At 63.5% G+C, this 57,142-nt stretch carries 50 protein-coding genes and 1 pseudogene (1 of these 51 cut by a window edge); 21 read left to right on the top strand and 30 right to left on the bottom strand.

All coding sequences use genetic code 11. The features are described 5' to 3' along the window. Window positions 1-844 carry the 3' portion of a hypothetical protein gene (locus ACIPUD_RS33355; RefSeq protein WP_446482332.1) on the top strand. The gene continues 458 nt to the left of window position 1, outside the view, so the window shows 844 of its 1,302 coding nt (coding positions 459-1,302); the start codon falls outside the window, past its left edge; it ends in the stop codon at window positions 842-844. A gap of 48 nt (window positions 845-892) precedes the next feature. Here the strand turns inward: ACIPUD_RS33355 and ACIPUD_RS33350 are convergent, their stop codons facing one another. Both ACIPUD_RS33350 and ACIPUD_RS33345 read right to left on the bottom strand, forming a co-directional pair. Beyond that, window positions 893-1,675, bottom strand: coding sequence for an enoyl-CoA hydratase/isomerase family protein (locus ACIPUD_RS33350; protein ID WP_247441450.1), 783 nt, complete (start codon window positions 1,673-1,675; stop codon window positions 893-895). A gap of 138 nt (window positions 1,676-1,813) precedes the next feature. Beyond that, on the bottom strand, window positions 1,814-3,904 hold the full coding sequence (locus tag ACIPUD_RS33345; RefSeq protein ID WP_446482331.1) for a molybdopterin-dependent oxidoreductase: 2,091 nt from the start codon (window positions 3,902-3,904) through the stop codon (window positions 1,814-1,816). Window positions 3,905-4,138: 234 nt separating this feature from the next. Here ACIPUD_RS33345 and ACIPUD_RS33340 point away from each other — a divergent pair, with 234 nt between their 5' ends. Genes ACIPUD_RS33340 through ACIPUD_RS33325 form a run of 4 tightly spaced genes read left to right on the top strand, consistent with a single transcriptional unit; the run spans window position 4,139 to window position 8,426 of the window. Beyond that, complete coding sequence (locus ACIPUD_RS33340; RefSeq protein WP_446482330.1) at window positions 4,139-5,113, top strand: tripartite tricarboxylate transporter substrate binding protein; 975 nt, start codon at window positions 4,139-4,141, stop codon at window positions 5,111-5,113. Between the two features lie 15 nt (window positions 5,114-5,128). Next, window positions 5,129-5,599 (top strand): (2Fe-2S)-binding protein, encoded by a 471-nt coding sequence (locus ACIPUD_RS33335; RefSeq protein WP_446482329.1) that lies wholly within the window; start codon window positions 5,129-5,131, stop codon window positions 5,597-5,599. After that, a complete protein-coding gene (locus tag ACIPUD_RS33330; RefSeq protein WP_446482328.1) occupies window positions 5,596-7,731 on the top strand; it encodes a molybdopterin cofactor-binding domain-containing protein in 2,136 nt (711 codons plus the stop codon). Before ACIPUD_RS33335 ends, ACIPUD_RS33330 begins: the two co-directional genes overlap by 4 nt. Next, window positions 7,728-8,426: a molybdate ABC transporter substrate-binding protein gene (locus ACIPUD_RS33325; RefSeq protein WP_446482327.1), complete on the top strand. Its 699-nt coding sequence runs from the start codon at window positions 7,728-7,730 to the stop codon at window positions 8,424-8,426. Before ACIPUD_RS33330 ends, ACIPUD_RS33325 begins: the two co-directional genes overlap by 4 nt. A 10-nt stretch (window positions 8,427-8,436) precedes the next feature. Here the strand turns inward: ACIPUD_RS33325 and ACIPUD_RS33320 are convergent, their stop codons facing one another. The 4 genes from ACIPUD_RS33320 to ACIPUD_RS33305 form a co-directional block, all read right to left on the bottom strand. Next, window positions 8,437-9,243, bottom strand: coding sequence for an SDR family NAD(P)-dependent oxidoreductase (locus ACIPUD_RS33320; RefSeq protein WP_085360076.1), 807 nt, complete (start codon window positions 9,241-9,243; stop codon window positions 8,437-8,439). 23 nt (window positions 9,244-9,266) lie between these two features. Beyond that, window positions 9,267-10,559, bottom strand: coding sequence for a TRAP transporter large permease (locus ACIPUD_RS33315; protein ID WP_247297019.1), 1,293 nt, complete (start codon window positions 10,557-10,559; stop codon window positions 9,267-9,269). Then, on the bottom strand, window positions 10,550-11,098 hold the full coding sequence (locus ACIPUD_RS33310; RefSeq protein ID WP_446482326.1) for a TRAP transporter small permease: 549 nt from the start codon (window positions 11,096-11,098) through the stop codon (window positions 10,550-10,552). The genes ACIPUD_RS33315 and ACIPUD_RS33310 overlap by 10 nt, the downstream gene beginning before the upstream one ends. A gap of 86 nt (window positions 11,099-11,184) precedes the next feature. Continuing rightward, window positions 11,185-12,156 (bottom strand): TRAP transporter substrate-binding protein, encoded by a 972-nt coding sequence (locus ACIPUD_RS33305; RefSeq protein WP_085349491.1) that lies wholly within the window; start codon window positions 12,154-12,156, stop codon window positions 11,185-11,187. Between the two features lie 322 nt (window positions 12,157-12,478). Here ACIPUD_RS33305 and ACIPUD_RS33300 point away from each other — a divergent pair, with 322 nt between their 5' ends. Then, window positions 12,479-13,255: a cyclase family protein gene (locus ACIPUD_RS33300; protein WP_162496280.1), complete on the top strand. Its 777-nt coding sequence runs from the start codon at window positions 12,479-12,481 to the stop codon at window positions 13,253-13,255. On the opposite strand, the gene ACIPUD_RS33295 is transcribed toward ACIPUD_RS33300, so the two are convergent. Both ACIPUD_RS33295 and ACIPUD_RS33290 read right to left on the bottom strand, forming a co-directional pair. Then, window positions 13,252-13,980 carry a Crp/Fnr family transcriptional regulator gene (locus ACIPUD_RS33295; RefSeq protein WP_018454810.1) on the bottom strand — a complete coding sequence of 243 codons (729 nt, stop codon included), beginning with the start codon at window positions 13,978-13,980 and terminating at the stop codon, window positions 13,252-13,254. The two genes, ACIPUD_RS33300 and ACIPUD_RS33295, sit on opposite strands and share 4 nt — an antisense overlap. 497 nt (window positions 13,981-14,477) lie before the next feature. Then, window positions 14,478-15,188, bottom strand: coding sequence for a helix-turn-helix domain-containing protein (locus ACIPUD_RS33290; protein WP_247372922.1), 711 nt, complete (start codon window positions 15,186-15,188; stop codon window positions 14,478-14,480). Between the two features lie 148 nt (window positions 15,189-15,336). Between ACIPUD_RS33290 and ACIPUD_RS33285 the strand changes: the two genes are divergently transcribed. Next, window positions 15,337-15,654: a c-type cytochrome gene (locus ACIPUD_RS33285; RefSeq protein WP_446482325.1), complete on the top strand. Its 318-nt coding sequence runs from the start codon at window positions 15,337-15,339 to the stop codon at window positions 15,652-15,654. Between the two features lie 6 nt (window positions 15,655-15,660). Here ACIPUD_RS33285 and ACIPUD_RS33280 read toward each other — a convergent pair whose 3' ends face one another. The 5 genes from ACIPUD_RS33280 to ACIPUD_RS33260 form a co-directional block, all read right to left on the bottom strand. Beyond that, on the bottom strand, window positions 15,661-16,764 hold the full coding sequence (locus ACIPUD_RS33280; RefSeq protein ID WP_446482324.1) for an ABC-type transport auxiliary lipoprotein family protein: 1,104 nt from the start codon (window positions 16,762-16,764) through the stop codon (window positions 15,661-15,663). A 3-nt stretch (window positions 16,765-16,767) separates the two neighbouring features. Then, entirely contained in the window at window positions 16,768-17,535 is a 768-nt protein-coding gene (locus ACIPUD_RS33275; RefSeq protein WP_446482323.1) for an ABC transporter ATP-binding protein, read from the bottom strand. 2 nt (window positions 17,536-17,537) lie between these two features. Further along, the gene (locus ACIPUD_RS33270) at window positions 17,538-18,674 is read right to left on the bottom strand and encodes an ABC transporter permease (RefSeq protein WP_446482322.1); all 1,137 of its coding nucleotides are present in this window, start codon (window positions 18,672-18,674) and stop codon (window positions 17,538-17,540) included. Window positions 18,675-18,777: 103 nt separating this feature from the next. After that, window positions 18,778-21,471: a bifunctional acetate--CoA ligase family protein/GNAT family N-acetyltransferase gene (locus ACIPUD_RS33265; RefSeq protein ID WP_446482321.1), complete on the bottom strand. Its 2,694-nt coding sequence runs from the start codon at window positions 21,469-21,471 to the stop codon at window positions 18,778-18,780. A 69-nt stretch (window positions 21,472-21,540) separates the two neighbouring features. After that, complete coding sequence (locus tag ACIPUD_RS33260; RefSeq protein WP_446482320.1) at window positions 21,541-22,371, bottom strand: universal stress protein; 831 nt, start codon at window positions 22,369-22,371, stop codon at window positions 21,541-21,543. Window positions 22,372-22,563: 192 nt separating this feature from the next. Between ACIPUD_RS33260 and ACIPUD_RS33255 the strand changes: the two genes are divergently transcribed. Together ACIPUD_RS33255 and ACIPUD_RS33250 are read left to right on the top strand one after the other, a co-directional pair. Continuing rightward, window positions 22,564-24,096 (top strand): bifunctional aminoglycoside phosphotransferase/ATP-binding protein, encoded by a 1,533-nt coding sequence (locus ACIPUD_RS33255; protein ID WP_446482319.1) that lies wholly within the window; start codon window positions 22,564-22,566, stop codon window positions 24,094-24,096. 12 nt (window positions 24,097-24,108) lie between these two features. After that, window positions 24,109-25,080 carry a CHAD domain-containing protein gene (locus tag ACIPUD_RS33250; protein ID WP_446482318.1) on the top strand — a complete coding sequence of 324 codons (972 nt, stop codon included), beginning with the start codon at window positions 24,109-24,111 and terminating at the stop codon, window positions 25,078-25,080. 51 nt (window positions 25,081-25,131) lie between these two features. Here the strand turns inward: ACIPUD_RS33250 and ACIPUD_RS33245 are convergent, their stop codons facing one another. The 3 genes from ACIPUD_RS33245 to ACIPUD_RS33235 all read right to left on the bottom strand — a co-directional run bounded on the left by ACIPUD_RS33245 (window position 25,132) and on the right by ACIPUD_RS33235 (window position 27,967). Further along, entirely contained in the window at window positions 25,132-25,590 is a 459-nt protein-coding gene (locus ACIPUD_RS33245) for a RidA family protein (RefSeq protein ID WP_085360091.1), read from the bottom strand. A gap of 19 nt (window positions 25,591-25,609) precedes the next feature. After that, window positions 25,610-27,301, bottom strand: coding sequence for a benzoate-CoA ligase family protein (locus ACIPUD_RS33240; protein ID WP_446482317.1), 1,692 nt, complete (start codon window positions 27,299-27,301; stop codon window positions 25,610-25,612). A gap of 147 nt (window positions 27,302-27,448) precedes the next feature. Continuing rightward, window positions 27,449-27,967 carry a MarR family winged helix-turn-helix transcriptional regulator gene (locus ACIPUD_RS33235; protein WP_204511875.1) on the bottom strand — a complete coding sequence of 173 codons (519 nt, stop codon included), beginning with the start codon at window positions 27,965-27,967 and terminating at the stop codon, window positions 27,449-27,451. 250 nt (window positions 27,968-28,217) lie between these two features. On the opposite strand from ACIPUD_RS33235, the gene ACIPUD_RS33230 reads away from it, so the two are divergent. Together ACIPUD_RS33230 and ACIPUD_RS33225 are read left to right on the top strand one after the other, a co-directional pair. Then, window positions 28,218-29,393 (top strand): ABC transporter substrate-binding protein, encoded by a 1,176-nt coding sequence (locus tag ACIPUD_RS33230; protein ID WP_446482316.1) that lies wholly within the window; start codon window positions 28,218-28,220, stop codon window positions 29,391-29,393. Between the two features lie 29 nt (window positions 29,394-29,422). Next, a complete protein-coding gene (locus tag ACIPUD_RS33225; RefSeq protein WP_007601580.1) occupies window positions 29,423-29,878 on the top strand; it encodes a cupin domain-containing protein in 456 nt (151 codons plus the stop codon). A 9-nt stretch (window positions 29,879-29,887) separates the two neighbouring features. Here ACIPUD_RS33225 and ACIPUD_RS33220 read toward each other — a convergent pair whose 3' ends face one another. The 4 genes from ACIPUD_RS33220 to ACIPUD_RS33205 form a co-directional block, all read right to left on the bottom strand. Further along, window positions 29,888-31,138, bottom strand: a complete 1,251-nt coding sequence (locus ACIPUD_RS33220; protein ID WP_446482315.1) for a flavin-dependent oxidoreductase — start codon at window positions 31,136-31,138, stop codon at window positions 29,888-29,890. A gap of 55 nt (window positions 31,139-31,193) precedes the next feature. Next, on the bottom strand, window positions 31,194-33,545 hold the full coding sequence (locus tag ACIPUD_RS33215; RefSeq protein WP_446482314.1) for a bifunctional salicylyl-CoA 5-hydroxylase/oxidoreductase: 2,352 nt from the start codon (window positions 33,543-33,545) through the stop codon (window positions 31,194-31,196). A gap of 95 nt (window positions 33,546-33,640) precedes the next feature. After that, window positions 33,641-34,477, bottom strand: coding sequence for an enoyl-CoA hydratase family protein (locus ACIPUD_RS33210; RefSeq protein ID WP_446482313.1), 837 nt, complete (start codon window positions 34,475-34,477; stop codon window positions 33,641-33,643). 43 nt (window positions 34,478-34,520) lie between these two features. Beyond that, complete coding sequence (locus ACIPUD_RS33205) at window positions 34,521-35,282, bottom strand: SDR family NAD(P)-dependent oxidoreductase (RefSeq protein ID WP_247488483.1); 762 nt, start codon at window positions 35,280-35,282, stop codon at window positions 34,521-34,523. 213 nt (window positions 35,283-35,495) lie between these two features. Here ACIPUD_RS33205 and ACIPUD_RS33200 point away from each other — a divergent pair, with 213 nt between their 5' ends. Genes ACIPUD_RS33200 through ACIPUD_RS33180 form a run of 5 tightly spaced genes read left to right on the top strand, consistent with a single transcriptional unit; the run spans window position 35,496 to window position 41,202 of the window. Further along, window positions 35,496-36,293, top strand: a complete 798-nt coding sequence (locus ACIPUD_RS33200) for an alpha/beta fold hydrolase (RefSeq protein WP_446482312.1) — start codon at window positions 35,496-35,498, stop codon at window positions 36,291-36,293. A 12-nt stretch (window positions 36,294-36,305) separates the two neighbouring features. Then, entirely contained in the window at window positions 36,306-37,595 is a 1,290-nt protein-coding gene (locus ACIPUD_RS33195; RefSeq protein WP_446482311.1) for an acyl-CoA dehydrogenase family protein, read from the top strand. 2 nt (window positions 37,596-37,597) lie between these two features. Then, complete coding sequence (locus ACIPUD_RS33190; RefSeq protein WP_446482310.1) at window positions 37,598-39,121, top strand: class I adenylate-forming enzyme family protein; 1,524 nt, start codon at window positions 37,598-37,600, stop codon at window positions 39,119-39,121. Next, window positions 39,118-40,206 carry an NAD/NADP-dependent octopine/nopaline dehydrogenase family protein gene (locus tag ACIPUD_RS33185; RefSeq protein ID WP_377791768.1) on the top strand — a complete coding sequence of 363 codons (1,089 nt, stop codon included), beginning with the start codon at window positions 39,118-39,120 and terminating at the stop codon, window positions 40,204-40,206. Before ACIPUD_RS33190 ends, ACIPUD_RS33185 begins: the two co-directional genes overlap by 4 nt. Window positions 40,207-40,209: 3 nt before the next feature. Next, window positions 40,210-41,202, top strand: coding sequence for a 3-hydroxybutyryl-CoA dehydrogenase (locus ACIPUD_RS33180; protein ID WP_377791767.1), 993 nt, complete (start codon window positions 40,210-40,212; stop codon window positions 41,200-41,202). Here the strand turns inward: ACIPUD_RS33180 and ACIPUD_RS33175 are convergent. From ACIPUD_RS33175 to ACIPUD_RS33150, 6 genes are all read right to left on the bottom strand, one after another. Then, a complete protein-coding gene (locus tag ACIPUD_RS33175) occupies window positions 41,199-42,245 on the bottom strand; it encodes a peptidase M29 (RefSeq protein ID WP_247454393.1) in 1,047 nt (348 codons plus the stop codon). The two genes, ACIPUD_RS33180 and ACIPUD_RS33175, sit on opposite strands and share 4 nt — an antisense overlap. A 37-nt stretch (window positions 42,246-42,282) precedes the next feature. Further along, the gene (locus ACIPUD_RS33170; protein WP_377791765.1) at window positions 42,283-43,050 is read right to left on the bottom strand and encodes an ABC transporter permease; all 768 of its coding nucleotides are present in this window, start codon (window positions 43,048-43,050) and stop codon (window positions 42,283-42,285) included. After that, entirely contained in the window at window positions 43,047-43,832 is a 786-nt protein-coding gene (locus tag ACIPUD_RS33165) for an ABC transporter permease (protein ID WP_446482309.1), read from the bottom strand. The genes ACIPUD_RS33170 and ACIPUD_RS33165 overlap by 4 nt, the downstream gene beginning before the upstream one ends. After that, window positions 43,832-44,674: an ABC transporter ATP-binding protein gene (locus tag ACIPUD_RS33160; RefSeq protein WP_446482308.1), complete on the bottom strand. Its 843-nt coding sequence runs from the start codon at window positions 44,672-44,674 to the stop codon at window positions 43,832-43,834. Before ACIPUD_RS33160 ends, ACIPUD_RS33165 begins: the two co-directional genes overlap by 1 nt. A 121-nt stretch (window positions 44,675-44,795) precedes the next feature. Beyond that, complete coding sequence (gene ilvD / locus ACIPUD_RS33155) at window positions 44,796-46,490, bottom strand: dihydroxy-acid dehydratase (protein WP_446482307.1); 1,695 nt, start codon at window positions 46,488-46,490, stop codon at window positions 44,796-44,798. A 78-nt stretch (window positions 46,491-46,568) separates the two neighbouring features. Further along, window positions 46,569-47,552 carry an ABC transporter substrate-binding protein gene (locus ACIPUD_RS33150; RefSeq protein WP_085349537.1) on the bottom strand — a complete coding sequence of 328 codons (984 nt, stop codon included), beginning with the start codon at window positions 47,550-47,552 and terminating at the stop codon, window positions 46,569-46,571. Window positions 47,553-47,717: 165 nt separating this feature from the next. Between ACIPUD_RS33150 and ACIPUD_RS33145 the strand changes: the two genes are divergently transcribed. Continuing rightward, entirely contained in the window at window positions 47,718-48,644 is a 927-nt protein-coding gene (locus ACIPUD_RS33145; protein WP_446482306.1) for an NAD(P)-dependent oxidoreductase, read from the top strand. A gap of 15 nt (window positions 48,645-48,659) precedes the next feature. Here ACIPUD_RS33145 and ACIPUD_RS33140 read toward each other — a convergent pair whose 3' ends face one another. The 4 genes from ACIPUD_RS33140 to ACIPUD_RS33125 all read right to left on the bottom strand — a co-directional run bounded on the left by ACIPUD_RS33140 (window position 48,660) and on the right by ACIPUD_RS33125 (window position 52,713). Next, complete coding sequence (locus ACIPUD_RS33140) at window positions 48,660-49,211, bottom strand: flavin reductase family protein (protein WP_446482305.1); 552 nt, start codon at window positions 49,209-49,211, stop codon at window positions 48,660-48,662. 9 nt (window positions 49,212-49,220) lie between these two features. Further along, window positions 49,221-50,450: an acyl-CoA dehydrogenase family protein gene (locus tag ACIPUD_RS33135; protein WP_085394662.1), complete on the bottom strand. Its 1,230-nt coding sequence runs from the start codon at window positions 50,448-50,450 to the stop codon at window positions 49,221-49,223. A gap of 185 nt (window positions 50,451-50,635) precedes the next feature. Beyond that, entirely contained in the window at window positions 50,636-51,904 is a 1,269-nt protein-coding gene (locus ACIPUD_RS33130) for a CaiB/BaiF CoA transferase family protein (RefSeq protein ID WP_446482304.1), read from the bottom strand. Window positions 51,905-52,413: 509 nt separating this feature from the next. After that, entirely contained in the window at window positions 52,414-52,713 is a 300-nt protein-coding gene (locus ACIPUD_RS33125; protein ID WP_085384722.1) for a hypothetical protein, read from the bottom strand. A 351-nt stretch (window positions 52,714-53,064) separates the two neighbouring features. Here ACIPUD_RS33125 and ACIPUD_RS33120 point away from each other — a divergent pair, with 351 nt between their 5' ends. From ACIPUD_RS33120 to ACIPUD_RS33105, 4 genes and pseudogenes are all read left to right on the top strand, one after another. After that, a complete protein-coding gene (locus tag ACIPUD_RS33120; RefSeq protein ID WP_085394664.1) occupies window positions 53,065-53,256 on the top strand; it encodes a hypothetical protein in 192 nt (63 codons plus the stop codon). Window positions 53,257-53,338: 82 nt separating this feature from the next. Then, the gene (locus tag ACIPUD_RS33115) at window positions 53,339-53,683 is read left to right on the top strand and encodes a response regulator (RefSeq protein ID WP_085384639.1); all 345 of its coding nucleotides are present in this window, start codon (window positions 53,339-53,341) and stop codon (window positions 53,681-53,683) included. A gap of 244 nt (window positions 53,684-53,927) precedes the next feature. After that, window positions 53,928-55,466, top strand: a complete 1,539-nt coding sequence (locus ACIPUD_RS33110) for an FAD-dependent monooxygenase (RefSeq protein ID WP_446482303.1) — start codon at window positions 53,928-53,930, stop codon at window positions 55,464-55,466. 1,300 nt (window positions 55,467-56,766) lie between these two features. Then, a pseudogene (locus tag ACIPUD_RS33105) lies at window positions 56,767-57,142 on the top strand (hypothetical protein); the annotation flags it as partial.

Genomic DNA, 57,142 nt, shown 5'->3' with positions numbered 1-57,142 from the left:
CGTGACGAAAGTCAACAACAGTGGAGAGGTCGTCGTTCGCGAGCGCCGTCGCTATGTAACTATGGCTATGGGGGCCTGTCGCCGTGCTTGGTTCGTTGGTCAGCGTGCTCAAGAAAGGATCGTACCAGCGACCAACCCGTTTTCCCGGATGGGATTAAAATCTCATCCGCCTGGGCAGCCGATACGGCCCACACCGACCGCAACCTGGGATGAGCTCGTCGCCTTCAGAGCCGCCGCGATAAAGCTTGATTACCGCTCGATTGCAACAGCTGCTTTGTTGTCATGGGAGTGGCTGCAACGAGAGCAGCACGTGTTCGGCGCCTTCGACGTTTCGCATTATCGACCCCGCGAGCGGCCAAATAGCGTCAGAATCGTGCATCCGAAGAATGGAGAGGAGGCCTGGTGGCCGCTATCGGACGAAACCGGCACCCCTCTCTTTCCTGAACTCATGGAGGAACTCGACGAGATCAAGAGGACCACCCTCTCCGGTCTGGTATTCCGTCGTGATCATGCGCATCGTCAGTCGGCAATCCCGCTCCCATGGATTACCCCACGCAAGGATCTCCGCTATCTCCGTAGTGTGGTAAAAACCATCATCACAGAGGCTGGCCTACGTCAGGAGCTTTCTTTTAGGTCTTTCCGACACGGAGGATTTACCGAGGGCGCCGACAGCGATCTCACGGATGCAGAGTTGCGCGCGGCTGGTCGTCATAGATCAAGTCGCCAACTGCCAACCTACGCCAAGCGTACGGCCAGGCAGTTAATCATTGCCACAAAAAAGCGTCGCGAAGAGCGGACAAGATCTCTCCTTATCCGGCTAAACGCCAATCTCCCGTCGGAATAAAGGCACGTCGGCCTATGGCAGAACCGATGAATACGCTGAAAGAATCGCCTATTTTCCTGTCCACACTGGTTTGCGCTTCTCGCTGAACGCTTTCAGCCCTTCCTTGGCATCCTCGGTCATGGCAAGCAGCGCGATCTGGCTTTCGGTGTAGGCGATGCTCTCGTCGAACGACATCGAGGCGATGGCGCGCATCGCGTATTTGCCGCGACGGATCGCGGTCGGGGATTTGTCGACGATGCGGCCGATCAGCCAGTCGACCTTGGCATCCAGCTCGGCCGTGGGCACGACGTAGTTCAGCAGGCCTGCTGCCAATGCCGCTTTCGCGTCGAACGGCTCGCCGGTCAACGCCCATTCGTTGACGAGGCGCGGTGGCGCGATCGACTGCAACAGGCTCAACACCTGCATCGGGAACACGCCGACCTTCACTTCCGGCAGGCCGAAGATGACGTGATCGGCGGCCACGGCCATGTCGGTCATGCAGAGCAGGCCCATGCCGCCTGCCATGCAGACGCCACTGAGGCGCGCAATCGCGGGCTTGGTCGCGTTCTGCGACAAACGCAGCAGATCGGCATAGTCGACATTCGGCTTCGAATGATCCATCGCGAAGGCCGCGCCGGAGTTCTGCAGATCCGCGCCGGCGCAGAACGCCTTGTCGCCAGCGCCCGTCAGCACGATGATTCGGACATCCTTGTCGTCATGCGCGTCGCGATAGCCGCGCGTGATGCCGGCGATGACCTCGCCATTCAGCGCATTGCGTTTCTCGGGCCGGTTGATGGTGATCCAGAGCGCCTGCCCGCGCTTCTCGGTGATCACGGCTGTGGTGTCGGTCATGGCGCGCTCGCTTCCTTGGGCTCTCCGTTTTGCAGCCATTTGCGGCAGCTCGGGCCAAAGGTGCAAGGGCAATTTGCGGCGCGGCGCCGCTTTAGCGTCTCGACACAAACTGTAACGCGATCGAAGGCATGTTGCGGATCAGGCCGCCACCGCTTTCCTGATCCAGACCTTGTTGTCGTGGAAAGCGGCGCCGCCGATCGGCGCGATGGTGTCCGCGCCCGTCAGCATGTTGATGCCGCGGTTACCGATATGGTTCTTGTTGGGATGAACGGACTCCGCGATCAGCACGCCCCGGCGCACGCCCTCGAACAGCGTGGCGATCAGCGTTGTCTCGCCGCGGGTGTTGCCGAGCGTCACGGCGTCGCCATGGGCGATGTCGAGCGCGGCCGCATCCAGGGGATGGATCATCACGCTCGCCTTGCCCTCGCGCGCCTGGGAGGACGGCGTCTCGTTGAAGGTGGTGTTGAGGAAGCTGCGCGACGGGCTCGTGGCAAGCCGGAACGGATGGGCCTGGTCGGAATGCTCGATCACGGCCCAATGGTCCGGCAGAGACGGCATCTTGTCGAAGTCACCCATCGTCTGGCCGAACGGCGGATGCGCCCAATCCGCTTTGAAATGGAATTTCCTGTCGGCATGGGCGAAGCCGTCGAGATAATGCGACGTGCGGAAGTCCGGCTGCAGGTCGCGCCAGAGATCGGCTTCGAGGCCGGCAATGTCGCCGTGGTCGCTCAGCTTCAGCGTCGCGTCGATCAACTCACGCGGCGTCAGCTCGAACCCTGGATGCCTGGCGCTAAGCCGCGGCGCCAGCGCCTGCAAAACCTCGTGGTTGGAGCGGCACTCGCCGGGCGGGTCGATCAGCTTCGGGCCGACCGAGATGTGCTGGTGCCCGCCACCGTAATAGAGATCGTCATGCTCCATGAACATCGTCGCCGGCAGCACGATGTCGGCCATCTCGGCCGTCTCGGTCATGAACTGCTCGTGCACCGCGACGAACAGATCCTCGCGCGCAAACCCCTGCCGCACCAGTGCCTGTTCCGGTGCCACCGTCATCGGGTTTGTGTTCTGGATCAGCAGCGCCTTGACCGGACCCTTGCCGTGCAGAGCCTTGGAATCGCCGGTCAGGATGCGGCCGATCTGCGACTGGTCGAGCGCGCGGATGGTCGGGTCGATGGCGTCGTGGCCTTCGATGATGGATTCGTTGAAGTGCCACAGCGCGTAATTGTTGAAGAAGGCGCCGCCGCCTTCATATTGCCAGGCGCCGGTCACCGCGGGAATGCAGTTTGCAGCATGCATCTGCGCCGCGCCGTTGCGCGAGCGGGTGAAGCCGTAGCCGAGCCGGAAGAAGGTCCGCTTGGTCTCGCCGACCAATCTGGCAAAAGCCTCGATCTCCGCCACCGGCACGCCCGAGATCGCCGACGCCCATTCGGCCGTGCGCGTCTTCAGATGCGCCTCGAGCTCATCAGGGCAGTCGGTGTACTTGTCCATATAGGCGCGATCGGCATAGCCGTCGCGGAACAGGACGTGCATCACGCCGCAGGCGAACGCGCCGTCGGTGCCGGGCCGCAGGATGATCTTGATATCCGCCTGCTTCATGGTCTCGTTGTCGTAGATGTCGACGGCCGCGATCTTGGCGCCACGCTCCTTCCGGGCACGGGCGGCGTGCGTCATCACGTTGACCTGCGTGTTGACGGGGTTGGTGCCCCAGATCACCACCAGATCGGACAGCGCCATCTCGCGCGGATCGACGCCGGCGATCTTGCCGGTGCCGATCGCGAACCCGATGCGGCCGACATTGGCGCAGATGGTCTGATAGAACCGCGAATATTTCTTCACATGGGTGAGGCGGTTGAGACCGTCGCGCATCACCAGCCCCATTGTGCCGGCGTAATAATAGGGCCAGATTGACTCCGCGCCGAATTCGCGCTCGGCCTGGTTGAAGCGATCCGCAATCTCGTCCAGCGCCTCGTCCCAGCTGATCCGCGCGAACTGACCGGAGCCCTTCGGCCCGGTGCGGCGCATCGGATAGGTCACCCGATCGGGGTGATGGATGCGCTCGGCATAACGGGCGACCTTGGCGCAGACCACGCCGGCCGTATAGGTCTGCTTTTTCGAACCGCGGACACGACCGATGCTGCGCCCCTCGACCACCTCGATGTCGAGGGCACAGGCCGACGGGCAATCATGCGGACAGGTCGAATGGCGGATTTCGATCTTGGCGTGCTGGTTCATGTCCAATTTGGTAACACCAAAATACCTGTCAGCCGAGGGTATTTATCCGGCAACGCCCATGCGATTTGCTCAGACCGCGTGCGCCGCCGGTTCCTGCCGCGACCGCGAAGAGCGGCGCCGCCACACCGAAAACCGTCGGATATTCCAGGCAGCATCGGCCTTGTGAGGCGTCGACAGTCCGCCTTCCCTGCCGCTACAGTGCCGGCCAACAAGAACGACATCAGGGAGGTGGGTGTGACGGCCCGACAATTCACGCTGGCGCTGGCCGCCGGCCTGCTCAGCGCCTTCTCCGCGACCCCGTCCCTGGCGCAGGACTATCCCAACCATTCGGTCCGGATCGTCGTGCCCTTCGGCGCCGGCGGGCCGGCCGATGTCGCGGCCCGGCAGATCGGCAATGCGCTCCAGGAGAGTTTTGGCCAGCCCCTCGTGATCGAGAACCGCACCGGCGCGGGCGGCGTCATCGGCACGGTCGAAGCGGCGAAGTCGCCCGCCGACGGCTACACGCTGTTGATGATGTCCAACACCCAGACCGCGAACGAATCCCTGCTGACGCCGGACAAGCGCAAATACGAGCTGATGCGCGACCTCGCGCCGATCGCGCCGGTGAACGCTTCCGATCTCGTCATCGTGGTGAACCCGCAAGTTCCAGCGAAGACGCTGCAGGAGTTCGTCGCGCTCGCCAAGTCGCAGCCGGGCAAATTGAACTACGCCTCCTCCGGCCAGGGCACGCCCTATCACATGGCCGGCGAACTGTTCAAAGCGATGGCCGGCATCGATCTCGTCCATGTCCCCTACCGCAACAGTGGCGAGGCCCGCAGTGGCGTGATCGGCGGGCAGGTGCAGATGATGATCGATGCGGTGCCGGCAATGGCGCCGAACATCGGCGAGAATCAGGTCCGCGCGCTCGCGACCACCGGCAAGCAGCGCTCAGCCGTGCTGCCGAATGTGCCGACAGCGATCGAGGCGGGTGTCGCAGGCTATGAAGCCACGATCTGGCTCGGCCTGATGGCTCCGGCCGGCACGCCGAAACCCGTGATCGACAAGCTCAATGCCGCCGTGAACGCAATGGTGAAGCGTCCCGACATCGTCAAGCTCTGGACTGCGCAGGGCGCGGTGCCCATGTCGATGACGCCGGAGCAATTCGACAAATTCCTGCGCGGCGACATCGAGAAATGGGCCGATGTCGTCAAGAAGTTCGACAAGTCCTGAGGCCGTAGCGCGACAATGCCGACCATTCAGTTCCAGCTCAACGGCACGGCGACGGCCGTCGAGACCGATCCGGATCAGACGCTGCTGGATGTGCTGCGCGGCCGGCTCGGCGTCACAAGTCCGCATTTCGGCTGCGGGGCCGGCGAGTGCGGCGCTTGCCATGTCATGGTCGGTGATCGCGCGATGGCCTCCTGCGACATGCCGATGTGGTCGGTCGCCAACAAGGAGGTCGTCACGGTGGAAGGCCTCGGCACCGCGGAGCAACCGCATCCGCTGCAACGCGCCTTTATCTCCGAGCAGGCGATGCAATGCGGCTATTGCGTATCAGGAATCCTGATCAGCGCGGCGGCGCTGCTGAAGCGCAATCCGTCGCCGACGGAGGCCGAGGTGAGAGCCGCGCTCGATCGCAATCTGTGCCGCTGCGGATCGCACAACCGCATAGTCCGGGCCGTGTTGCGGGCGGCCGCGGAGATGGCGACATCATGAATGTGCCGTCCCCTGCCCCGACACTGCCGGTCAGCCTTGCGGCCAATCCCAAGCTGTCATCCTGGGTGAAGCTCATCGGCGAGGGCCGTGTGGCGATCTCGCCCGGCAAGGTCGAGATCGGACAGGGCATCGTCACGGCCCTGGCGCAGATCGCAGCCGACGAGCTCGACGTCGATATTGGCCGCATCGAGATGATCCGCGCCTCCACGGTGGCGAGCCCGAACGAGGGCGTCACCTCGGGCAGCCTTTCGATCCAGCAGTCCGGCCGCGCGCTGCGCCACGCCTGTGCCGAGGTCCGCCAGCGCTTCCTCGCCGCGGCATCCGAACGTCTCGGCGTCGATGCATCGCTGCTCGAGATCGATGACGGCACGATCTCGGGCCCCGGCAATGTCAGGACCAGCTATTGGGAGTTGGCCTGCGACGTTTCGCTCGACCGCGACGCCAATGCGGGCGCGACGGCGAAGATTGTCGCCAAGCGCACTGTGGCCGGACATTCGGTCCAGCGTTTCGACATTCCCGACAAGGTGTTGGCACGGGCGCGCTTTATCCATGACTGTCCGCTGCCGGACTTGCTGCACGGACGCGTGCTGCGGCCGGACATCTCGGGCGCCAGGCTGATCGCGCTCGACGAGACGGCGACGAGAGCCGTTCCCGGCCTCGTCGCGATCGTCCGCGATGGCGGTTTTTCCGGCGTGGTCGCCGACAGCGAGGCAGCGGCGGAAGCCGCGCTGAAAGCCTTGCGCAAGGGCGGGACATGGTCGGCCGGCGAGCCGCTGCCCGATGAAAATGATCTGGCCGGGTTCTTGAAGAGCCAGCCGGTCGAGACCACCGTGATCGATGTCCGGACGACTGCGGCAACGATAAAGGAGGCTGCTCGCACCCTCCGCCGGCAATACATCCGTCCCTACATCGCGCATGCCTCGATCGCGCCATCCTGTGCGATGGCCCGATGGGACGGTGACCGCGTCCACGTGTGGACGCACAGCCAGGGCGTCTACCTGCTGCGCGCTGATCTTGCGATCGTGCTCGAGCTGCCGGCAGAAAACATCGTGGTCGAGCACATGGAAGGCGCGGGCTGCTACGGACACAATGCCGCTGACGATGTCGCGCTGGATGCCGTGCTGCTGGCGAAGGCTGCCGGCGGCCGTCCGGTGCGGGTGCAATGGTCACGCTACGACGAAATGTCGCAGGCGCCGTTTGGCGCGGCGATGGCGATCGAGATCGAGGCCGATCTCGATGCGGACAACGAGATCGTCGGTTGGCGCCATGCGATCTGGAGCAACGGCCACGCGGCGCGGCCGGGGCGCGCGGCGCAGCCCGCGCTGCTCGCCGCAACCGAGATTACGAACCCCTACCCGCGCTTCATCTCGACCAATCCGCCCCCAGCCAATGGCGGCGGCGGCGACCGCAACTCCGTTCCGCTCTACGACCTCCCGTCCTGGACGGTCACGAGCCACCGGCTGCTGACGATGCCGGTGCGGACCTCGGCGCTGCGCACACTCGGCGGACAAGGCAATGTGTTCGCCATCGAGTCCCTGCTCGACGAGGTCGCCGCCCTGCGCGGCGAAGACCCGATCGCGTTCCGCTTGCGCCATCTGCGCGACGAACGCGCGAAGGACGTCATCCGGGCCGCGGCACGACGCGCGCAGTGGAAACCGCAAAAGAAGTCCGGCATCGGTCATGGCGTCGGCTTCGCCCGCTACAAGAACATGGGGGCCTATTGCGCCGCCATTGCGGAGGTCGAAGGCACTGAAGACATCCGCGTCAAGCGGCTGACGCTGGCGGTCGATGTCGGCGAGGCCATCAACCCGGACGGCGTCATCAACCAGATCGAGGGCGGCGCGATCCAGGCGACGAGCTGGGTGCTGAAGGAGCGCGTCCGCTTCGACCGCACGCGCGTCACATCGACGTCCTGGACCGACTATCCGATCCTCACCTTCAGCGAGGTGCCAATGGTGGATGTCGAGATCGTGCAGCGGCCGGAGATCGAGCCCGTCGGCGCCGGCGAGGCCGCCCACGGCCCGGTGACGGCAGCGATCGCAAATGCCGTTTACGATTGCCTCGGCGTGCGCGTGCGCGACCTGCCGATCACCCGCGACAAGATCATTGCAGCCATGGAGCTGGCATCGTGACGACACTGAGCATTTTGAGCGGAGGCGCGGCGCAAGGCCTGGTGCGCGGCCTCAGCGATCCCTTCAAGACGCAGACCGGCTTCGGCATCGACGGCGAGTTCGGCGCGGTCGGCATCATGGCCGACAAGCTGCGCGCGGGGACGGCGGCCGATCTGGTGATCCTGACGCAGGCGCTGCTTGCAAAGCTTGCCGAAGAGCAGCTCGTCAGTCCCGCCTCGATCTCGGATGTCGGGCGAGTCGAAACCGCGCTGGCGGTCCGCAGCCGCGATCCCAGGGTGACAGTGAAGACTGAAGCCGATCTGCGCGAAGTACTGCGCAGCGCCGATGCGATCTACGTCCCGGACACGAAAGCCTCGACCGCCGGACAGCATGTCGCAAAGGTCCTGGATCAGCTCGGCATCGCCTACGAGGTCGCCTCGCACCTCAAGATCTTTTCCAACGGCGCGACCGCGATGCGGGAGCTTGCGGCATCCAGCGCCGCGCATCCGATCGGCTGCACCCAGGCCACCGAAATCATCGCGACCGACGGCATCGCACTGTCAGGAGCGCTGCCGCCGGGCTGCGAGCTCGTGACGATGTACACGGCCGGCGTGACCACGCGGGCCGCACATCCGCAAGAGGCGGCCGCGCTGATCGCGTTGCTGACAGGCGCAAACCGCAAGGATCTGCGCCAGCGCGCCGGCTTTACAGGCTAGGTAACCCGCCCTAGGTGTGCAACTGGGTGAGGCCGGTCGGCGGCCCGTCGACGGCAGTCCAGCCGCCATCGACGAACAGCGTGCTGCCGCTGACATAGCTCGCGGCGTCCGAGGCCAGATAGGCGACGGCGGTCGCGACCTCGTCGGCGCTGCTCCAGCGGTTGAACACGGTGTGACCGGCGTAGAGATTGTAGATGTCGGGACGCTGCTTGAACGGGCCCGTCAACGCGGTCTCGGCGATGCTCGGCGCGATCGCGTTGACCCGCACGCCGGAGCGTCCGACCTCGGAGGCAAAGCCCTTCACCAGCAGGCCGATGGCCGCCTTGGTCGAGCCGTAGACGCCGAGGCCGGGCTCGATGGTCACCGCCCGCACCGAGGAGCAAGCGATGATGCTGCCGCCCTTCTGCTCGACCATGATGCGGCCGAAGGCCTGGAAGAACCAGACCGTGCCCTTGATATTGAGGTTGAGGACGCGGTCGAGATCCTCCTCGGTGTAATCGAGGATGGTCTTGCGGATGTTGAGCCCGGGCGTCGTCACCGCGATGTCGAGGCGCGAAAATTTCTGCATCACGGTCTTGGCCAGCGCATTGACGTCCGCAGCGCTCGCGGCGTCACACGCAGCCGCCTCGGCCCAGCCGCCCTTCTCACGAATGCCGGCGGCAGTTGCTTCGGCGGCGTCAATCGCGCGATCGGCGCAGACGACACGGGCGCCGAGCCCGGCCAGCGCCTCGGCCGACGACTTGCCGATGCCCGAGGCGGCGCCGAGCACCACGGCCGTCTTGCCGGTGAGATCGAAGAGCTTGCGATAGTCAGTCACGGATAGATTCTCCTGTATTGCTGCTATCCCTTGTAGCCCATCAACAGGCGCGGCAGCCACAGCGAGAAGGCGGGGACGTAGGTCACGAACATCAGAGCTGCGATCAGGGCGGCGTAGAACGGCAGGATGGTGCGCATCACCGCGCCCACCGAGATGCCGCCGATGGCGCAGCCCACGAACTGCGTCGTCCCGACCGGCGGGGTGTTCAGCCCGAGCGCGCAGTTGATCAGCATCAACATACCGAACTGCACCGGATCCATGCCCGCCTTCATCGCGATCGGCAGGAAGATCGGCGTGCAGATCAGGATGGTCGCCGCCATGTCCATGAACGTGCCCAGCACGAACAGGATGACGTTGATGAGCAGGAAGATGACCCAGGGCTGCGTCGAGACCTTGCTCATCATCTCGCCGGCGAAGTCGGCGACCTCATAAAGCCCCATCAAATACTGGAACATGGTGGACACGCCGATCAGCAGCAGCACCACGCCCGTGGTCTTCACCGCCTTGGCCGCGGCGCGCAGGAAGTTCGGCAAGGTCATGGTGCGGTAGATGAAGAACGTCAGCAGGATCGTGTAGGTGACCGCGACGGCTGCGGATTCGGTGGCCGTGAACACGCCGGACAGGATGCCCGCCAGGATGATGCCGACGATCAGAAGGCCGGGCAGAGCGGCTGCGAGCGAGCGAAAAACCGCGGGCCAGCCCGGGAACTTGCCGGCCGGATAGCCTCGCTTCACCGCGACCGCGTAAGCGGCGACCAGCATGCACACCATCAGCACCAGGGCCGGCAGGAGGCCGGCGGCGATCAGCGCGCCGATCGAGACCTTGCCGCCGGCGGCGAGCGCATAGATGATCATGTTGTGACTGGTCGGCATCAGTGCTCCGACCAGCGAGGCATGGGTGGTGACGTTGACGGCGTAGTCGGTGTCGAAACCTTCCTTCTTCATCATGGGGATCATCACCGCCCCCATCGCCGACACGTCGGCCACGGGCGAGCCGGACACGCCGCCGAACAGCGTGCAGGCGACCACGTTCGACATGCCGAGCCCGCCGCGGATGTGTCCGACGAGATTCTTGGCGAGCTGCACGATCTTGTCGGCGACGCCGCCATGCAGCATCAGTTCACCGCTGAAGACGAAGAACGGGATGGCGAGGAAGGAGAAGATGTTCATCCCCGACATCATCTGCTGGAAGATGACCGCGACCGGCAGGCCTTCGTAGAGGATGGTGCAAATCGCCGAGAGGCCGATCGCGAAGGCGACCGGTACGCCGAGGACCAGGAAGCCGAAAAAAGTGGCGCCGAGGATGATCAGTTCCATGAGGGGACGACCTCTTCGCCGCGCAGGAGAGCGATGATGTGCTCGATTGAAAAGGAGACGATGAGGACGCCGGAGGCGATCAGCGGCACGTAGCGGATGACCTCGGGAAGCCCGAGATTGGGGATCTTCACGGTTCCGACCGAGGCCCCGAGGATCCAGCCGTTATAGGCCATCGCGACGCCGAAGCCGGCGACCAGGACGTGGATGACAAGCTCGATCTTCTCCCGCGCGCGATGCGGCAGCAGCACCAGCAAACTGTCCATGCCGATATGCCCGGCATCGCGGACGCCGACGGCGGCGCCGATCAACGTGACATACAGGATAAGAACCAACGCAAGGTTCTCCGTCCAGGTCGGGCTGGAATTGAGCACGTAGCGTCCGAACACCTGGTAGAAGACGATGGTGACGATGACGAGCAGCCCGGTCACCGACAGATACATCCCTAGCCGGGCGACCGGAGCATTGATCCGGGACAGCAAGCCGGTGGACGGGCGTCCGGCAACGTCCAGTTCGTGGTCTGCGACGTGAGGGTCTGTCATCCAAGTCTCCTTGCAAGTCTCCTTGCGCGCGTCCAATGCGTCGGTCAGGCGTCGCCAGTCGGCAACGCCGGACCGACGCTATGGCCTTACTTCGTGTCCTGGATACGCTTGACGAGGCTCTTCAGCTTCTCGTCACCCGCGAACTTGTCGTACACCGGCTTCATCGCGTCGACGAATTCCGCCTTGTTGGCGATCGTCACGACCTGAACGCCGGCCGCTTCGACCGTCTTGCGGGAGGCCTGCTCGCGTTCGTCCCAGAGCTTGCGCATGACGGGCACCGATTCCTTGGCCGCCTTGCGGACCATCGCCTGGTCCTCCTTGCTCAGCGTGTCCCAGACCGTCTTGGACATCACGAGAACTTCGGGCGCCAGGGAGTGCTCGGTGACGTTGTAGAACTTGGCGGCCTCGAAGTGGCGCGAGGACTCGTAAGAGGGCCAGTTGTTCTCGGCAGCGTCCACCAGACCGGTCTTGAGAGCGGTATAGACCTCGCCATAGGGCATCGGGGTCGGATTGGCCCCGAGGCTCTGGATCATGCCGACCCACAGATCGGATTGCTGGACACGAATTTTCAGACCCTTGACGTCCGCGAGCGACTTGATCGGTGCCTTGACGGTGTAAATGGACCGGGCGCCGCTGTCGTAGTAGGCAAGGCCGATCAGGCCTGCGGGCGCCATGGCCGCCAGGATCTCGTCGCCGATCGGGCCGTCAAGGACAGTGCGCATGTGCTGCGTGTCCCGGAAGATGAAGGGCAGGCACAACGCGATGGTTTCCGGCACGAAGTTGTTCAAGGGCGATGCGTTGATCCGCATCATGTCGAGGGCGCCGATCTTGAGCTGCTCGATGGTGTCCTTCTCGGAGCCCAGCGCACCGTTGGGGAACACCTTCACGCCGAGCTTGCCGCCGCTCGCCGCGGCGAGCTGCTTGCCCATGAACTTGACGGCCTCGACGGTTGGATAATCGGCGGGATGGATGTCGGCGGAACGGAAATCGCGTGCGGTCGCCAAGGGGGCTGAGACCGCCAGCAGAGCGGCTGCGATGACGCCGGTGAGTATCTTCATCTGGGCTTCCTCCTGAGGTGATTATATCGTTGGGCAGATGCTGCGGGCCGCCTTGGGTCGCTCCACTTCCGGTGTGAAGTCAAGCGCCATCGTCGTCCCTAGGGCGCGCGGCATTCTCTGTCCAAGCCAAATCCGGCATCGATCAATGCTAGAGTTGCATCGATGGATCAGACCGGCTTTGGGCAGACAGCCGGCTCCTCGTCCAGTTTTTCCGAAATCATATGTCGTCTGGCGCGGCAAGCGTTCATGCGCGTTGCTTGACGCCGCCGGTGCGGTCCTCTCAAGATGCTGCGAAGCAAAACGGACATCCCGAGGAATGCCTATGCCGCGGAAGCTGATCGACATCTCCGTGCCGCTCAGAAACGACGTGACGGCGGATCCGCCGGGCAATCACCCGACGATCCAGTACATCGATCACCAGCAGGGCCTGCCGCGGATGCTGCAGTTCTTCGACGGCCTCACGGCACAGGATCTGCCGGACGGCCAGGGCTGGGCCGTCGAGCAGGTCTCGCTGTCGACCCATAACGGCACGCATCTCGATGCGCCCTGGCACTTCCATCCGACCATGAATCGCGGCGAGCGGTCATGGACGATCGACGAGGTCCCGCTGGAATGGTGTTTTCAGCCCGGCGTGAAGCTCGACTTCCGGCATCTGCCCGACGGCTACGTGGCGAGCGCCGACGACGTCGAGAAGGAGTTGAGGCGGATCGGGCATGCGCTGTCGCCGCTGGAGATCGTCGTCGTCAACACCGGCGCCGGCGCCAGGTTCGGCCAAGCCGATTATGTCAGCTCAGGCTGCGGCATGGGCTACGAGGCCACCATGTACCTGCTCGAACGCGGCGTGCGGCTGACCGGCACCGACGGCTGGAGCTGGGACGCACCGTTCGTCCACACCGCGAAGAAATATGCCGAAACGAAAGATGCCGGCCTGATCTGGGAGGGCCACAAGGCGGGGCGGCACATCGGCTATTGCCACCTCGAGAAGCTGCACAATCTCGACCAGCTGCCTTCGACCGGGTTCACCGTCGCGTGCTTTCCGGTGAAGATCGAGCGGGCCTCCGCGGGCTGGACCCGCGCCGTCGCGATCATCGACAGCTAGCTGTCGAGCCCGCTCTCGGCGAGTTCGCGCAAGGCATTAATGTCGAGCACGACGATGGCGCCGTGCTCGAGGCGAACCCAGTTGCGGCCCGCCCAGGCGCGCAATTGCTTGTTGATGCTCTCGCGCGTCATCCCCACCATCTCGCTGATCTCCTGCTGCGTGATGGCGAGCGTGCCGCTGCCGGAGTCGAACTTGCGCTCTTCGGTGAGGCCGAGCAGCGCGCTCGCAAGCCGGCCCGGCAGATTTTGCAGGATCACCTGCTCGACCTGCTGACTGGTCCAGCGCAGGCGCGCGCAGAGCAGCTCGATGAATTTCATCGCGAGCGCCGGCTGGCTCTTCACGAACGGCAGGAAGTCCCGGCGATCGATGATGTAGAGCTCGCAATTGGTGTTGGCGGTCGCATCGGCCGACCTGGGGGCGCCGTCGAGCACCGCGATCTCGCCGAAGATCTCTCCGGGACCGATCAGATTGAGAATGGCGTTACGGCCGTCGGGCGACGACGAGGAAATCTTCACCGTCCCTGTGATCACCGCGAAAAGATTGTTGCCGGGATCGCCCTTGGCGGCGATCGTCGCGCCGCGCTTCACCGTCGTGTGCTTGGCGTAACGGCAGAGCTGATCCAGCGCCTCCGGCTCCAGATCCGCAAAGATCGGGTGCTTGCGCAGGACCGATAATTTATTCCCCGCCGCTTGTCGGGGGTCGTCGCCGGTCTTGTCCTGAGGCACGCCACTGGGCTCCTAAGACTGCGAGGCACTGGGGTCCCTGCGTAGTCAGTGTAGCCCAGTTTTTCAACCGGAAAGCATGCGCCCTATTTGAGGCAAACGCGGCGAAAATGCCGCGGTCAGGCGTGAAGCCGGCAGCCGAAGGATGAGCCAATGCGTCCCAGTCGATGCAGAGTTGCAAGTGCGGCACGCCACCTTGCGTTGAGGCGCTGCCAAGCCTCCCGAACTCGCACGGCATAGCCCGCCCCGCGGGCGCCGCAGGATGGGACGGTGATCTCAGAAGCTTCGACGCTTGACGTCCGACTCGGGCCGGCCTGCACTGGTTTGCCGGTCTGCCCAGACCAGAGCCCCGGCGAAGGTGACAAAGATTGCCACGACAATGGTGCTCATAAGCAACGCGTCAGCCGGCATGATGCTCTCCCCTGTGGTTTTGAGCATTATTCGGGGCAGGCGGCCGAATGCATTGATCCCGATCAAAATCGAGCCGCGCTGCGTTGGAATCAGGCTGCGGCCAAGGCCTCGACCTTCGCCGGATCGAGCAGGCTGATCCCGCCATGAATGATCTCGATCACGCCGTGGCGCTCCAGCTTGGTGAAGGTGCGGCTAACGGTCTCGATGGTCAGGCCGAGGTAGTCGGCGATGTCCTGGCGGCTCATTGGAAGCGGAACCGTGTCCAACGCCCGCTTCAGGGAGACCAGCCGCTCGCGCCAGCCGAGCAGAAAGGCCGCAACCTTTTCGTCCGCCGAACGGCGGCCGAGCAGGACCATGTGGTCCCGGGCCTGGCTCAGCTCGCGAATCGCCAGCTCGTTGATCCGCCTGAGGAGATGCGGCCGGTCCTCGATGAAACGGCCGAAGGGTGACTTCGCGAACTGGCATACGGTCACCGCGCCGATCGCATCGGCCGAAAAATTGTGCCTGCCAGAAATATTCATCCCCAGGAAATCGCCGGGCAAGGCAAAGCCCACGATCTGCCGGCGGCCGTCGGGCAGCAGCTTGTACAGCCGCATGACGCCCTCGAGGAGATTGTAGAACGAGGTCGTGATGTCCTCCTCGGAGAACACAGTCTCGCCTGAGGAAAAATGGACGCGCCGACCGAGATGCTCGAATTCCCGAAGCTCGGCCGCATCCAGCGACGAACAGACCGCTGATGCGCGGACGGCGCAATCGCTGCAGAGCTGCCAGTTCGGCTCAATCGTGACTACGGGCTTCATCGACCGCTCCAAGCGCCGGCTGCCCATCAGGCCCATCCCGCCGCGCAGCTGCATTTTACTGCGGTGCGCCAAAGCCGGTTGACCCAGATCAATTTTGGAGGGAATCCCCGCCCTATTCTTCTCCCAGACTTAAACGGGGTCACTTTACATGCTGCAAGGAATGCTGCGTCACGGGTTGATCGGGTTGCTTCTGATGACGCCTGTCCTGGCTGCCACGACCGCCGAACAACGCGGCAAGGCCTTTGCGCGAGCCCCTTGCGCGCGCTGCCACGCGATCGACCGTGCGTCGAACAGTCCGCTCAAGATCGCATCGCCGCTGCGGGCCCTGCACCAGCGCTATCCCATCGAGAGCCTTGGGGAGGCGCTGGCTGAGGGCACCAACACCGGCCACGCCGACATGCCGGCCTTCGAGCTCAGTCCGGACCAGATCCACGATCTCCTGTCCTACCTCAAGACCCTGGAATAGCCGGCGTCACACCGCCTGCACCGTCCAGCCGATCAGCTCCTTCGCGATGCGCGTGAAGGCCGTATCGAACGCTGCGACCGCCATGGCCGGCACAATCTTGTCGAGTTTTTCGCTGGTCTCGACGAGACGCGAGGCGATCACCTTGCCGTTCTTGTCGACGATCCGCGCCGACAGCCCGATCTCGACCCGCGTCTCCCCCTCGGTGGCAATGCGGAAGCGCCTGATGTCGATCAGCAGCTGATAGTCCGCCTGCCCGAGATCGGCCGTGCGCAACGGCGCGTGGGCGATGTCGTAGTTCTCGAAACTGTCGATCAGACGCGCCTGTATCAGCTTGGGAATGCTGTCGGCCCAGAGGAAGTCCGCAAAGCCCGGATTATCGCCGCCCGGCGCGAACAGCATGCGCTGGGTCTGGAGCATGGCGACCGCTGTCGGCTCGGGAATGGCCAGTGACGCCGAGAGCGTCTTGCCGCCCGGACCGAGGTTCTGCGGCGTGCGCAGATCATAGGTGACTTTCTGCGCCGGCGTTCCGCCGCCGGTCATCTTCTCCAGGCCCGCCAAAATGCCGTCGATCTTGCCGGTGTTGCGCGCAAGCCCGTCGGAGAAGGTCTTGAGATTGGCGATGGTGTCCTTCAGCGGGCCCGAATTGTCCTCCAGCACGGTGTCGACCCGCCGCAGTGCATCGCGCGCGGCCTGCGTCATGCTCTGGCCCGCACCGGCCTCGGCAATCAAGGTCGGGGGCTCGCCGGATTTAGTGACGATGACGCCTCCCTCCAGCGTCACCACCGGCACGCCGGTCAGCCCCTGGAAATCGAGCCCGACCCTGCTGTCGGCACGCACCGGCGTGGTTGAAGCAACCGAGATCGTCGCATCGACAAAGCGTGGATTGTCCGGCGCAAGCCCGAGCTGGGTGACCTCGCCGACGCGGATGCCGTTGAACAGCACGCCGGCGCCGACCAGAAGACCGGGCACCGGGCCCTGGAATTGCACGTGATAGCTGGTGCGCGGCCCGATCCCGCCGGTGTTGTTCAGCCAATAGACGAAGCCGAACACCGCGAGGATCGCGGCCAGGACAAAACTGCCGATCAGCACGTAGGGAGCGCGGGTTTCCATGTCTCATCTCATCTCGTGTTGCAGCATCTGCGAGCGCTTGCCGTGGAAATAGGCGCGCACCCAGGGATGCTCGGATTGCAGCAGCTCGCGCATCGGACCGATCGCCACGATCTTGCCGTCAGCAAGAGCGGCGACGCGGTCGCAGACCGTGGTCAGGCTCGCCAGATCATGGGTGACCATGAACACGGTGAGGCCGAGGGTCTTTTGCAGCGTCCCGATCAGCGCATCGAAATCGCCCGCCGCGATCGGATCGAGGCCTGAGGTCGGCTCGTCCAGGAACAGGATCGGCGGATCGAGCGCGAGCGAGCGCGCCAGCGCCACGCGCTTGGTCATGCCGCCGGATAGCTCCGCCGGATATTTATCGGCATCCTGGGGCCGCAGCCCGACCATTTCGAGCTTGGCGATCGCGATCTCGTCCATCAGCTCCTGCGACAGGACGAGATTTTCACGGAGCGGAAACTGGATGTTCTGCCGGACCGTCAGCGAGGAGAACAGCGCGCCCTGCTGGAACAGGATGCCCCAGGTCGTGGCCGCGCCTTCGGTGCGGCCGCCGATTGGCCGTCCCGTAACCTCGATGGTCCCGCCTTGGCGCGGGATGAGGCCGATGATGGTTCGCATCAGCACCGACTTGCCGCCACCGGACGCCCCCACGAGCCCGAGGATCTCACCCCGGCGCACGTCGAGCGACAGATGATCGAGCACGGTCTGTCGGCCGAAGCCGACCACGAGGTCGCGGACGCGGATCGCGAACTGCTCTTGCGATTCGCCCATGATCACATTCCGATCGAGGCGAAGAAGATCGCGAACAGGCCGTCGAGCACGATCACCAGGAAGATCGACTTGACCACCGACGTCGTGGTCTGTCGTCCCAGCGACTCGGCGCTGCCCTTCACGCGCAAGCCCTCGCTGCAGGCGACTACCCCGATCACCAGCGCCATAAACGGCGCCTTCAGGATGCCCACCTCGAAATGGGTGACCGAGATCGCCTCGTGCAGCCGCGCGATGTAGATCGCCGGCGCCATACCGCCGTAGAACTGCGCGACCAGGCCGCCACCATAGAGTGCGGCAATCGATCCGATGAAGGCAAGGATCGGCAGCGCAATCACCAGGGCCGCAACCCGCGGCAGAATCAGGACGTGGACAGGATCAAGGCCCATGGTCGAGAGCGCATCGATCTCCTCGCGCATCTTCATCGAGCCGAGCTCGGCGGTGTAGGCGCTTCCCGAACGGCCGGCGACCATGATGGCGACGATCAACACGCCAAGCTCGCGCAGCACCAGGATGCCGACCATGTCGACGGTGTAGGACTCCGCGCCGAACCTGCGGAAATGGAAAAATCCCTGCTGGGCGATGATGGCGCCGATCAGGAAGGTGATCAGCACGACGATGGGGATGGCCTGCCAGCCGATGCGGTAGAGCTGATAGATCAGCGATGTCAGCCGCAGCGAGCGCGGCCGACGCAGCACGCCGATCACAGCCATGAACAACGCGCCCAGCATTTGGAGAAAGATCGTGATGTCTTCGCGCGCGCCGACCGTGGACTTGCCGAGATCGTTCAGTCTGAGCAGAACCGGGTTGGGTGCGGGCGCCGGCAGCGGCGTGTGGCGGTTGACCTGACGCACCTCGTCCATGAGGCCGCTGAAATGGTCGGCGACACCGATAAACTCGGCCGCTTGACCGGATGATGAAGCCCTGCGCGAAAGCTTTTCCAGGACCCAGGCGCCGAGCGTGTCAAGCGCGCTGACGCCCGACATGTCCAGCGTCACGGCTCTGGATCGATCGACATCCGCCCCGACCGACCGGGACAACGTCTCCAGCAGCGACACGTTCGCGGCAATCCACGGCCCTTCCGGGCACAATTTCAGCTCTTCGCCGGAGGGCCTCGCCAGCAACAGCGGTTCGGAGTTCACGATTCCACCTCATCGGGACAACCGGGGCCCGTTCAGCCGGCAGTTCTAGGCTAGCATGGGGCGGCCGGCTTGACCTGTCTCAAGGCCAGCTGTAGCGGCGCGCTCAGAGCTTCAGCCTGACATCGCAGATATCCGGCTCGGTCGGATCCGGCTTCACATCGAAGCCAAGCTGGCGACACATCTCCAGCATGGTGGTGTTCTCCCTGAGAACATCACCCGAGATCGCTTTGAGGCCCTCCGATCTCGCGTAGTCGATGATCAGCTGCATCAGGGCCCATCCCAGACCCTTGCCCTTGAGGTCGGACCGCAGCAGGATCGCATATTCACCGCTCTCGTAGATCGAGTCCGAATGGAGTCGGACCACGCCGACCATCTCACCGGTCGCCTCGTCGAATGCGATAAAGGCCATCGCCCGCGCGTAGTCGAGCTGGGTCAGGCGCGCGATGAACTCGTGGGTGAACTCCTTCATCGGCGCGAAGAAACGCAGACGAAGGTCGTGCGCCGTGACATGACGCAGGAATGCGTGGATGGTCGGCTCGTCCTCCGGACGCAGGGGCCGCGCGAAGATCCGCCAGCCCTCCTTGAGCTTGAGGCGGCGCTCCCATTGCGACGGATAGGCCCGAACGGCGAAGTTGGCGGCGCCGGAGCCGGCAAACTTCCGTTGCGGCGGCCCGACCGCGACGCGAGCGTCGACCGCGGTCACGCCGGTTTCATCCGCCAGCAGCGGATTGATGTCGAATTCGCGGATCTCGGGAATGTCGGCGGCCATCTGCGCCAGCTTGACCAGGACCATGGCGACGGCGTCGGGCCTCACCGCCGGCACGTCCCGGTAAGCGCGAAGCAGCCGGGACACGCGCGTGCGGTCGATCAGGTCGCGGGCCAGTTGCAGATCGAGCGGCGGAAGCGCAAGCGCCTTGTCGTTGATGATCTCGACCGCGGTCCCGCCGCGGCCGAACACAACGACCGTGCCGAAGGTCGGATCGTCGGCGAGGCCCAGAATCAACTCGCGCGCCTTCGCCTTCACCACCATCGCCTGCACGATGACGCCCTCGATGCGAGCTTCGGGACGCAGCTTTCTCGCCCGACCGAGAATATCAGTAGCGGCGGCGCGCACCGCCTCGACCGTCGTCAGATTGAGCACGACGCCGCCGACATCGGATTTGTGGACGATGTCGCGCGACATGATTTTCAGCACGACCGTGGCGCCTTGCGCAAAGATGTCTTTCGCGTAGGCCACCGCCTGCTCGACATCGGCCGCGGCGTATGTGGGCACCATCGCGATATCGTAGGCTTCGAGCAGGTGCTTGATCTCGACGGGTTCGAGCCATTGGCGGCCGTCTGCGATGGCAGCAGCTACGATCTGCTTCGCAGCACCTGCGTCCGGCACGAAAGTCTCGGGCATCGCCGGTGGAACTTGGCTCAGTTCCTCCACGACTTCGCGGTGCCTCACGAGGTACATGAAGCCGCGCACGGCATCATCCTCGGTCGGATAGTTCGGGATGCCGGCGCCGGACAGTGTTTCGATGATGTTCTGGTCTGCTCCGATCCACGAGGCGAGCACGGGCTTGGCCCAATTGCGGTGCTTCTCGAGATATGCCTTGACGCGTTCGGTCACCATCGTTGCGATATCGGCAGCCGAGGCGATCGCGGTCTGCACGTTGAGGACGAGGACCGCATCGTTGTCGGGATCGGCAAGCAACACGTCGAGCGCCGCCGCATAGCGCGACGCATCGGCGTCACCTACGATGTCGACGGGATTTGCGCCGGACCAGGTCGGCGGCAGCACCTCGTCGAGTTTCTTGCGCGCGTCCGCCGAGATGCTCGCCGGAATGCCGCCGAGCTCGACCAATCGATCGATGGCGAGGACACCGATGCCGCCGCCATTGGTCAGGATGGCGAGGCGCTTTCCCGCCGGCGACTCGACGCGGCCGAGCGTCTCGGCGCAATCGAACAGCTCGCGCAGATCGGAGACCCGCAGGACGCCCGCGCGGCGGAACGCCGCGTCATAGACGGCGTCGGCCCCCGCGAGCGCACCGGTATGGGTGGCGGCCGCCTTCGCGCCCTGCGCCATTCGGCCGGACTTCACCACGACGACCGGCTTCACGCGCGCCGCGGCACGCGCGGCCGACATGAACTTGCGCGCGTCCTTGATGGATTCGATGTAGAGCAGAATCGCGCGGGTCTTGTGATCCATCGCGAAATAGTCGAGCAGATCGGCAAGATCGACGTCGATTTGATCGCCGATCGAGACGATGCCGGAGAAGCCGACGCCGCGCTGCGCGGCCCAATCGACCATGCCGGCCGCGATCGCGCCCGATTGCGAGATCAGCGCGAGATTCCCGGGCCCCGGCATGTGCGCGGCAAAACTCGCGTTGAGGCTCACGCCGGGCATCATGATGCCCAGGCAGTTCGGCCCGATCAGCCGCATGCCGTATTTGCGGGCAGCAGTGATGGCAGCCTCGTGCAGGGATCCCGGTCCGTGGCCGAGCCCAGCCGAGACAATCAGGGCACCCGCCGAGCCGCGCCGCCCGGCTCGATCGACAATGCCGGGAACCGCGCGCGCCGGCGCGGTGATGATCACAAGCTCGGGCACGAACGGCAATTGATCGAGGCTGTCCACCGCCGCGACGCCGCCGATCTCGGCATGGCGCGGATTGACGAGGCCGAACTGTCCCGTGAATCCAGCCTTACGGATGTTCTCCAGAACGGCGCGTCCAACGGAGACCGGGCGGGCGCTCGCACCGACGAGCGCGACCGAACGCGGCGACAGCAGGTTCTTCAGACGATAGATTGACATGAAAGCAAATGCGCCCGGTCGGTGGCGGTTCCGATGGTTGACGATCAGGCCGATAAACTGGCGATCCGCCTAGTACGAGAGCATAACCCAGCACGGTGGTTCGCCAATGACGGTCTTTGTCACACCGCCCCAAACGATCTCGTTCAGGCGCGAATGATGGTAGGCGCCCATCACGATCGCATCGATGGCATGGGAATTCGCCCAGCTTCCGAGCACCTTGCCAATCGAGCTGCCGTTGCCCTTCGCGGTTTCGAACGAGGCGTAGACCCCGTGTTCCCTCAAATGATCGACGAGAGCCGTGCCGGATTTCACGATCGCGTCGGACTTGTCGTCCGCCACGGTCACCACGCGGACTAGGGCTGCTGCCTGAAGGATAGGCAGCGCGTCGCCGACCGCACGCGCCGCACGCGCGGAATGATCCCAGGCGATCATGACGTTCTCGAATTCCGGTCGCAGCTCGTCCACATGCTGCTCCGGGCAGAGCAGCACTGGCCGCCCGGATTCGAACAGCAGCGTCTCGATGATGTGCTCGGTTCGGCTGTCGTGTGGCGTCACGGGGAGCAGCGTGAGATCGCTGAAGCGTCCGTGCTCGGCCAGGACTGACGCGATCTGGTCTGCCGGCACCTTGGCCGACCGGCTTTGAGCGCGAATGCCGGTGCGGGAGGTTGCGCGGGTGAACGCATCCAGGAGATGCTGACTGTCGCCCGCGCCAAGCGCCCGGTTTGCCTCGGTCGCATCGGGGAGCATCACCTTCGGCCGCACGAAGACATCCTCCTCAAGTGCCATCGCGGTGATCCTGGCGCCGAGGTCGGCGGCAACGGCCACGCATTTCTCGATCGCAGCAAGGGCCGGGCCGCGTGGCTGGCCGACGAGCGGCAGAAAGACGTCCTTGATCGGCATCGGGATTCTCCTCAGGCGCCAGAATAGGCTGGCTTTGGTCGGGACGCTTGATCCTCGTCAAGCCCGGGAACTTCGACCGGCCGGAAGGAGACGGGCGTTGACTGAAGTCAAGGACTGGCCGCGATCTGCTTCTATGGATTACCCTGATCGCGGGGTGAGCCGCTTCCGACGCATCTGGACGCACCAGCTGGAATGACAGACGATTCTGCGACCCAGGACCGGATCTTTGCGGCGCTCACCAATTCCGCGGGTCATCCGAACGTGAGGCGGATCGATACGCACGCAGCTTCGGTCTTCCTCGAAGGCAGGCGCGCCCTGAAAATCAAGCGTGCCGTGCAGTTTCCATTCCTCGATTACTCAACGCTCGAGAAGCGCAAGGCGGCGTGTGAGGAGGAGATCAGGATCAACCGGCCGCTGGCGCCGCAGATCTATCACCGCGTCGTGGCGATCACGGAAGAGCCCGATGGATCGGTGAAGGTGGACGGAAGCGGCCGGCCGATCGAGTATGCGGTCGACATGTTGCGCTTCGACGAAAGCCGGACGCTGGATCATCTGGCCAAGGCCGGAGCACTGGATGACACTTTTGCCTCGGCTGTCGCCGACGCGATCGCGGCTTCGCATGCGCAGGCTGTTTGCGCCGACGGCAACGCATGGGTTTCCTCCATCCCCGGCCTGATCGATGGCAACAGCAATGGCCTGCGGACCGGCAATCATTTCGAAGCCGAAGAGATCGCAGAACTCGGCAGAGACTCGCAAGCAATGTTCCTCCGCCTCCGACCTTTGCTCGAAGAGCGCGGCCGAAAAGACTTCGTGCGCCGCTGCCATGGCGACCTGCATCTTGCGAACATCGTGTCGATCGACGAGAAGCCGGTGCTGTTCGACGCCATCGAGTTCGACGCCCGGATCGCAACCACCGACGTGCTCTACGATCTCGCATTCGGATTGATGGATCTGTTGCACCACAATCAGGCACGCGCGGCCAATATCGTGCTGAACCGCTATCTCGCCGCGACTCCAGTCGAAAATCTCGACGCGCTCTCCGCACTGCCTCTGTTCATGTCCATCCGGGCGGCGATCCGCGCCCAGGTCGCGCTGGCACGGCTGAAGCCGCCGCATTCCGGTGATCCCAGTATTCTCGACGGGGCACGGCGCTATTTTGGCCTCGCCCGCACGCTGATCCAACCGCCCGCTCCCCGGCTGATTGCAGTCGGCGGATTGTCAGGCACCGGAAAGACGATTTTGGCACGCGCGCTCGCGCCGGACGTTACGCCGCAGCCGGGGGCCGTCGTGCTGCGCAGCGATCTCGTCCGCAAGCAGATGTTCGGGGTCGAGGAAACGGACCGCCTGCCGGCATCCGCATACACACCGGAGGTCACGGCCCGCGTTTACGACATATTGGCTCAGCACGCCGGGAGGGTGCTGGCGCAAGGCCATTCAACGATCATCGACGGCGTGTTCGCCCGTGAGGACGAACGAGACGCGGTTGCCACCCTGGCGCGCGAGCGCAACGTGCCGCTGAGCGGCCTATTTCTGGTTGCAGACCTCGCGACCCGGCAGGCGCGGATCGGGGGCCGCCGGGGCGACGCATCCGACGCCACGCAAGAGGTTGCCGCGCTGCAAGAGCACTATAATATCGGCCATGTCGGTTGGGCGACCATCGATGCATCCGGGACCCAAGAGCAGACGCTCCAGAACTGCCGGGACGCGATCGCCGAGAGCAAGTAAGGCAATCTGCAAATGGCGCGACCCAGCACGAGTTCGACGGCCGCGCGCGTCAAGCCTGCGGCGAGGCGCAATGCCCTGCCCGGCCGCCTCAGCCCCGGCATGGTCTGCGACACGGCGTTCCGGATCATCGCCCGCCGTCACCTCGCCGCCGTTCGCGCCCAGCATGACGGCACGTGCCGCGGCGATCCCGAGGCACTGCACCAGATCCGGATTGCACTGACGCATCTGCGCACCGCCATCCGCTTCTTCTCGCCGATGGTCGATGACGCCCTTCGCCCGGAGGTCTGGACCGAACTGAAATGGCTGAACAGCCAGCTCGGCGTGGTACGGGACCTCGACGTGGCGATCGAACGGGTCATCGCCGAAAGTGGCGGCGAGTTGACCGTGATTGCCGAGCTCCAGCACTGGGATGAGAAGCGCGCCGAGAGCCATCGCCAGTTGGCGCGCGCGCTGCAATCCGGGCGGTATCGCCATCTCGTCGAGCAGACGTCAGCCTGGATCGAGAGCGGTCCCTGGTCGACCCGGCGCAGCAAGGAAGCTATCAGGCTACGCCGCTGCACGCTCGCCGACCACGCAACAGCGAAACTCACGGAATGGGAAAAGACGCTGCTCAAGAAAGCGCGAAAATTGCGCGAGCTCGACGTCGAGAAACGGCACAAGCTGCGGCTTCTCAACAAGCGGCTGACCTATTCGATCGAGTCGCTCGAGGACCTGTTCGCAGACGAGTCGCTGACAAAGCAGCAGTCGATCCTCAAGCAATTGCGCAAGGCGCAAAAGTCCCTCGGACGATTGAATGACGATGCGCGAGGGCAAACCTTGGCGGCGTCATTGAACGAGGCCGTTCCCGAGGCGGGCATTCGCTTCCTCAACCGCAAGCGCGAAAAGAAACTGTTGCGGACCGCCTCGCGCGCCTACCGGAAACTCGACAAGGCCAAGCCGTTCCGCTCCGCCGATCTTGCGCCGGATGCGGAGCCTGAGAACTAGGTGATCTCGCCAAGGCGAACCTAAAAAAGACGAGCTGGGCCAGCCGTCGGCTCAGCGCGGAATGACGGCGGTGGCTTCGATTTCGACGCGCGCCGCCTTCTCGACGAGCCGGACGACCTGAACCAGCGCCATCGCCGGGTAGTGCGCGCCAAAGATGGCGCGGTAGGCCTTGCCGAGCTCTTTCAGGTTCGTCAGGTACTCGTCCATGTCGACGACGTACCAGGTCAGGCGCACCAGATGCTCGGGCTGCGCACCGGCCTCCGCGAGGATCGCGGCGATGTTGCCTAGGGTTTGGCGCACCTGCGCGACAAAACCCTCCGCGAGACGCTCCTCGTCATCCCAGCCGATGACGCCGCCAGTGACGACGATGCGTCCCTCGGCGGCCATGCCGTTGGCATAGCCTTTCGGTACCGGCCAACCGGACGGCTGGAGCACCTGCGCCCTGGATCGGGTTTCATCCTCGGCTGTTGTCGGCAGCACCGCGAGGTGCGGGCCTTTCGGCGTGGTCACTGACAATTCTCTATCCTTCTCATTCCGCCGCGACGCCGGAGGACGGCACCGCGGTCTGCGCCAGTTGCCGCAGGGCAAAGCGCTTTAGTTTGCCGGTCTCGGTCTTCGGTAGTTGCGTCACGAACTCGATCGCGCGCGGATATTTGTATGGCGCGATCTCGCGTTTGACATGCTCCTGCAACGCAGCCACGAGCTCGGCATCCGGCGTTACGCCCGGCGCGGCAACGACATAGGCCTTCACGATCATGCCGCGCGCCTCGTCTGGCGCGCCGACGACCCCGCATTCGACGACCGAGGGATGCGTGAGCAGCGCCGCCTCGACGTCCGTGCCTGCGATGTTGTAGCCGGCCGACACGATCATGTCGTCCGAGCGCGACTGATACCAGAAATAGCCGTCGCTATCCATCAGATAGGTGTCGCCCGTGATGTTCCAGCCGTTCTGGACGTATTTGCGCTGCCGCTCGTCGGCGAGATAGCGGCATCCGGTCGGCCCGCGGACCGCGAGCCGTCCCATCGTGCCCGGCGGCAAATCATTGCCGGAATCGTCGACGATCTTCGCTTCATACCCCGGCACCGGCTTGCCCGTCGCACCGGGGCGGATCTCGTCCTCAGTCGCGCTGATGAAGATGTGCAGCAGCTCGGTCGAGCCGATGCCGTCCATCAGCTTGATGCCGGTCGCCTTCAGCCAGGCATCGAATGTCGGCTTGGGCAGCGTCTCGCCGGCGGACACGCATTTGCGAAGCGAGGAAATATCGCGGCCCGGAAGCTTGCCAATCATCGCCCGGTACGCGGTCGGCGCGGTGAAACAGACCGTGGTCTTGTACTGCTCGATCGCATTCAGAATGTCGTCGGGCGCCGTCTTCTCCAGAACGACAAAGGAGGCGCCGATGTGCATCGGAAACAGCACGCCGCCGAAGCCAAACGTGAAGGCGAGCGGTGCCGAGCCGACGAAGCGATCCGTCTGCTCCGCCCGCAGGATGTTGCGCGCATAACCATCGCAGACCGCCAGCATGTCACGGTGGAAATGCATGGTGCCCTTGGGATCGCCGGTCGTGCCCGACGTGAACGCGATCAGGCAGACGTCGTCGGATGCAGTATCGACAGCTTTGAACTCCGGACTTGCATCCCCCATCAGCGCCTCGAGCGAGTCGCCGCTGCCGTTGCCCCAATAGACCACGCGCTTGAGGCCGGGGGCTGCGGCTTTCGCTTTCTCCATTTCCTCGGCGAGCTTGCCATCGCAGAGCGCGAGTGTGATCTCCGCCTTCTGGATCGGATAGGACAGCTCCTTGGCGCGCAACAGCGGCATCGTCGCCACCACAATGCCTCCGGCCTTGATCACCGCCAGATAGGTCGCGACCATCATCGGATTGTTGGCCGAGCGAAGCAGCACGCGCCCGCCGGTGACGAGACCAAGCTTGCCGACCAGCACATTGGCGATGCGGTTCACGAGCGTTTGCAGCTCACGATAGGTGTAGCTGACGGCGGGGCTGATCACGCAGGCAGCGTCGCCATGTCCCTGCTCGACCCAGCGGTCCAGGAAATAGCTGACGCAGTTCAGGCGGGGCGGATATTGCAGTTCCGGTCGTGTGAAGATGAATTCCGGCCAGAGCTCGCGTGGCGGAAGATGCTGCCGCGCGAACGCATCGACATGGGCTGTCGCAGCATTGTCGTCATGCGAACCCGAGATTTGAACCTTGGCGGCGTTGGCCATCGCACGCTCCTTTCAGCATGGAAAGCACCCGGCAGCACTCACTCGGAAACATTTTAGGCTTAAAGCAATTTCGCGCAATAGCGGATTTTGGGCATCCCGTGCTTTTTCCGGCGGCAAACGGGATTGGTGGGTGCCTCAGCCGCGGACCTACGCCCGGCGGCGAGCGGCCGATTTCTGCGCCGATGCCTTGGTCTTGGCGAGCAGCCGCATCAATTCGCGCACATCCTTCGGCGTCAGATCGGCGAAGAGATCGGCGATCCAGGTTTCGTGTTCCGCGGCCATTCTGCGAAACTCGGCGCGACCGAGTTTAGTCAGCCGGATCACCTGGACGCGGCGGTCCGTCTCCGACGTGCGGCGGTCGAGATGACCGGATTCCACGAGGCGCTCGACCAGACCGGTGACGTTGCCGTTCGAGACCATCATGCGCTTGGAGACGTCGGACAGCGTCATGCCGTCGGGTGCCTTGTCGAGCTGCGCCATCAGGTCGAAACGGGGCAATGTGACGTCGAAGCGCTGCCGCAACCGGCCACGAACCTCGCCCTCGATCAGGGTCGTGCAGGTCAAGAGGCGTAGCCACAGCCGAAGCTCTTCGGCGTGATCCTCCGGAGTTTCGACGGCCTTGGTCTCGGAATCGAGCATGTTGATGCAGTCACTCACGGCCGGCATTGGCGCCCGGCACGGATCCCCCACGTTTTGAGCTTCAAATAAATCGACGCCGGCTGCAAGCGTAAAGCCGCAACAATCGACCGCATGTCGATTTCTTTAGGCTTCAAATAATTGGCGCGCCGCTTGCATGCACCGCTGCCCGCCGGATGACGACGCTTTGAGCTCGCTTGCCGCGGCAGCAATCATCGGCATAAACTTGGATTGGAGTAGCGGCTTGCAGCGCAAGTCCTGTTGTCACGGGGGACAGATCATGAAGACGCAAATGACGTTGGCCGCAGCCGCCTTGCTGCTTGGCACCGCGGTGAGCCCTTCCCTCGCCGAGGAGAAAATCAAGCTGGGGGTGATCGTGACCCTGTCGGGACCCGCCGCTGCACTCGGCCAACAGGTTCGCGACGGCTTTGCGCTCGGGGTCAAGGATCTCGGCGGCAAGATGGGCGGCCGCGAAGTCGAGGTCGTCGTGGTCGACGACGAATTGAAGCCGGACGCAGCGGTCACCAAGGTCAAGGGGCTTCTGGAGCGCGACAAGGTCGACTTCGTGGTCGGCCCGATCTTCTCCAACATCCTTCAGGCGATCCACCGGCCGGTGACGGAATCGAAAACCTTCCTGATCAGCCCCAATGCCGGCCCATCCACTTTTGCCGGCAAGGATTGCAACCCGTTCTTCTATGTGACCTCGTATCAGAACGATCAGGTGCACGAAATCCTCGGCAAGGTCGCGCAGGATCGCGGCTACAAGCGCATGTATCTGATGGTGCCGAATTATCAGGCCGGCAAGGACTCGGTCGCCGGCTTCAAGCTCGACTACAAGGGTGAGATCGTCGAGGAATCCTACATGCCGCTCAACACGCTGGACTTCCAGCCGGAGCTTTCCAAGATTTCGTCACAGAAGCCCGATGCGCTCTTCACGTTCATGCCCGGCGGCCTCGGGGTCAATCTCGTCAAGCAATACAAGCAGGCCGGCCTCGCCGACAGCATTCCGGTGCTCTCGGCTTTCACGGTGGATGAATCGACCTTACCGGCGCAGCAGGACGCGGCGGTCGGCATGTTCGGCGGCGCGAACTGGGCGCCCAATCTCGACAATCCCCAGAACAAGAAGTTCGTCGCCGCCTACGAGACCGCCTTTAACGGCGTGCCCGGCACCTACGCCTTCCAGGCCTATGATGCCGCGATGCTGATCGACAGCGCCGTCAAGGCCGTGAAGGGCGATCTCTCGAACAAAGATGCGGTCGCGGCCGCTCTGAAAAAGGCCGACTTCACCTCGCTGCGCGGCGCCTTCAAGTTCAACACCAATGGTTATCCGATCCAGGATTTCTACCTGACCAAGGTCGCCAAGCGCGCGGACGGCAAGTTCCAGACCGAGATCGTTCAGAAAGTCTTTGAGAATTACGGCGACCGCTACGCCAAGGACTGCAAGGCGGCGAACTAAGCCGCACGGCGCGTTGAGGGAGGATCACAATGAAGAGCGAAATCACCGGCATTACACGGGCCAATGAGGGAATCCAGGGCATCTCCTGGAACATCCTTGGCCAGACCTATGTGCCGAAGAGCAACACGGAGCACAGCTTCTCCTGGCATGCGACGCTGCCGCCGGGCACGTTCGTGCCGCCGCACATCCATCCCGACCAGGATGAATATCTCTATATGCTGGAGGGCAAGCTCGATTTCATGCTCGGCAATTCCGAGTCGCAGGCGACCGCGGGCGACCTGATCCGGCTCGGCATGGGTGTGCCGCACGGCATCTTCAACAAATCGGAGCAGACCGCGAAGGTGCTGTTCTGGGTGTCACCGACCCGCAAGCTGTTCGACCTGTTCTGGGGCCTCCACAACATGAAGGAACAGAAGCCCGAGGACGTGGTGGCGATGGCCGCCGAGTTCAACATCCACTTCCTGCCGCCACCTCCCGGCGGCTAGCAGGGCATCTTAAGCCCGTACCGCCGCAAGTCCCGGCACTGCGGCGAAGCCGGCCTTGGTGGCATAGCCGCGCACGATCGCCTCGCGCTGGGAATAGCTCAGCACGTTGTCGACATTGTCAAAACCATCAGGCGCGAGCTGCTCGACGGCGTCGATGACGCCCTCGGGACCGCCACGCCTGTTGGAGCGGACGATATCCGCGGTCATCGGCAGGCGCTTATTCTCGTATTCAAGCAATGCCTGGCGCGGATGCTCGGCGCGCACCAGTGCGTCGGCGAGGCAGCGCGCATCGAGGATCGCCTGCGAGGCGCCATTTGAGCCGACCGGATACATCGGATGCGCGGCATCGCCGAGCAGCGTGACTCTGCCCGACGACCAATAGGGCAACGGATCGCGGTCGCAGGTCGGATATTCGTAGAACTCGGGCGTGGCCGAGATCAGGCTCTTCACGTCGACGTAGGGCACCGAGAAGCGCGCCACATGCGGCATCAGCTCCTCGCGCCGGCCCGGCCGCGACCAGTCTTCCTTCCGCGGCGGCGGGGCATTGCCCTCGCCGACCTTCACCAGCACCGCCCAGTTGGTGAGACGGCTCGCCGGGCCCGATCCCTCCGCGATTGGATAGATCACCACCTTGGCGTTGAGGCCACCGGCCACGATCATCGATTTGCCGGTGAGGAACAGTGGCCAATCCCGCGCACCGCGCCACAGCATCAGGCCGTTCCAGCATGGCGGCCCCTCCCTCGGGAACAGCGTGTCACGGACCCGCGAATGGATGCCGTCGGCACCAATCAGGATGTCGCCGCGCGCGGTATGGATGTGCGCGCCTGAGCGGTCGAAGAAGTAAGCGGTGACGCCGCTCTCGTCCTGCGTGAAGGCACCGAGGCGGCAGCCAGTGTGGATGGCCTCCGGCCCGAGCCGCTCCTCGACAGCACGATGGATGACGCCCTGAAGTCGACCGCGGTGGATCGAGAATTGCGGCACGTCATGGCCGGCGTCGATGCCGCGAGCCTCGCGCCAGACTTCCTGGCCGTGACGGTTGAGGTAATAGAGCTGGTCGGTGCGGATCGCGACATCGTCAAGCTGCTGGAGCAAACCGAGGCCTGCCAGCTCGCGCATGGCATGCGGCAGCGTGTTGATGCCGACGCCAAGCTCGCGGATGGTGTCGGACTGCTCGAAAATCTCGCAAGCGAGGCCCCGCGAGCGCAGCATCAATGCGGTGGTGAGACCACCGATACCGCCACCGACGATAATCGCCTTCATCGCCCTCACTCCACTCGGTACACACCAGGCAACGCGGCCAAATTCGCACGGGCGGTCACTCCGCCGCAAGCGGCTTTGTCGCCTCCGCCTTGAGCTCGGCCCGGGTCTTGGGCTTAGCCTTAATTCTCAGCTCCTCGAGATCCTGCCGGTCGCGCACGCTGTTGCGGAAAATCTGATCTTTTCCGGGAAGATATTGCGGCGGGCAGAACGCGTCGTCCGCCCCGTACCAAGCCGCCGCCCGCATGGTGAAGAAGGGATCGACAAGATGCGGCCGCCCGAGCGCAACGAGGTCCGCCCGGCCCGCAGCCAGGATGGTGTTGGCCTGGTCCGCCGTCGTGATATTGCCGACGCACATCGTGGCCACGCGCGCCTCATTGCGGACCTGGTCGGAGAACGGGGTCTGGAACATGCGGCCATAGATCGGCTGCGCATCGCGCACGGTCTGCCCGGTCGAGACGTCGACGAGATCGACGCCGGCCTCGGCAAAGGCGCGCGCGATCGCCACCGCGTCGTCGCCACCGATGCCACCCTCGGCCCAATCGGTCGCGGAAATGCGCACCGACATCGGCTTGTGCGACGGCCACGCGGCCCGCAGCGCCTCGAAGATTTCGAGCGGGAAGCGCAGGCGATTGGCCAGCGAGCCGCCATACTCATCCGTGCGGGTGTTCGTCAGCGGCGAGATGAAGCTCGCAAGCAGATAGCCGTGGGCGCTGTGCAATTCCAGCATGTCGAAGCCGCAGCGTTCGCCGCGCTCGGCCGACGCTACGAAAGCATCTCTCACTACGTTCATGCCGGCCCGGTCGAGCTCGCGCGGAACCTGACTGTCGGGGAAATAGGGCAGCGGCGACGCCGAGAACACCTCCCAGCCGCCCTCCTCAAGCGGACGATCCATGCCGTCCCACATCAGCCTGGTCGCACCCTTGCGCCCGGCGTGCCCCAATTGCAGGCAGATTTTTGCGGCTGAATTCGCATGGACGAAGTCCACGATGCGCCGCCAGGACGCCTCCTGCTCGTCATTCCACAGTCCTGCGCAGCCCGGCGTGATGCGGGCGTCGCGGGCAACGCAGGTCATCTCGGTGAAAATCAGGCCGGCGCCGCCGATCGCGCGCGATCCGTAATGCACCAGGTGGAAATCGGTCGGCATGCCCTCCTTCGCCGAATACATGCACATCGGCGACACCACGGCGCGATTGACGATCTCCATCTCGCGCAGCCGGAATGGCTGGAACAGCGGCACCATCGGCTTCTCGGTGTCGACGTCGAAACCGCTGTCACGAACACGCTTAGCAAACGACTTATCGACTTCAGCCACGAAGTCGGGGGCGCGGAGTTTCAGATTGTCATAGGTGATCGCCTTCGAGCGCGTCATCACGCCGAAGGCGAACTGCACCGGATCGAAATCCCAGAAGCGGTCGACGTGCTCGAACCAGACCAGCGAAACGTCGGCGGCGTGCTGCGTCTTCTCGACCTCTTCGCGACGGCCGTGCTCATAGACGTCCAGCGCCGCCTTGATGCTGGGCGCCTTGTCCATCGCCTCGGCCAGCGCAATCGCGTCTTCCATCGCGAGCTTGGTGCCCGAGCCGATCGAGAAATGCGCGCTCGCCTTGGCGTCGCCGAGCAGAACCATGTTGTCCTTGACCCAGCGCTTGCTGCGGATCATCGGGAAGTTGCGCCACGTCGAACGATTGGTGAGCAGTTGATGCCCATCGAGGAACCAGCCGAAGATCTCCGCCATTCGCGTAGCCGACTGGGTCTCGTTCAGCCCTGTCAGCCCGGCGCGTTCGAACGTCTCCGGATCGGTCTCGAAAATCCAGGTCGAGTGGCCGGCTTCATATTGATAGGCATGGGCGATGAACGGCCCCCACTCCGTCTCCTGGAAGATGAAGGTGAAGGCATCCAGCGGCCTGGTCGAGCCCATCCAGGCGAACTTGTTGGCACGCAGGTCGACTTCCGGCGCGAAATGATCGACGTATTTGTCACGGAAGCGGCTGTTGATGCCGTCCGCGACCAGGATGAGATCGGCGTCGGCGAAGCGGGATTCGTCTTCGACGTCCGCTTCGAAATTCAGGACGACGCCCAGTTCGCGCGCGCGCGCCTGGAGGATCAGGAGCAGCTTCTGCCGCGAGCAGCCACAAAAGCCGTTGCCGCCGACCCGATGGACCGTTCCGCGGAAGTGCACTGCGATGTCGTCCCAGTAGGCGAATTCCTGGGTGATGCGGCGATAGCTGGGAAGATCGTGCTTCTCGAAATTATCAAGCGTGGCGTCCGAGAACACCACGCCGAAGCCGAAGGTGTCGTCGGCGCGGTTGCGCTCGTACACCGCGATCTCAGCGCTCGGCCGCTGCTTCTTCAGCAGGATTGCAGCGTAGAGACCCGCAGGTCCGCCACCGATGATCGCGACTTTCATGGGAGCCTCGCCAATTCAACCCGCCGAAACTATTTTAAGCCTAAAATAATTTCACGCAAGCCCCCATTGCGGCGGGCTGCCGGCAAAGCCCGCGTTTAATCGCCCCTGAAGACCGGCTTGACCTTGTTGGCAAAAGCCTCGAAGGCCCGCTCGAAATCGGCGGTCGTCATGCACAGCGCTTGAGCAACCGCTTCCGCCTCGATTGCGTCCTCCACCGACATCGCCCATTCCATGGCCAGCATCCGCTTGGTCATGGTGTTGGCAAAGGTCGGGCCCTCCGCGATTTGCTTGGCGAGCAATTGAGCCTGCGGCAGCACCTGCTCCGGGGTGACGAGGCGGCTGAAGAAGCCCCAGCGCTCGCCCTCCTCCGCGGTCATGAACCGGCCGGTGTAGAGCAACTCGGAAGCGCGGGACTGTCCGATGATCCGCGGCAGGATCGCGCAGGCGCCCATGTCACAACCGGCAAGGCCCACTTTGTTAAAGAGGAATGCGACCTTGGCTCCGCTCGCCGCAAGCCGCATGTCCGACGCCATGGCGATGATCGCGCCCGCCCCGGCGCAGATGCCTTCGACCGCGGCAACGATCGGCTGCGGACAGGCCCGCATCGCCTTGACGAGGTCACCGGTCATCCGCGTAAATGCCGTCAGCCCCTTGGTGTCCATCTTCACGAGCGGACCGATGATCTCGAACACATCGCCGCCGGACGAGAAATTGGCGCCAGCGCCGGTCATGACGATGGACTTGACCGCATCGTCGAACGCGCAGGCGCGAAAGAAATCGGTCAGTTCGCGATAGCTCTCGAAGGTCAACGGATTCTTTCGTTCCGGACGATTGAGCGTCACGGTTGCAACACCATCCACGACGGCCAGCAGGAAGTGCTGCGGCGAATAGTCCGCAAGCGGTAAGGTCACGGGATTGGCTGGTCTGCTCATACGATCTCCTTGGCTTCCTTGCTCCGCGCCTTTGCCATGCGCGCTAAATCTCACCACCGGCAACAGCGATTGCCTGCCCGGTGATTGCGCCGGCGCCCTCGCCGCACAGCCAGAGCACGGCATCCGCGACCTCCCGAGGAGAGATCAATCGCCCTTGCGGATTATGTTTCGCGAGCTCGGCAATGGCCTGCTCGCGGCTGCGCCCCGTTTTTTTCATGATGTTCTCGATGCTGCCGGCGACGAGATCGGTGTCGGTGAAACCGGGACACACCGCGTTGACGGTCACGTTGCTGCCGGCCATCTCGAGAGCGAGAGACCGCACGAGACCGACCACAGCGTGCTTGGCCGCGGTGTAAGCACTGACATAGGCGTATCCCTTGAGCCCCGCCGTGGACGCGATCGCTACGATACGACCATAGGGACGATCTTTCATCCCGGGCAGCACAGCGCTGACAGCATGGACCACGCCCATGAAATTGACATCCATCATGCGCGCGAACAGGGCGCTGTCGGATTTGGAGAACGGCGCGGACTCGGCGCTTCCCGCGTTGGCGATCAGAATATCGATCGGCTTCCGCGCGCTCGCTTCAGCGATGGCGACTTTCATTGAGGTTTCGTCCGAGACGTCGGCGACGGCCGCAAAATGCGCTGCCCCTGCGCTGACAGCCTCTTCAAGCGTCGCAGCGTTCCGCCCAAGGACAGTCACCGTGGCACCGGCCTCGACGAGCGCTGCTGCGATGGCGCGACCGATGCCGCGACCGCCACCGGTCACCAGCGCGTGCGGCGAATGCGGTAATCCGGACATGCGCTGGCTTCCTTGCATTCTGCTGATCGCTCTTCCCGATATATTTTAACCTTCAAACTTTTGCAAACAAAGCTCGACTCGGCCGCAACAGCCGCACGCCGGACCCCGGCCCGAAAATTGCTTTAAGTATAAAATTATCTCTTCCCATCCCTCACAGGCCTGTTAGCATCGAAGGGCCGAGCAAAAGGATGTCGCGTGTCGCAGCCTGCGCCAATGATAACAAAGGACGGCCGCTTCGCCTATGAAGCAGCGGGCGATCCGGGCGGGACACCTCTGATTTTCCTGCATGGCATCGGCGGTGCGGCACGGGCCTGGCGGCGGCAGCTTGCCACATTCGGCGACCGCTTTCACGCGATTGCATGGGACATGCCGGGCTATGGCGGATCGGCGCCGCTCGCCAGCGTCAGCATCGCTGCCCTGGCGGATGCGCTTCAGCGATTCATCGAGCAGCTTGGTGCGAGCAAACCAATTCTGGTCGGCCATTCCATCGGCGGCATGATCGTCCAGAAATGGCTGGTGCACTCCCCAAGCCTGGCGCGCGCGGTCGTGTTGGCGCAGACCAGCCCGGCGTTCGGCAAGGCCGACGGCGATTGGCAGAAATCGTTTATCGCCGCACGGCTCGGGCCGCTCGATCGCGGCGAAACGATGAAGTCGCTGGCTCCCTCGCTGGTGAAGGAACTCGTGGGCGACGATCCTGATCCCAGGGGAATGGAGCTTGCACGGGAGTGCATGGCAAGCGTGCCCGAGGCGAGCTATCGCGCCATGATGCTGGCGTTGATTGGCTTCGACGAACGCAGCACCCTCAAGGACATTTCCATCCCGACGCTGCTGCTGTCCGGCTCCAAGGACAACAACGCACCAGCCCCAATGATGGCGAAGACGGCGACCTACATTCCATGTGCCGAGTATGTCGAGTTGGCCGGTGTCGGCCATCTCGCAAACCTTGAGCGCCCCGATGCCTTTGACGAGGCCCTCGGCCGGTTCCTGAATTCCGTCACGACGAAAACGTAGGATGACTGCGCAATGACCATGCAAGTCAGCAAGACCATCGGCGCGACCGACAAGGTCGCGCTGGATGCGCCGATCTTCGATCCTGTCGCATTCCGACTGAGCGACGAGCAGGCCGGCATCATCGCGCGGGCGCGCGAGATTGGCCAGAGCGTGTTCGCCGACCGCGCCGCGACTTACGATCGCGAGGCGATTTTCCCGTCCGAGAATTATCGCGACCTGCATCGCGTCGGCCTGCTCGGTATTGCCGTCCCCAAGAAGCATGGTGGCCTCGGGGCGAATTATCAAACTTACGCACTGGCGGCAGCCGAAATCGGCCGCTATTGCGGCGCGACTGCGCTCACCTGGAACATGCATGTCTGTTCGACGCTGTGGTCGGGCCCACTCGCCGACGATCTCGACATGGATGCAGAGACCCGCGCCGAGCACGAGCAGCGGCGTGCAGTCCACTACAAGCGCATCATCGAGGACGGCGCGATCTATTCGCAGCCGTTCTCGGAGGGCGGTGCGGCAGCGGCAGGCGGCGTCGCTTTCGGCACGGAAGCAAGGCCGGTCGAGCGCGGCTGGATCGTCAACGGCAAGAAGATCTTTGCATCGCTCTCCGGCCATGCCGACTATTACGGTGTTCTCTGCACCGAGATCGAGGAAGGCGAAAAGGCTTCGCGCCGCAATACGCTTTACCTCGCCATTCCTTCAAAATCGGAAGGCGTTTCGGTCGTCGGCGACTGGGATCCGCTCGGCATGCGCGGAACGGTCTCGCGCACGCTGCTGTTCAAGGATGTCTTCGTGCCGGCAGATTCGGCGCTGATGCCGCGGGGGGTCTATTTCCAGGCCGCGATGCGCTGGCCGCACATGTTCCTGACGCTGTCGCCGACCTATATGGGCCTTGCTCAAGCCGCCTATGACTTCACCGTGCGATATCTGCGCGGCGAAGTACCGGGCATGCCGCCTGTCAAGCGCAGGATGTATCCGACCAAGCAGATTGCGGTCGCGCAGATGCAGATCAAGCTCGAGCAGATCAAGGCAATCTGGTTCCAGGCGGTCACCGAGGCGCGCGCCAACCCGAGCAAGGAGCAGGTGCTGCGCGCCTATGCCGCGCAATATTCGGTGATGGAGGGTGCCAATGAGCTCGCCGCGCTCGCGATCCGCACCTGCGGCGGTCAGGCCATGCTCCGCTCGCTGCCGCTCGAACGGATCTATCGCGACAGCCGCTGCGGCTCGCTGATGTTGCCCTGGACCGCCGAGCTCTGCCTCGACCGGATCGGGCGCGAAGCGTTGTACGAGGCCGGCGAAACGGACGACTGACGGTGGACCTCTGTAGTCTGATCGATCGCAACGCGGCGTTCGCGCCAGACAAGACAGCCATTGCCTTCGAAGGCGAATGGTTGAGCTATGCAGCGTTCGCGGCCCGCATCGAGCGGACGGCGGCGACATTGAAGCAGGAGCTCGGCGTAGGCCGGGGCGACCGCGTGGCGATCCTCAGCCTGAACCGGCCGGATTATCTGGTTCTGCTCTATGCCTGCGCACGGCTCGGCGCGATGCTGGTGCCCCTGAACTGGCGGCTGGCTGTCGCCGAGCAGCTTTTCATCCTCAATGATGCCGGCGCCAAGGTCCTGGTGCTCCAGCAGGCATTTGAGGGAATTCTTGCCGAGCTTGAGGGCACTGCAATTGTCGGGCTCGATTTCGAGCCGCCCCGCGGCACGACATTCGAAAACCTGTTGACCCGAAGCCAGGGCACCGGCCGCAACCCGCACACCGATCTCTCCTGTCCGCTTCTCATTGTCTACACGTCAGGAACGACCGGACGACCGAAAGGCGCGGTGCTGCGCCAGGAGGCGTTGTTCTGGAACGGCGTCATGAGCCAGCACATGCACAACATGACGTCCAATGACCATGTGCTGACGCTGCTGCCGTTCTTCCACGTCGGTGGCCTCAACATCCAGACCACGGCGGCGCTCCAGCTGGGCGCGACGGTCACGGTTCACGCACGCTTCACGCCGGACACCGCGCTTGCGGCCATCGAACGGGAGCGGCCGACCTTGACCGTGATGGTACCGGCAATCATCCAGGCCGTAAGCGAGCATCCCGCCTGGACCACGACCGACCTTTCGTCACTCAAAGCCGTCGCGACCGGCTCGACTATCGTGCCGCCGCATCTGATCGACCGTTTCGTTGCTCGTGGCGTCCCGGTGCTCCAGGTCTACGGCTCGACGGAAACATGCCCCATTGCAGTCTACACCCGGCTTGGTGGCGATCTCTCGCGCGCGGGATCGACCGGACTTGCCGGCCTGTGCTGCGAAGCGAAAGTGATTGATCAGGCCGGCAACGAGGTGCCGGCGGGCGCACCGGGCGAGATCGCGGTGCGCGGCCCCAACGTGTTCTTCGAATATTGGGGCAATGCGGATGCCACGCGCGATGCGCTGCACGACGGCTGGTATCGTACCGGCGATATCGGCATGTGCGACGCGGACGGCTATTTCTGGGTGCGCGACCGCAAGAAGAACATGATCATTTCCGGCGGTGAGAACGTCTATCCGGCGGAGGTCGAACGCGTCCTGCTCGAACATCCCGATGTCAGCGAGTGCGCCGTGATCGGCCGGCCCGATCCACGCTGGGACGAGGTCCCCATCGCCTATGTGATCCCGCGATCCGGCGGTCGGCTGGAAGCAGACGCGTTGAAAGCGCATCTTCAGGCCCAGCTCGCCCGCTACAAGGTTCCGCGCGACATCGTTTTCGTCACGGACCTGCCGCGCACAGCGCTCGGCAAGGTCCAGCATTTCCTGCTGAAGCAGCTTGATGCGCAATCGCGCACGCAAGGAGAAGCATCTTGAAGATTGCGGTTCTGGGGGGAGGAAACGGCTCTTTCGCAGCCGCAGGCGATTTTGCGCTGTCGGGACATGAGGTCCGGCTCTGGCGCCGCGACGCGGATCAGGTCGCAGCCCATCGCGCCGCCGGCTCGCGCATTCTAGTGAAGGATCATAACGGCCGTCACGACGTCAAGCTCGCGCTGGTCACGGCCGACATTGCCGAAGCCGTCAAGGGCGCAGAGCTGATCCTGTGCCCTGCCCCCGCCTTCGCGCAGACGGATATCGCGCGCCTGCTTGCTCCCCATCTGCGGGATGGACAGGTTGTGTTTCTGCCGCCGGCCACGTTCGGCTCGATGATCTTCGCCCAGGCTGCGCGGGATGCGGGCAACCACGCCAAGGCGTGCTTTGCCGAGACCGGAACCTTGCCCTGGCTGACCCGCAAGCACGGATCCTTCGAGGTGGCGATCACCATCCGCGCCAAGCGACTGCCGGTCGGCGTTTTCCCGCTCGATCAGGCGCCGCGCGCACTTGAGGTGATTGGACAGGCTTTCCCCGGCGCAATCGAGCCGTGCGGAGATGCTCTTTCGGGTGCGCTGATGAATGCAGGCCCGATTATCCATCCGCCGCTGATCGTGATGAATGCTGGCCCGATCGCGCATTTCGAGAAGTGGGACATCCACAAGGAAGGAACGCAAGCCGCGATTCGCCGGGTCACCGACGCGCTCGACGCCGAACGGATCGCCGTGCGCGAAGCGCTTGGATATGGCGCACCACACTTTCCGCTCGCCCATCACTACGCAAGGGAAGGCGAGATCTGGATGTATGGCCGCGGCTCGCACGACCGGCTGACCGATTCCGGCGACTGGCGCGAGCGGATCGTGCTGACTGAGCACCGCTATATGAGAGAGGATTTGCGGCTTGGGCTATCGCTGCTGGTCTCTGTCGCCGGCCTCGCGGGCGTGGCTACGCCGCTGGCCAAAGGATTTCTGGCCATCGGTGGCGCAATCTGCGGTGAGGATTTTACGCAAGGCGGCCGAACCCTCGAGACGCTGGGCCTCGGCAATCTCGACAAGGCCGCTTTGCAGACGCTTCTTCGCAAGGGATTTTGACCGATGACCAACCGAGCCACAATTGCCTGTCTCGGGGCCGGCCGCATGGGCCGCGGCATCGCCGTCGCGTTTGCCTACGCGGGGCATATGGTCACGATGATCGACATCAAGGCCCGTTCAGCCGAAGATTTCGCCAGGCTGGAGGCAGATGCGCTCGGCGAAGTCAGGAAGACCTTTGCCAACCTGGCGAAGCTGGGGCTACTGACCGAGGCGGATGTCGATCCGCTGATCGCGCGGGTCTCGGTGGTGCCGGCCAGCCAGAGCGATGCGGCACTGTCCGATGCGGGAATAGTCTTCGAAGGCGTCCCCGAGATCGTCGAGCTGAAGCGGGACGTGCTGGGGGCGGCCTCAAAACAAGTCGGCCCCGATACGATCATCGCATCGACGACGTCGACCATCCTTGTCGACGATCTCTCAGGCGCGATCGTGAACCCTCGCCGCTTCCTCAATGTGCACTGGCTCAATCCGGCCTATCTGATTCCGCTGGTGGAGGTTTCGCCAGGCAAGGCCACCGATCCAGGCATCATCGAGGAGGTCAAGGCGCTACTCGAAGGCATCGGCAAGGTGCCGGTGGTCTGCGCGGCGACACCAGGCTTCATCGTCCCGCGCATCCAGGCGCTGGCGATGAACGAGGCCGCGCGCATGGTCGAGGAAGGCGTCGCGAGCGCCGAGGAGATCGACAAGGCGATCCGCTACGGCTTCGGCTTCCGCTACGCGGTGCTCGGGCTGCTCGAATTCATCGACTGGGGTGGCGGCGACATCCTCTACTATGCCAGCCGCTATCTCGAAGGCGCGCTCGGCAGCGACCGCTATCGTGCGCCGGAGGTCATTTCGCGGAACATGCACGAGGGCCGGATCGGCCTGCGCACAGGTGCCGGCTTTCTCGACTATTCCGGTATGGACGTCGACGCCTATCGGACGAAACGGCTTCAGGCCATGGTCGACCTGCTCCGTCACTTTGACCTGGCGCGGCCGCCGGTGCTTGATCGGAACTAGCCGAAGACGTCCTGCAGCACACCTTCACGCACCACCGCAACCCCGTCGAGTTCGATCGTCGTCCCCATCATGGGCAGATCGAAATGGCCCGCCGTGTAGCGGCCGGCGAATTCGTTGGCACCGGTCGAGAACAGGAAGTTGCCGGAGACGGCACGAATTTCCGTGCCGTTGGTGTCGCGCTGGTCATACATCGACAGCGCCTCGTAGCGCGCGGCCGGATTCATGCCGAAGCCGACATGCGATACCGCATAGGCTTCCCGATCGCCCCAGGCGGCAAGATAGGCGCGCATCATTGCGGCATCCGTGCCTTCGCCTTCCAGTTCGACAACATAATCATCCTTCAGCGTCATCTTCACCGGCGAGGTCAGGTAACGCTTGAAGGTCAGGTTGATGTCGCCGGGCGCCATCACCAGCGTGCCGTTGATCGTTCCGCTCTTGGGGAAGCTGACGACGATGCCGCCGGGCCAATGCGCCAGCGTACCGGGCTTGTCCGTCCAGCCCCACACGCCGACCGTGGACGCGCCGACCATATCGACGTCGAGCGCCGTGCCGGCTTTTGACGTCACCCGCATCCGCTGGGTCCCGCGCAGCATCTTCGCCGCCGCGCGAACGCGCTTCTCGAGCGCGGGATCCGGCACCATCCGCTCCAGCGCCTCGGGATGCTCATTGGAGATTACCAGGATGCGCGCGCCGGCCTTGAGGATCTCGGGTGTCTCCACCGCGTGCATCAGGCCCTCGATGGTGCAATCCACCACAAAGCCGGCCTGTTGAAGCGCGGTGATCACCGGGCCGAGCCGCTGGATCGCCTCGCTCGCCCCTGTCGAGCGAACCGGAACGATATTCCGGTTACGCGGGGTCGGCATGACGACGTGGAACGGTCGCGCGCCCATGCGCAGCAGCGCGAGCTCCGCCAGATGAACATTCAACGCACGTGACTGGGTTTCCGAGAGGATCGCCGCGGTATCGCCGGCCTTGACGGCGCATCGCTCAAAAATCTCGCAAAATGCGTCGATCCATTTTGCCTCGATGCGATCAGCCAGCATGGTCTACTCCCGGTCTTCCTGTTTCTTCTTCGTCAGTTCATGCTTCGGGGAAGCCCCGCAGCAGATACGCGCGCACTGCCCCGAGCAGGCCATTGAGGATCAGGCCCAGCAGCGAGATCGTGATCAGCGGCACGAACATATCCACGGCCTGAAAGGTCCGGGCCGCCGTGACGAGGACATGTCCGAGCCCATCGCTCGACGTGATCATCTCCGCCAGAAACACCACGATGCAGGAAATGACAAGGCCGATCCGGCAACCGGTCAGGATTGACGGCATCGCCGCCGGCAGCACCACTTTGAACAGGATCTGATAGCGCGGCGTTCCCGCCGCCATGGCCGACCAGATCAGCTTCTGCTCCACCGTTGAAGCGCCGTAATAGGTAGACAACAAAATGGGAAAGAGTGCGTCCGCCGCCACCAGGGTGATCTTCGATCCATGACCGAAGCCGAGCAGCAGCAGCAATGCTGGATAGAGCGCGACCTTGGGCAACGGCGCCAGCACGCGCACGATCGGCCGGACCACGGCGTTGATAGTCGGACTGGCGGCGGCGGCGATGCCGATGCTGACACCGAGCACGACCGCAATCGCGAAGCCGGCAAACAACCGGATCAGGGTCGCCGCGATCTCCTGCTGAAACGTCCATGTCACGAGTTGCTGGAGCAGCCTGCCGAAGACATATCCCGGCGGCGGCAGCAACACCGCAGGCGCGAAGCCAAATGATACGAGGCCCTGCCACAGCGCGATCACCAGCACGATCGGCGCGAGCCCAAGGATGATGCTGGTGGAGCGAAGCTGCGGCATCATGAGAAGCTCAAGGGCAAGTCGAACTGCGGTTCGGACCAGCGCACCAGCCTTGCGCGGACCCGCTCGAAGATTGCATCCAGGCAGATTCCCATCGCGCCGACGATGATGATCATCGCAAAGACGGTGTCGTATTGGCCCATGTCGAGCGCGTTGAACAAGATGTTGCCGGCGCCGGACTGACGCGCGATCATCTCGCTGGTAATCATCGTGATCAGCGCCAGCACGAGTCCGGTGCGGCAACCGGTCAAGATTTCCGGCAGCGCCGCCGGCAGTACGATCCGGACCAGCCGTTGCGCAGGCGAAAGTCCCATCGCTGCGCCCGACCACAGCATCTTCTCTTCCACCGCCCTGGCGCCCTCGAAGCTGTGATAGATCACGGGCAGGCTGACGCCGAGGAAGATCACCAGCGTCTTCGTGATGTCACCGACGCCGAGCCACAGCATGATGATCGGCATCAAGGCTGCCTTCGGCACCGGGTAAATCACCATCAGGAGCGGATTGAAGAAAGCCGCGACGGCCCGGCTGCGGCCCATCAACAGGCCGAGTGGGATCGAAACCAATACCGCTATGCCAAACCCGACCGCCATGCGGCGGAGCGAGGCCAGGATGTTGATCAGCGCTTCCTTATCTCCGAGGATGTCCGGGATTGCACGGATTGCCTCGATCGCCGTCGGGAAGCTGTCGTTCTTCAGCGCGAGTGACGCAACCTGCCATGCCGCAAGAAGCCCGATGCAGGCAAACACCGGCGCGGCACGCTTGGCAAGGGCCGTCAGCGATGTCATCACGCCGATCCCGTATCTTCCACCTCGTCGAACATCCGCTCGATATCGACAACGTATTTCTGGTAGCGAGGGTCGAGCAGCAGCTCGCTGCGGCGGCGCGGCCGCGGCAGATCGATGTCGATGACCTCGCGGATGCGGCCGGGCGATTTCGACATCATCACGACTTTGTCCGACAGGAAAACTGCTTCGTCGACCGAATGCGTGACGAACAGCACCGTCTTGCGATCACGCTCCCAGATGTTCAACAGGTCGTTCTGCAGCCGCGTTCGCGTGTGAGCATCGAGCGCGCCGAACGGCTCGTCCATCAAAAGAACCTCAGGATGGTAGGCCAGCGTCCGAGCCAGCGCCACGCGCTGCTTCATGCCGCCGGACAGCTCCTTGGGATAGAAGTTCTCATAGCCCTTGAGCCCGACCATTTCGATCAAGGCTCGGCTCTGTGCTTCCGCCTCGGTGGTGCGCACGCCCTGCTGGCGAGGGCCGTACATCACATTGCCCAGCACGGTCTTCCACGGAAACAACGCGAACTCCTGGAATACCGGACCGCGATCCGGCCCCGGTCCCGTGATTATCCGTCCCCTGATCTTTGCTGAACCGCTGGTTGGGCTGACGAAGCCGCCGACGACGTAAAGCAATGTCGACTTGCCGCAGCCGGACGGACCAAGGATCGAGACGAAGGCTCCCTCCTCGATCGCCAGAGAGATGTCCGATAGCGCCACATGGTCCTTGCGCGCCGAGGTCTGAAATACCTGGGAGACGCTCTCGATCTCGATGATTGCAGAAGCCGGTTTTTGCGGCGTCACCGGTCTCACCCATTCGCTCGATCTCGAAGGCACTACCTTCATCCCGTCTCACTTCATTCGCGCGAACCCTGCGCAACAGGCTTGCTGAACATCCTCCGTCAGCGACGCGAGCTTAGCAAGAAACTTGCCAGACCAACGGCTTTTTGGGGCCAGCTTCGCGGCGTCATCCGAACCAGGGCCATTCTGCCGGGCCCTCATGCGTGACGGCTCCGCCCGGTGCCTGGCCAACCAATCGCGCATATTTGGCGAGGGCACCGGCACGGTGACGAGGCGGACGCGGCTTCCAATCGTGTCGGCGAGCAGCGAGTTCCTGCTCGTCGATCAGCATGTCCATCCGCCGGTTCGCGGCATCAATCCGAATCCTGTCGCCATCGCGTACCAGCGCCAGCGGACCGCCGACGAAGGCCTCGGGAGACACATAGCCCACGCACATTCCGCGCGTGGCGCCGGAGAACCGTCCATCCGTGATCAGGGCCACCTTCTCGCCCATGCCCTGGCCATAGATCAGCGCGGTGACGCCGAGCATCTCGCGCATGCCGGGGCCGCCTACCGGCCCTTCATTGCGGATCACAAGCACATCGCCCGCCTTGTAGCTGCGGTCGCGAACCGCTGCGACACAAGTTTCTTCGTCTTCGAAGATGCGCGCCACGCCTTCGAACAACTGGCTCTTCAGCCCCGCGACCTTGATCACCGCACCATCAGGGCAGAGGTTTCCCTTCAGCACTGCCACACCGCCATCTGGCATGATCGGCGCGCGAGCCGCGTAAACGACCTTTCCGTCAGGAGGGTTGGCGGCGCCATACTCTTCGGCAAGTGTACGGCCCGTGATCGACAGGCAACTGCCATCAATATGCCCGCTCTGGATCAGCTCCCGGATCACCACGGCAGCGCCGCCGACGTCGTAGACATCCTTCGCCGTATATTTACCTCCAGGCCGCAGGTTTCCGATCAGCGGCGTCCTGGCAAAAACCTCGCCGACATCGTCGATCGTGAATGCGATCCCGGCCTCGTTCGCGATCGCCGGCAGATGCAGCGCAGCATTGGTCGAACCGCCCGTGGCAGCCACGATCGCCGCACCGTTTTCCAGGGATTTCCGCGTCACGACGTCGCGCGGCAACGGTCCGCCGCGCTCCAGCATCTCCATGATGAGGCGACCGGCCCGCCTGGATATCTGCGCGCGCTCGGCATAGACACCTGGCACCATCGACACGTTTGGAATGGTGAGGCCCATCGCCTCCGACACCATCCCCATGGTGTTGGCAGTGAATTGGCCGGCGCACGCGCCGATGGTCGGCAGGCAGGCGCGCTCGATCCGCTCGAGCGTGGCGCGGTCGATCTCTCCGGTCATGAAGCTGCCGACAGCCTCGTAGGAGTCGAGCACGGTGAGGGTTCGCCCGTCTACGCGGCCCGGTAGCGCGCTGCCGCCATAGATGAAAATAGCCGGCACGTTACAGCGGACCATGCCCATCATCACGCCGGGAAGCGTCTTGTCGCATCCGCCGTATCCGATCAGCGCATCGTAGGCGAGACCATGGACGACGGCTTCGATCGAGTCGGCGATCAGCTCCCGCGAAAAAAGGGAGAACTTCATCCCTTCGTGATTCATGCTGATACCGTCGGAAACCGACACGGTCGAAAACTCGCGCGGCGTGCCGCCGGCCTCTTCGATACCGGTCTTGGCCGCTGCGACCTGAAAGTCGTGCGTCATGTTGCAGGGCGTCTGTTCGCCCTTCATGCTGACGACGCCGACCATCGGCTTGGCAATCGCAGCGTCGTCGAGCCCCATGGCGCGCATGAACGCGCGGTGCGGAGCCCGGTCGAGGCCATCCGTCGTGATCCGAGATCGGAGCTTCTTCATACGTGCATCTTCTTCATGCAACGTCCCGCATCATCCCGGACGCCGCGACCTCTTCGCTCGGATCCTTCGTTCAATCGCCTATTGTAGCGGAGCGACGATCGTCGGATGCTTGAATTGCGCGACGTCCAATTTTGGCAGCATCCCTGTCTCCGCGTAAATGTCCAGCATCTTCTGGATCGCGGGGAAATTCGGTGCCGCGCCCGGATCGCGGCCGAAGTCGTTGTCCTTGAGCAGATAGGTCTCGAGGACCGGAATGGGTGCCTTCAGGACTTCGTTGACGACCTTCAACGTCTCATCACGGTTGGCCAGCGCTTTCTTCATGCCGGAGGTAATGTCACGCACGTAAGCCTTCACCAGCTCCGGGTTCTTGTCGACGAAATCGGCACGGCAGGCTTCCAGGATGTGCACGATGTTCGGCATCGCCTGCGACAGCGAGAACAGTTTGCGCGTGCCGCCCTTTGCCTCCGCGCGCGCGGCAAACGGCTGGTTCATGTTGACCGCATCGACGCGGCCCTGCCGCAACGCATCTTCGGAGACGGCAAAGCCGACCTCGACCAGCTTGATGTCCTTGGCCGGATCGATGCCATTCTGCTTCAGCAGCAGATTGAACGGGCCTTGGGTGCCGCCGCCGATCACGGAGATTCCGACCGTCTTGCCTTTGAGATCGGCGATCGTCTTGATCGGGGAGTCGTCCATGACAGCCCAGTAGACCGAGAAACCACCGGCCTTCTCGAAGACATGCTGCGCCACGATGTAGGCCTTGAGGTTGCCGCCAACCACGCCGTTGGCGAGCGACAGCGGCGCCTGGGTCGCGCAATCCAGCGCGCCCGCCGCCAACGCCTGCGTCATCGGAGCGGTGCCCTGAAACTGGGTCCATTCGATGTTGTAGGCCTTGCCGATGTTGGGAAACTCAGCCGGGCGGCGCATCATCCAGTATTTGGATTCCTCGGCCGGAATCGTCCAGCCGACGCGAATTGTCTGCTGTGCCCATGACGAGCCTGCGCTCGCGCTCACGGCCGCCGCCGCCCCCAAAGCCAGGATCCACTTCGAAACGGTTCGCATCGTGCCCACTCCGCTGCCCGGGCGCCGACCGGCGCCATCCAACCCGACCGCGGCAAATGTTTCATGGTTCAAACAATCAAGCAAGCCATGCAGGGGGGCGGTTTCGTCGTGAGTTACGCCATGTATGGTAGTGCAGCGTCGCGCGGCGGCAGATGGAGGCAACCTATGGCTGAAGCGAGCAAGACAAACCCGCAAGGCGTCGAGCGGCTCGGCTATCTCGGCCTTGGACTGATGGGGACACCGATGAGCCGGCGCCTGCTCAACGCCGGCCATCAGATCACTGTCTGGAACCGTTCGGAAGGGAAGATGGCCGCGCTCGTCGAGGCGGGTGCCAGGCGCGCAGCCACCCCCCGTGACTTGATGGAGAGCTCCGACATCGTCTTCATGTGCGTGACGGATGCGGCTGCCGTGGAAGAGGTGATCTTCGGGCCCGAGAGTATCTCAACTGCGCCCGGCGCGGGCAAGCTCGTGGTCGACTTCTCGTCGATCCATCCTGACGCCGCACGGGACCTTGCAACGCGATTGTTAGCTGCGAACGGCGCCGGCTGGATCGATGCGCCCGTGTCCGGTGGCACCAAGGGCGCCGAGGAAGGCACGCTTGCCATCATGGCCGGCGGAAAAGCAGGCGATATCGAGCGGGTCCGCCCCTACGTGCTCGCCATGGCACGCAGGTTCACCCACATGGGCCCGACCGGCGCGGGGCAGACCACAAAGCTGTGCAACCAGGTGATCGTCGGATGCGCGATGGCCGTTCTTGCGGAGGCAACACGCCTTGCCGTGAACGCCGGAATCGATGCCAACCGGTTACCCGAAGCCCTCGCCGGCGGCTTCGCGGACTCCATTCCGTTGCAGCTGTTTGTGCCGCGGATGGTCCAGGGCATACACTCACCGCCGCTTGGTCATATCGCTACGATGCTCAAGGACCTCGATACCGTCGTCGACGTCGCGCAGTCGACGTCGACGCCGGTGCCCATGGCCTCGCTCGCAGGACAACTTTTCAGGCTCGCCAAGGCCGCGCGAGGCGCGGATGCGGACGCGCTCGAAATCTACAAGCTTTCGGCGGGGAGCGCTGAACCGTTCACCGCGAGCTGAGCACGCTTGGAGTGACTACTTGCGCTCGTCGGCAAGAAATCGGCCAAACGCACCTCGCGCGAAGAGCAGCGGCTCCTTCGCATTGTAAGTATAGGCCTCGACCGCACCGAGAAAGATCACGTGGTCGCCGCCGTAATAGCGATTGACCGAGCGGCATTGAAAATTGGCGACGCTCTCGGCGAGCACCGGCGCGTTGCCGAGGCCCGGCGTCCAGCCGACACCGGTGAACTTGTCATCAGACGACTTGGCGAATTTGCTCGCAAGCGCCTGTTGCGAAACGCCAAGAACGTTGACCGTGAAATGACTGGCGTTCTGGAAGATGGTCAGACTAGAGGAATAGACGACGAGGCTCCAAAGAACCAGCGGCGGATTCAGCGAGACCGAGGCGAACGAATTGCACGTCAGGCCATAGGGCTTGCCGTCGGGAGCCGCGGCCGTGATGATCGTCACGCCCGTGGCGTAGGTGCCGAGCGCGCTGCGAAAATCGCGGGGATCGATCGGCGAGCTGTCGCTCGCGAGTTCGTTGGCCGGATCGGGAACGGCCGGCTGCTTCGGCAGATCATTCATCGGCCGGCCTCACAGCGTGAGATTCTCGGACGGCAGCCCCAGCGCCACGCGTCCATAATTGGTCCCGGCCGCATCGAAATTGAACGCGAGATGCGAGTTGATCGCGTGCGCATCGCGGAACTGCCGCTGCAACGCGCCCGTCGTGAACAGGCCCCGTGCTCCGCTCGCGGCAAACAGCATCGACACCGCATCCGTGCAGAAGTTTACTGAAAAAGCGCCGTCGCGCCGATATCGGGTCTTGGTCGCCATATCGGGGATATGACCCCGCCTTGCATCCTCCATCGCATTCAGACAGGCCGAGCGCATGATCAGGCGTGCAGCGTCGATCTTCGCCGACGCCTCCGCGATCTTGATCTGGGTGCTTTGAAAGTCGCTCAGCCTGGCGTGGTTGTAGGTGGAAATGCGATGACGGACGACCTCCGCATAATCGTCGAGACACGCCTGCGCGTTCCCCAGCGCGACGCCGGAGAGAACGTAGGGAAACAGCGAGAACACCGGGAGCGCATACAGCGGGTTGGGATTGAGCTTGCTTCCCGGAGTCGGACCGCCGTCAAGATCGCCGACCGCGACTGTCATGTCGTCGGGCACGAAAGCGTCCCTGACCTCCACGTCGCAGGACCCTGTTCCGCGCAGCCCCGCGACATTCCATGTGTCGAGGACCTTGTAGTCGGCTTTCGGCAGCAGAAATATCCGATACTCGATGCCGTCTGCCTCATCGTCGGAGTAGACCACGCTTGCAAGCATGTTCCACGCGCAGGAGGCAACGCCCGAGGAGAACGGCCAGCTGCCGTGGAGCCGGTATCCGCCCTCAACTCGCGTGGCACGTCCGGCCGGAAAAATGAACGAGGACGCGATCAGCGTGTCCGGATCACGACTCCAGACCAGATCCTGCGCCGTCGGCTGGAACATGCCGAGCATCCAATGATGGCTCGCCAGATTGGCCAGATTCCATGCCACCGAGGCGTCCGCTTGTCCGAGCAGGTCCGCGCAATCGATCAAGGCGACATAATCGAGTTCTGCGCCGCCAATGCGCTTGGGCTGAAGCATCCGGAACAGGCCCGCGTCGTGCAGATCCTTCTCGGTTTCCGGCGGCAAATGCCGCAACTCCTCCGTCCGTGCCGCCCGCTCTCGCAGCCGCGGCAGAAGGGCCCGGGCCTTCGCGACCATTGCCGCATGGGCGGGTTCATCGGATTGCACCGCCGCGGGCCGGCCCACGCTCGGCTCTTGACCAGGCGCCATTCATATCCCTCGCTTTATGCATTTATGCGGCGAGACCCTTGCCAAATCAAGCCGAGGCAGCGCTGTCGGAGTATGGTGGTCCTGAACAAGGCGCCGGAAGGATGCGATACCGCGAAGGTGGCGGCATTGCCAAGCCATGATCCGCCAGCCGCGCGAGGCCTGGCCTGTAGGATCGCCCTCCAGGCTCAGCCCGACGTCGAGGGTTTGCCCGATCCGAAGACGCCCTTTTGGGTGAACTGCGATATCCGACGCTCGTCGTAACCCAGCGTATCACGCAAGACCTGCTCCGTGTGCTCGCCAAGCAACGGAGCAGCCACAGGATCAACCGGGCCGGTCAAGCTCATGGCAATCGGCGGCTCGATGTTCGGGACCCACCCCGCCGTACGATGCGGAATCCGGTTCAAGCGATGGCGCTCTCGCGCCTCCGGTGCATTGAACCCCTCCTCGACTGTTCGGAGATAGCCGACCGGAATATTGGCCAGCTTCATCTTGGTCATCCAGTTCTCGAGAGTATCGCTCGCAAAGACCTCCGCGATGGCTGCTCGCAAAAGCTCCTTGTGCTCGGAGCGGGCTTTGCGCGTTGCAAACTGCGGATCGGTGATGAGATCGGGCCTGTTCAGCACTTCAACCACCAGCCGGCGATAGAGCCGGTCGTTCGCGCAGGCCATGTAAAGCGGTCCATCGGAGGCCTCGTACACGCCGACGGTAGGTGAGCCACTCGGCGAATTACCAAACCGACCGGGATTTTCGCCGTTGATCAGATAGGCCATGCCATAGAAACCGGTCATGCCCATCGCGACGTCGAACAGGGCGACCTCGACATGCTGACCGCGACCGAGCCGATCCCGCGCCAACAGCGCCATCAAGATGGCGTTGCAGGCAGACATCCCCGTCGCCATGTCCACGATGGGCGGGCCGGTGCGAACCGGAGGGCCATCGGCAAATCCGTTGAGCGACATGAAGCCGCTTTCCGCCTGCGTGATCGGATCAAAACCGGGACGCGAGGCAAACGGCCCGGTTCGCCCGTAGGCGGAGATTGAGCAATAGACCAGCCGCGGATTGAACGGCGCAACCGTTTCATAGTCGAGGCCAAACTTCTTCATGACCCCGCTGGAAAAATTCTCGACGACCACGTCGGCCTTGCGAATCAAACCCAGCGCAATCTCACGAGCCTCCGGCACGGTAAGGTCGAGCGCGATGCCGCGCTTATTGCGATTGAGGCTCAGATAGGCAGCGCTCTCTCCACCGATCTCGGCGTGTTCATACGCGCGCGTGTCGTCGCCCCCGTCCGGATTCTCGATCTTGATGACGTGCGCGCCGAAATCAGCAAGCGTCTGCGTACAGGCCGGGCCGGCAACCACACGCGTGAAATCGACGACCAGCAGACCATCGAGCGCGGTAGGCGCCCCCGTCGCCCGCGACGAACGTTCCGGCAATTGAGGTTTGGTGGGCATCGACGGCGCTCCCTTACATCGGCTTATGGTTGCCGAATTTCCCGCAGGAGCAAACTTAAAGCCCGGCACCGCTGACTTCGCAAGTCCTTCGCCCGCATCGCTTCAATACGCAAAAAGGGCCCGGCAGCTGTCAAGCTGCCGGGCCCTTGAACGTTCCGTGTTGCGCTTCATCTCGGGCGAACCATTTTTGCGTTGCGTGAATCGCGTTCCGCACCACGGGAAACCTGGCTCCACTCGCTCAGCGAAGCCGCTTTCGCCAGTAAAGCGTATGCGGCCAAGCCCAGGGCACATGGGGCTACTGGCTTATCGCCGTGATAGGCAAGCCACCACGCCCCCTAACTCGAATTGTGGCAAGAGAGCCGCATCGAAGAACGTCAACCGGTGAAGGTCGGCCAATGTATCGGCGATGTCGTCATCGGATGCATCGACGATGCGAATTCTGTACATGAGACCGTCCGGTGGCGAAGGACGACGTGAGTGGAATGCAGCAATGTCGTCGCGGCTGAGGCTCACTTGCCGAGCACGACCTTGACGCTTAGCCCAACGACACCCATCAGACCGGTGGCGATCACCGTAATCACGGCCTTGAGCGTGTAGCTCTGCGCCTGCTCGACGCTCGTTCGCCATCGGCGCAGATGCTGAAAATCCGCCCTTAGCTCCTTTCGATCGTCATTATCAATTCCGAAAGACGCCAGCACCGATGCCACCGTCCGCAATACGATGGCATCAAAGTTCGCCTGCTGAAGCCTATGTTGCTCAGCCAGCATCTCGGCAACCATCGCCCTGACTTCATCATCTGTCATCTTCACCGCTTGATGATCCTTCAAAGTTCTCGAAGCCGCGCGTAGCGAAGTAGGAGACAACCAGATTGGCTCCGGAGACCGCAGCGGCGCGAGCACTGGCCCGGCGCCGTGGGCCGGCACGTTCGCGCGTCCGCGGCCAGCAATGGTACGGCCGGCGGCGCACCAGGTTCGACGAGTGCGTGGCCGCAACGCGCCGCGGCCGTCCGATCTCGATCGAGACGAAAAAAACCCGCGGCGGAAGCTTTCCGCGCGGGTGAACCAACTCGTTTCGATGATGCCATTCTGCCAGTGTTTTCGCAGACGTGTCAAACGAACGAATTCGCTTAAGCCGCGTTAGGCGATCAGGAGGGCCGGCAGATGACGCTCAAGACGACCTCACAAAACACGTCGCCAAATCTTCCTGGACGAAAGCCGCGCAGCGACAAGGAGCGGGACGCGCTAGAAGCCGTCGTTGAGGACGCCGGCGACAAGGACTGCGATCTCGTGAATGGCGAGGGCGGCCCCATCGACCTTCCCACCAAACCCGGCCATTTGTCGAAGGACGATTAGGCCGCTCCGCAGACGGGGGCGCATCTCGCCGGAACTTACGCCACGGCGGCCGCGTTTATTCCTTCAGAAGGAACGTTGTGCGATGAGCCATACCGTACTGGTTGTTGACGACGATCCCAGCGTGCTCGACGTCATCGTTGACATGCTGGAAGATCTCGGCTGCGAAGTCATCAGCGCCCGGAGCGGCCACGACGCGCTCGACCGGCTCAAGCAGAACCAGGATATCTCCATCCTCATCACCGACATCAACATGCCTGGCATGGACGGTCATGAACTGGCCGAGCGGGCCAGGCGAGACCGCCCGGAACTGAAGATCCTGCAATTGTCCGGGCGTGAACCCCGGCGCGACGGCCTTCCCATGATCAGAAAGCCGTTTTCGTTCGAGGAACTCGCCAGCACCATGCAGCGGACCACCGGCATCTGCTGAAGGTCGCAAGCCCAGAAAACCCAAAACAAAACCCGCAGCGGATCGCGTCCGCGCGGGTTGAACCAAACTCTTTTTCGATGATGGCATTATGCCGGTGTTTTGCCCGACGTGTCAACGCGGCGAACGCGGACAAAGGATTCTCTCTCCCCACTCAGATATGTGGTGTGCAACGGGCTTGCTTCAAGCCCCCGACCCTGCCGTAGAACCCTCGACCCGAACACCATCCGACACCGAGGGTCATCATATGCCTGTACTGCTTCCGACGTCCCGGACGCGCGGCCACGCCAAAGGGGCTGGCGCCCGCCACGCGCAACACCAAGTGAAAGACCACGCGGTGGTGATCGCCGGCGCTGGCCCGACCGGCTTGATGCTGGCCGCGGAACTCGCGCTCGCGCATGTCGACGTCGCCGTGGTGGAGCGGCGCGCCGGTCAGGAACTGGTCGGCACCCGCGCCGGCGGCTTGCACGCGCGCAGCATCGAGATTCTCGACCAGCGCGGTGTCGCCGATCGTTTCCTGCGCGAAGGACAGATCACCCAGCTCGCGGGCTTCGCCTGGACCAGGCTCGACATCAGCGACCTCCCCACCCGGCACGCTTACGGACTCGCCCTGCGGCAGAGCCACATCGAGCGCATCCTGGCCGACTGGGTCAGCGAGCTCGCGGTGCCGATCTATCGCAATCGCGAGGTGACGGATTTTGCGCAGGACGCGACCGGCATCGACGTGACGCTCTCCGGCGGCGAGAGCTTGCGCGCGAATTATCTGGTCGGCTGTGACGGCGGCCGCAGCCTGGTGCGCAAGGCCGCCGGCATCGATTTCGCAGGCTCCGAGCCGACGCTGAGCAACCTCATGGCCGAAGTCGAGATGCGGGACGAGCCGGCATGGGGCCTGCGCCACGATGCGCTCGGCTTTCACGGCCTCAGCAAAACCGAGAGCGGGCGCGTGCTGGTGGTCGTGACGGAAGCAACGCTCGATCGCACCGGCGCGCCCGGCCCCCGCGATCTCAGCGAAGCCCTCGTCGCCGTCTACGGTACCGACTTCGGACTCCACAACCCGTCCTGGATCTCCCGTTTCACCGATGCGGCACGGCAGGCGGTGTCCTACCGCAAAGGCCGCGTGCTGCTCGCCGGCGATGCCGCGCATATCCATCATTCCGTCGGCGGGCAAGGCCTCAACATTGGCGTGCAGGACGCCGTCAATCTCGGCTGGAAGCTCGCGCAAGTGGTCAAGGGCCTGTCGCCGGACAGCCTGCTCGACAGCTACCACGCCGAGCGCCATCCCGTCGCCGCGCGGACCTTGCGCAACACCATGGCGCAGATCGCCCTGCTCCGCCGCGGCGAGGACGGCCTCAAGGCCGCGCGTGAGGTCGTGTGCGAACTGCTCGCGATGGACGCGCCGCGCCAGCGTTTTGGCGCGATGATGAGCGGGCTCGACGTGCACTATGATCTCGGCAAAGGACACGCACTGCTCGGGCGCCGCATCCCCGATCTCGATTTGACACTCGAAGGGCGTCCGCTGCGACTATTCACGCTGCTGCACGACGCGCGGGGCTTGCTGTTCAATCTTGGCGAGAAGAATAGCTTCGATACCGCACCATGGGCTGATCGCATCAAAACAGTGGATGTCAAACACGAGGGCGACTGGGAGCTTCCGAACGTCGGACAAGTCGCAGTACCAAGCGCCGTGCTGGTGCGGCCGGACGGGCACGTGGCCTGGGTGAGAGATCAAAGTCATCACGGACTTGCGGACGCGCTGACGAGGTGGTTCGGGGCGCCTGCGGCGTAACGAGAAGCAGTGCACCCGCCGCCGAAACAAACAGCCCACGGTTCGCCGCAGGCTGTTGAGTATCAGGTTTTTGCAACGCGACTCAAGATTCGGATGTTGCGCCGCTCGTCGGCTTCAGGTGCGGCTGCGTTTCCGGGCAAGCCAAATTCCAGAGCCGGCCTTTCCGATTCATAAGCTAGCCCATCGGCGATCCATAGTGGCCATCCGGTGCCCCTACCTGCTTCAACGCGATTTCGACGCCCCTTTCGCGTCCGTGCTCATGCCTCATCCTGCGAACTGCTTTAGAGCGCGGCTGGAACTTCACAATTTCACTCATAGGGAAAATGCCTCTACAGTTTCAAATCAGTTATTCGAGACGCAAAATCCGCGGCGCAAGGCCCGGCGCGGGCGAAAACAAACTCGTCTCGATCATGTTATTCTGCCAGGTTTTGCCCGACGTATCAAATCCATTGGGCTCTATGATGCTATGCTGTCCATCGTTGAGAACTCCCGCTTCACTTCAATAGCAGCCGCCTTGTGCAACCGAAGTAAATGGTGCGACGCGTCCAATAGCGGCCCTTGTTGAGCATCGTTTCGCATGTCTGCTAAGGGCCCAGGCCCTGTGAAAACGGTGAAACTTGAGGCCTACCGGCGCATTCCGCGGCCGCCGGGGCTTTGATGCGATGGGATCGACCTCCTGACAACCAGAAGCTTCATCTAGGCGCTGATTTGGCCGCGAAGAGCCGACCTCATGCCTGCGTCGCCCCCAGCAATCCGCCTATGCCCACGATCATAATCGCTCGCCTGATGTTGTAGGCGAGCACATTGAGCGCCATCTCGATCGCCACCTTTGGCAACTTTCTCGTGAGAAAGTGTGCTGCTCCCATTCACGCGAACGGCCTTGCGACCGGCGGGCCCTTTTAATCCACACGGGAGGCGCAACTAATGCTCGCCGGCAACCAAGCGGTCAACGCATCTTCCACGGGCGCGTTCGGCGACGTGAGGACCATCAAGGCGGCCCAATGCGTACTCGCGTCCCTGCGGCCGGCCCACTTTAAACGATCATCAGTTCCACTAAAGCTTTGCTAACCAAACAATCTTTCAAGGAGAAATTGCCCGTGGCAGAACCGCTCTTTATGAAACTGGAAGTGATTGCTCGTCTAGGTTGATCGCAAAAATGAAGTCGCAGCGCCTTCAAAGACCTCAACAGCAAAAGCGATCGCGTGAAAAAAGACACTATCGCCACGTCGGCCGATCCCGGCCTCTGCATCAGTCCTAACGAGACGTTGCCACGAGCTCGCCGCTTGCGATCGGCCTAGTGATGGTGTGCGGGTTTGCAGGCCTTGGGCTCCGTTACCTCGCCCGGGAGCACGCGACCGACGACGCCTTTCAGTTCCTGATCCCCTGGTATGTCTTTGCTCGCGATCACGGAGTCGCCGGGCTGGCGGAAGCCTTTACCAACTACACGCCGTTCTACAGCTACCTCCTGCTGATTGCCGCCCGATTTGATTGGCTAGGCGAGCCACTTTCCCTCGTGAAAGCGATCTCGGCAGTATTCGAGTTGGGCTGCGCGATCACTGTGGCCCAGATCGTCTGGCGAGCGACAAAGCTGCCGTTGCGAGCTTCCCTGGCCTTCTGCGCTGTCTGGCTTGCACCGACGGTGATCTTCAACGGCGCGGTGTGGGCGGAGAGTGATT

The sequence above is a fragment of the Bradyrhizobium sp. CAR08 genome, from assembly GCF_052871955.1.
This window is presented reverse-complemented; position numbering and strand designations above follow the sequence as displayed.

Excerpts from the sequence above, each read along its gene's own strand:
- ACIPUD_RS33235 (WP_204511875.1), bottom strand. The coding sequence starts at position 27,967 with ATGCCGGCCGTGAGTGACTGCATCAACATGCTCGATTCCGAGACCAAG.
- ACIPUD_RS33310 (WP_446482326.1), bottom strand. The coding sequence starts at position 11,098 with ATGACAGACCCTCACGTCGCAGACCACGAACTGGACGTTGCCGGACGC.
- ACIPUD_RS33160 (WP_446482308.1), bottom strand. The coding sequence starts at position 44,674 with ATGAAGGTAGTGCCTTCGAGATCGAGCGAATGGGTGAGACCGGTGACG.
- ACIPUD_RS33290 (WP_247372922.1), bottom strand. The coding sequence starts at position 15,188 with ATGAAGCCCGTAGTCACGATTGAGCCGAACTGGCAGCTCTGCAGCGAT.
- ACIPUD_RS33110 (WP_446482303.1), top strand. The coding sequence starts at position 53,928 with ATGCCTGTACTGCTTCCGACGTCCCGGACGCGCGGCCACGCCAAAGGG.
- ACIPUD_RS33275 (WP_446482323.1), bottom strand. The coding sequence starts at position 17,535 with ATGGGCGAATCGCAAGAGCAGTTCGCGATCCGCGTCCGCGACCTCGTG.
- ACIPUD_RS33230 (WP_446482316.1), top strand. The coding sequence starts at position 28,218 with ATGAAGACGCAAATGACGTTGGCCGCAGCCGCCTTGCTGCTTGGCACC.
- ACIPUD_RS33135 (WP_085394662.1), bottom strand. The coding sequence starts at position 50,450 with ATGGCGCCTGGTCAAGAGCCGAGCGTGGGCCGGCCCGCGGCGGTGCAA.
- ACIPUD_RS33115 (WP_085384639.1), top strand. The coding sequence starts at position 53,339 with ATGAGCCATACCGTACTGGTTGTTGACGACGATCCCAGCGTGCTCGAC.
- ACIPUD_RS33150 (WP_085349537.1), bottom strand. The coding sequence starts at position 47,552 with ATGCGAACCGTTTCGAAGTGGATCCTGGCTTTGGGGGCGGCGGCGGCC.
- ACIPUD_RS33300 (WP_162496280.1), top strand. The coding sequence starts at position 12,479 with ATGCCGCGGAAGCTGATCGACATCTCCGTGCCGCTCAGAAACGACGTG.
- ACIPUD_RS33330 (WP_446482328.1), top strand. The coding sequence starts at position 5,596 with ATGAATGTGCCGTCCCCTGCCCCGACACTGCCGGTCAGCCTTGCGGCC.
- ACIPUD_RS33260 (WP_446482320.1), bottom strand. The coding sequence starts at position 22,371 with ATGCCGATCAAGGACGTCTTTCTGCCGCTCGTCGGCCAGCCACGCGGC.
- ACIPUD_RS33240 (WP_446482317.1), bottom strand. The coding sequence starts at position 27,301 with ATGGCCAACGCCGCCAAGGTTCAAATCTCGGGTTCGCATGACGACAAT.
- ACIPUD_RS33195 (WP_446482311.1), top strand. The coding sequence starts at position 36,306 with ATGACCATGCAAGTCAGCAAGACCATCGGCGCGACCGACAAGGTCGCG.
- ACIPUD_RS33305 (WP_085349491.1), bottom strand. The coding sequence starts at position 12,156 with ATGAAGATACTCACCGGCGTCATCGCAGCCGCTCTGCTGGCGGTCTCA.
- ACIPUD_RS33265 (WP_446482321.1), bottom strand. The coding sequence starts at position 21,471 with ATGTCAATCTATCGTCTGAAGAACCTGCTGTCGCCGCGTTCGGTCGCG.
- ACIPUD_RS33165 (WP_446482309.1), bottom strand. The coding sequence starts at position 43,832 with ATGACATCGCTGACGGCCCTTGCCAAGCGTGCCGCGCCGGTGTTTGCC.
- ACIPUD_RS33180 (WP_377791767.1), top strand. The coding sequence starts at position 40,210 with ATGACCAACCGAGCCACAATTGCCTGTCTCGGGGCCGGCCGCATGGGC.
- ACIPUD_RS33205 (WP_247488483.1), bottom strand. The coding sequence starts at position 35,282 with ATGTCCGGATTACCGCATTCGCCGCACGCGCTGGTGACCGGTGGCGGT.
- ACIPUD_RS33210 (WP_446482313.1), bottom strand. The coding sequence starts at position 34,477 with ATGAGCAGACCAGCCAATCCCGTGACCTTACCGCTTGCGGACTATTCG.
- ACIPUD_RS33315 (WP_247297019.1), bottom strand. The coding sequence starts at position 10,559 with ATGGAACTGATCATCCTCGGCGCCACTTTTTTCGGCTTCCTGGTCCTC.
- ACIPUD_RS33170 (WP_377791765.1), bottom strand. The coding sequence starts at position 43,050 with ATGATGCCGCAGCTTCGCTCCACCAGCATCATCCTTGGGCTCGCGCCG.
- ACIPUD_RS33145 (WP_446482306.1), top strand. The coding sequence starts at position 47,718 with ATGGCTGAAGCGAGCAAGACAAACCCGCAAGGCGTCGAGCGGCTCGGC.
- ACIPUD_RS33200 (WP_446482312.1), top strand. The coding sequence starts at position 35,496 with ATGATAACAAAGGACGGCCGCTTCGCCTATGAAGCAGCGGGCGATCCG.
- ACIPUD_RS33220 (WP_446482315.1), bottom strand. The coding sequence starts at position 31,138 with ATGAAGGCGATTATCGTCGGTGGCGGTATCGGTGGTCTCACCACCGCA.
- ACIPUD_RS33130 (WP_446482304.1), bottom strand. The coding sequence starts at position 51,904 with ATGCCCACCAAACCTCAATTGCCGGAACGTTCGTCGCGGGCGACGGGG.
- ACIPUD_RS33280 (WP_446482324.1), bottom strand. The coding sequence starts at position 16,764 with ATGGAAACCCGCGCTCCCTACGTGCTGATCGGCAGTTTTGTCCTGGCC.
- ACIPUD_RS33350 (WP_247441450.1), bottom strand. The coding sequence starts at position 1,675 with ATGACCGACACCACAGCCGTGATCACCGAGAAGCGCGGGCAGGCGCTC.
- ACIPUD_RS33215 (WP_446482314.1), bottom strand. The coding sequence starts at position 33,545 with ATGAAAGTCGCGATCATCGGTGGCGGACCTGCGGGTCTCTACGCTGCA.
- ACIPUD_RS33140 (WP_446482305.1), bottom strand. The coding sequence starts at position 49,211 with ATGAATGATCTGCCGAAGCAGCCGGCCGTTCCCGATCCGGCCAACGAA.
- ilvD (WP_446482307.1), bottom strand. The coding sequence starts at position 46,490 with ATGAAGAAGCTCCGATCTCGGATCACGACGGATGGCCTCGACCGGGCT.
- ACIPUD_RS33250 (WP_446482318.1), top strand. The coding sequence starts at position 24,109 with ATGGCGCGACCCAGCACGAGTTCGACGGCCGCGCGCGTCAAGCCTGCG.
- ACIPUD_RS33120 (WP_085394664.1), top strand. The coding sequence starts at position 53,065 with ATGACGCTCAAGACGACCTCACAAAACACGTCGCCAAATCTTCCTGGA.
- ACIPUD_RS33335 (WP_446482329.1), top strand. The coding sequence starts at position 5,129 with ATGCCGACCATTCAGTTCCAGCTCAACGGCACGGCGACGGCCGTCGAG.
- ACIPUD_RS33225 (WP_007601580.1), top strand. The coding sequence starts at position 29,423 with ATGAAGAGCGAAATCACCGGCATTACACGGGCCAATGAGGGAATCCAG.
- ACIPUD_RS33345 (WP_446482331.1), bottom strand. The coding sequence starts at position 3,904 with ATGAACCAGCACGCCAAGATCGAAATCCGCCATTCGACCTGTCCGCAT.
- ACIPUD_RS33175 (WP_247454393.1), bottom strand. The coding sequence starts at position 42,245 with ATGCTGGCTGATCGCATCGAGGCAAAATGGATCGACGCATTTTGCGAG.
- ACIPUD_RS33285 (WP_446482325.1), top strand. The coding sequence starts at position 15,337 with ATGCTGCAAGGAATGCTGCGTCACGGGTTGATCGGGTTGCTTCTGATG.
- ACIPUD_RS33255 (WP_446482319.1), top strand. The coding sequence starts at position 22,564 with ATGACAGACGATTCTGCGACCCAGGACCGGATCTTTGCGGCGCTCACC.